Origin of the sequence: Brucella sp. NBRC 12953 (assembly GCF_040369775.1) — a bacterium.
Taxonomy (GTDB): Bacteria; Pseudomonadota; Alphaproteobacteria; order Rhizobiales; family Rhizobiaceae; genus Brucella; species Brucella pseudogrignonensis.
The window spans coordinates 288358-346028 of sequence record NZ_BAABSV010000006.1; the positions used below are offsets into that span (position 1 = coordinate 288358).

The following is a 57671-nucleotide window of genomic DNA, read 5'->3' on the forward strand; positions in this document are numbered from 1 at the left end:
AACAGCATCCCGCAGGCCCTGATAAACCGGATGCCAGCGGGTGGCTCCGTTACTGGTTCCGGTCTCGCTATGGTCTGTTGGTTGAGTGTCAAGAAAGTTCATTTGCATCCGGATAGAAACTGCGCGGATTGATCAACGACCGCGACCACATTACTTTTGAGTTCACTCACTTACATATCGAACCCGGCTTATCGAGTGTCAACAAACGCCGCGATTTGATCTAAAAAATAGAGTTTAAAAGTTGCATATCCACTTCTGAAGCCAGTTCCATTCACCTTCCGGGTGAATAAGGTTCAAAAATTCCTTGAAACGCCTTGGTTCTTGGCGGCAGATATCCACCACGTTTCGACGTTTTCAAGCCTAAACTCACCAGGCCTTCACAGAGCTTTACTGCAGCAGTCACACCGTCGATCACTGGCAAACCATGTTCTTCCGACAAAGATGCAGCAAGATCAGCCATTCCCGCACAGCCAAGAACAATTGCCTCTGCATGATCGTCACGGATTGCACGCGCAATCTCTTCAGAAATTCGCTTTCGCGCGTCTGAGCCCGGCACTTCAAGCTCCAACACCGCGACATCACTTGCGCGAACACGCGCGCAACGCGTCGCCAAGCCGTAACGCACGAGATTATGCTCAATTGCCGGAACAGAGCGGGAGAGGGTCGTTACCACACTGAATTTCCCCGAGATTAGGCTCGCCATATGAAAGGCAGCCTCTCCAATACCGATGACAGGCATTGTTCCCGCGCAACGCGCCGCATCAAGACCGGTATCATCGAAACAGGCTATGATGCAGGCGTCCGCATTAGCATGTTTCTGCATTTCACCAATCATTCCTGGAATTGCAAAAACCTCATCGAAATAACCTTCAATGCTAGGCGGACCGTCCTTGGGATTAACGGCAATAATATTTGTATTGGCTAGCGCAATGCTTCGTGCGGCTTCACCAATTTTCTTCGTCATAGAAGAAGTCGTATTCGGGTTGACGACAAGTATGTCCATTTCCTCAAACCATCGTTTTTTATCGTTGTTGATGGCTTGAAGCGCGCTGCGTTTTGAATGGCCTTGTCGCGCTTCAAGTTATTATTTTAAAAAGGAAACCCAGCTATCAGGTTTCGCAATTACCCCAAGCATTGAACCGGCTTGAAGCTGAATTCTAGCAGCTGTGCCTTGCCCCCATGACACAGCTGCTGATCTGGTCAACGACTAAATTTCGCCGCCCAGATAGAGTTTTTTGACGCGATCGTCCGAAATGAGCTCTTCTGCATTTCCAGAGAGTACAATCTTGCCAGTCGTGAGAGCATAGGCTCGTTGAGAGATACGAAGTGCCATACGAGAATTTTGTTCGACAAGCAGAACGCTCACCTTTTCGTCGCGATTAATTGCAACGATGGAGCGGGCAATGTCCTGCACAAGCTTGGGTGCGACGCCCAGCGACGGCTCATCAAGAAGTAACAGTTTCGGCTTAGCCATCAGCGCACGCCCAATGACAAGCATCTGCTGCTCACCACCACTCATGGTACCCGCTGCTTGAGAGTAACGCTCTTTCAGACGAGGAAAGCGCCCCATAACCATTTCGAGCGTATTGGCAATCTCAGCTTTGCTTGAGCGGGTAAAAGCACCCATCAGAAGATTATCGCGCACGCTCATATACGGAAATACGCGTCGTCCTTCTGGCACCATGGCAATGCCCATTTCGACAATGGCGTCCGAGCGTGTGCCGTCAAGTCGACGGCCTTCGAAATGGATTTCGCCCTTACGAAGCTTGTTCAACCCGGTAATCGCCCTCAAAATCGAGGATTTTCCCGCCCCGTTTGCACCAATCAACGCAACTGTCTCTCCCTCGTTGACTGTTAGCGACACGCCTTTAAGGGCATAAACATGATCATAATAGAGTTCGGCATCAGTGACTTTCAGAAGCTCTGTCATGATCAGTATCCAATCGTTTCATCTTCTGCGCCGAGATAGGCTTCGATGACTTTCTCGTTTTCCTGAATTTCCTTAGGCGTGCCTTCTGCGATCTTCTGACCGAAGTTAATCACGACAATTCGATCAGAAATATTCATGACGGCCGGCATGTCGTGTTCAACGAGAAGAACAGTGACGCCACGATCCCGAACGGCTCGGACCATTTCCACCGCCTTGACTGTTTCGTCATGGTTCATGCCCGCAAAAGGCTCATCAAGCAGAAGAATTTTGGGTTCAGTTGCAAGCCCGATGGCGATGCCGAGCGCTCGCAAGTGACCATGTGGAAGGTTTTGCGCGACTTCATTGCGTTGATGCCCAAGCCCCAGAAAGTCGAGGATTTCATCAGCCGAACGGCCAAACTCTTCCTGATCCTGACGCGCCAGGCCAGTCCCGATATAGCAACCCAGAAAGCTGGCCTTCGCGCGCAGATGATGCGCGACAATAACGTTCTCACGCACCGTCATGCCCTTGAAGATCGTAGTTTCCTGAAACGTCCGCACCACACCTTTTCGGGCGACTATATGCGGAGCGAGGCCAGATATACGTTGACCGCCAAACAGAACTTCACCGGTCGTGGGCGTAATGAAGGATGCAATCAACTTGAAAAGTGTCGATTTGCCCGCACCATTCGGCCCGATTACCGAGAGAATTTCCTTTTCCTTGACTGAAAATGAAACATCATTGACCGCGACCAGCCCGCCGAAACGTTTGGTCAGGCTTTTGACTTCGAGAAGCGCACTCATGATTTCGTTCCTTTCTTGCCGGACAGTCGAAGGCTGAGCAGTCCGTTAGGCAGGAACAGCATCAGAATAATCAACAAGCTCGAGAAGATGAGGAGCTGGAATTTGCCGGTTTGGAACAGGAAGTCCCAACCGAAATAGAGAACGAAAGTGCCAATGATTGGTCCGAAAACATAACCAAGGCCACCAAGGAAGCAGTTGAGCATGAAGTTTACAGAGTCGGTAACCGTGAAGCTCGAAGGGTAAATCGACTGCGAGATTGCAACGAACATCGCACCGCCGATCCCACCAAGGAAGGATGAAATGGCATAAGCCAATACTCTGAGATAGGTGATGTTGACGCCGATAGAGGAGGCGAGTTCTTCATTCTGTTGCAATGATTGGCAAAGGCCACCAATCCGCGAATGGATCAGCCGATAGAGGCCAGCAAAACACAGAACCATCAACACAACCGAGACAAAGTAGAAAGCCGCGCGCGGATTTTGCAGGGTTGCGAAGTCAGGCAGAATGGTGAACCCAAAGATCGATATACCGCCTGGCATCGGAATACTGACCATACCCTTTGCGCCGTTGGTAATGGGTAGAGCCATTGCCAGCAGTCGTGCAACTTCGGTCAACACCAGCGTAACCATCGCAAAATAGACGCCGCGAAGCCGCAGGATAGGAATGCCGATAAGAATACTTGCGAACGCGCAGAACAGACCAGCCAAGGGTAGTGTCAACCAGAATGAAACACCATATTTAACCATCAAAATGGCCGACACATAGCCACCCATCAATGCATACGCGCCTTGACCGATGTTGATCCGGCCAATGTAGAATGTGAGCCAGACACCACCGCTGACGATAGATAGCAGGGCAACAGAGGTGAGAGTATAATAAAGGTCATTGCGGCCTGTGACTTCGATCAGGAGTGGAATACCGATCAGCACCAGTGCGAGGAAGGCAATGACGCCAAGGATCTTTGTTGTCTTTGTCATGTTCGCCCCCATCAGCCCCAAGGTTTGCCCATAAGCCCATTCGGGCGAAGGCTGAGGAAGACCATCAACCCGGCAAAGATGACGAGATAGGTGATATCGCCATATGGACGCAGGATTGTAAGACCGACGGATTCAAGCATACCAAGGATAAAACCACCGGCAATTGCTCCGCTGACCACGCCTGCACCACCAATCATCACCATCATGAACGCTTTGATGGAAATTGCTCCACCAATGCCAGAGTTGACACCGGTAATGGCAACCAACAAGCCACCGACCAAGCCTGCCAGCATTGCCCCCAATGCGAAGCCGATCATGGAATAACGGTCGACATTCACGCCCATCAATTGCGCCGCAACGCGATCCTGAGCGAGCGCGCGCATGGCGCGACCGGGTTTCGTGAATTGCATGAAAAGAACAAAGGAAGCGATGAAGATCACGGCAAGTGCACCGATCAACATGCGGTCATAAGGCATGATCAGCCAGTCGGATACGTAAACACCGTTTACGATCTTCGGCACGCCACGCTGTTTTTCACCAAACAGAAGCAGAATGATTGCATCGAGAAAGAATGCCACCGCCGCCGCAAGCAGCATCGTACTTTCATCGCGCAGACTTCGCTTGATAACAGGCCTGAACAAAAGCTTTTCGATTAGCGCCCCAACGATCATCAGTGTCACCGCAGAAGCTAGCAAAGCCACAACAAACGGCAATCCTAGCTGGCCATAAACCGTGTAAGTGACAAAACCGCCGAGCACATACATTTGGCCGTGCGCGAAGTTAAGGACGTTCATCAGTGCAAAGATCAGCGTTAAACCCAGCGCGATCAGTGCATATTGCGCACCGAGATACAGCCCATTGGCTATAATTTGTTCCATGAAGGCAGACTCCCCCTGTGGAGACAGGGCGATGCCAAAGTCTCCTCGACAGTTCTTTAAGGTTGGGAGGCCTGACGCGCGTTCAAATCCGCCACGTCAGGCTATTCAGTCATTGCGATCGATTAGTCGACCTGAGCCACAAACAGCGTTTCGAACTTGCCGTCCTTATACTCCGTGACCACCATAGGAATACCAATCTGGCGCTTCTGTCCAAATGAAGTCATTCCGACATAGGTCAGCTTTGCATCGTCACCCTTCACAAAAGGATTTGGTGCTGAGAACGTATCCATGGTCTTCTTGAATTCTTCGACATTATCGATTGCTGCTGGATTAACCTTCATCGTTTCGACGATGTAATCGAGCGCATAAACCTTGGTATTGGACTCATCGTTATACTCGCCATAGGCCTTTGTATAACGATCAACGAATTCTTTCATCGTGTCAGAAGCAATCTCAGGCGTGGATGCACCGCCGACGGAAATAAAGCCGTTTGCCAGCTCGCCTGCACCTTCTTCAAGAACCTTGGCGTCCTGTGCGGTTTCGGTGGAAATGAAACCTTCATAACCCAGTTCGCGTGCAGCACGGATCAAAAGCGGAGCGTTACCCGGTGCGACACCAGAAAGAACGAGCAGATCGGGCTTCTGCATGACAATCGGCGTCAGGACCGGCGTGAAATCGCGAGTATCGTTCTGATAAGCATCGCTTGTTGAAATCACTTCAAGGCCAAGTGCCTTTGCAGCTTCAATACCGCTATCGCGCTGGCTCAGTGGATCGGACTCATTGGCCGCCACGAACGCAACCCGCTTCACGCCTTTGTTTTCTTTGAGATATTTATAAATTGCCGGCCCGGACTGATAATTGGCAATCATGCCAAGAACGGCATTGGATGCCGGTGGTGTGTAAAGTTCTTTCGGGAAGGAATAAGGAAAGTAGATGATCCCTTTGGATTCAGCCACAGGACGAACAGCCGCCGCACCATCATCCACATTCGGGCCGACCACATAGTGGACGCCTTCCTGGGCCATCTTTTCCATGCCCGCAATTGCGCGCTTGGGGTCTTTCTGATCGTCAAATGTTACGATCTTGATCTTGTAGGTGTCGTCGCCGATCTTCACGCCACCCAGTTCGTTGAGCCAGTCGGCACGTACCTGCATTGAGCGGACGTTGGAAGTGCCCCAAGATGCAGCAGGGCCACTGGTTACACCGACAAAACCTATTTTGAGTTCTTTGTCTGCTGCTTGGGAGGCATTGGCGGACATGAGCGCAAAAATTGAAACAGCGCCCAGCGCCGCAGTTTTGATAACTGCGCGTCTGTTAAACATCTTTATTCCCCTTGTTTAAAGCACTCCTCTCTCGTTTGATGGAGAAGAGCATGAGGAATTGAACGCCACATCTGAAAAATTGTCAACAATATTAATTCTCATCATAAACAATACAGGGGCAGGGTGGCTACAATGGATATTAGTAATAGATCAAATAGTTTGTTTTTAAAGACTTACGCTGACTTCTGCGTGCAGAACAGTAAAACCTAACAGGCGTGTGATGCTATAAAAATGCCGACGCACTTGATATCTAAAAGGCATCGATGAGTCGTCGACTTAACCAAAGTTCAATCAGTTTTGCTCACTGAACGTCGTAATAGCTATTGAATGAAAACCGAATAGCGGTCACGTTTGCCACCCGTATTCAGTCAAAAGAGATGCCATGTCCGTCCAGCGCGCAAGTTTCTACATTCTTCTAGCTCTGGTCACTATAGCCTTCGCATGGCTGCTCATTCCATATTATTCAGCTGTTCTTTGGGGGGTAATCCTCGCACTTATCTTTTTTCCGGTGCAGCAACGCCTTGTTCGACTGTTGCGTGGTCGCAGGAACATCGCAGCTTTTCTGTCGGTACTTATGTGCATTTGCCTTGTCATCATCCCGACATTGCTGATTTTTGGATCGCTCGTTCAGGAGGGAAACTCCGTCTATCAGCGGCTGAGTACGCGTGAATTTGACCTAAACAGCTATATTACACGCATATTGGCGGCGCTTCCCGATACACTGGAAGAATGGATGGTTCGCTTTGAGCTTGGCACTTTCGCAGAATGGCGCACGCGTATTACCGGCGGTATTCTTCAAGGCAGTCAGATTTTTGCGAGCCGCCTTGTAAGTTTCGGTCAAAACACGCTGCAGTTTTTCATCAGCTTTGGCATTATGATCTACCTGCTGTTCTTCTTGTTCCGCGATGGAGCGGAATTGGGTGAGAAGATCCGTCAGGCAATCCCTCTCAGCGAAGATTACAAGAACCAGTTTGTAGAGAAGTTTGCCGCCGTCATTCGTGCCACCGTCAAAGGTAACATTATTATCGCACTCGTTCAGGGAACGATTGGCGGTGTCACGTTTTGGCTTCTTGGTATCGAGGCCGCATTGCTGTGGGGTGTGATGATGACGATCTTCTCGCTGCTCCCAGTTGTCGGGGCTTCCCTTGTGTGGGGACCTGCAGCCATATGGTTTGCCGTCAACGGTATGTGGGTCCAGACAATCATCTTGATACTGGTTGGTGTTTTGATAATTGGCCTGATCGATAATCTCTTGCGTCCGCCATTGGTTGGCAAAGGCACGCGTATGCCCGATTTTGTCGTGCTTATCTCGACGATCGGCGGCATTTCCCTGGTAGGGATCAATGGATTTGTCGTCGGACCGATGATTGCAGCAATGTTCATTGCTGCCTGGTCGCTTCTGGCTCAAGAGCAGAACACAGAAATCCCTCCTCAAACAGGCTCTGATTAAAAACTCACACAGTGCTGGGCTTAAAAGCAAGAACGCCCGCTGCACTGGGAGGAGGAGTGTGCAGCGGGCTGATCTGAAAAGCGCGACTGGGAGGAGGAGTGCCGCGCTTCGGGTTCAGTTTCTGGGAGGAGGAGTGAAACTGAACAAGCCCAAAATAGGTGCGGGGCTTGCCACTTACAAGAGGCGATGCTGCAATGCTGTTATGCATTTACGAATAGCTAAAAAAAGAAACCGCCCCGCAGCGATATACGCGCTGGGGCGGCTCTATCCTCCTCCAAGTGGAGCCGACAATAACGGCACATAATCAAAAAGCAACCCCTTAATATCTAATCTCAATTTTCAGAAATTACTGAAATTATTGCATGTAAAACCAGCATTACTAAAAAGCCATCAAGCTGTAACAGCAGCCTCTTCATCAATCATCATGTAATAAGAAATTTTTTAATAACCCTGTAAAAAATTACACACCCAAGACTCACGTCTTAACTTTAATTGGTCGTGAAGGTGTTAAATTCTTTAATCGATTAAAGCGCTGCAATGCTTCACATTTCACAACCGTACGCATAGCCATGGCCGCCAACATATAATTAAAGTTGACTCATTAAATCAGGATTAATATAGCCTCCCAATTAATATGAGTCTTTTTATCATCTTAATGGCATGACGGTGAAAGCCAATACGGGGGTTGCAATGAAAATGAAGTCGAAGCGCGGCGGTTATCTGTTGGAAACAACGATTTTAAGCGGGGCAATTGGTTTGAGTTTGTTGGCAGCGATGCCTGCTTTTGGACAAAATCTGGGACAAAACGCGACAGTTCAGAATCAGAAGGCGACGGACGAGGCCCAGCCAGCTCAAAAGAAGGAGCAAGCTCTTCAGCTAGACACCATCACTATTTCGCCGACAATCCAGAACCAGGCTGCGATTGATGCAATGGCTTCGACCAGTGTCATTACACAACAGCAGCTCGATCGTATTCAGGCAACAACACCGGCCGACCTTTTCCGTTCGACACCGGGCGTACACGCATCTCTGAATGGCGATGATCCTGCAACATCCATTAATATTCGCGGCCTTCAGGAATATGGCCGGGTTGCGGTAACGATAGACGGTGCTCGTCAGGACTATTGGCGCGTTGGGCATGGCTCGGGTTCATTCTATATCGACCCTGAAATGCTAAAGCAGGTAACGGTCATTCGAGGACCGGTATCCAATGCCTATGGTTCTGGTGGCATTGGCGGTCTCGTTGCTTTCGAAACCAAGGATGCAGGCGATTTCCTGCGCGATGATGAAACATGGGCGCTGAGCGAAAAACTACGCTATGAAAGCAACGGCAATGGCTGGATGACCAGCACCGTCGGCGCCTATCGCTTCAACCCGAGTTTCGATGTCATCGGTAATATCAACTATCGCGACAGTGACGCCTATAAGAATGGTGACGGCGATGTCGTGCGCTGGACTGGCGAGCGCGTTGTCAGCGGTCTTGGCAAGATCACGATCCGTCCTGCAGATGGGCATGAAATAAAGCTCGGTTTCCAGCGTCAAAAATATAATGACATCATGACCGGCAGCAGTGGTTCCACTTCGAGCACGCTATCGCGTTATAATGCCGAAACCATCGTCAGCACTTACACGGGTAATTACACTTATAAGCCGGACAACAACCCATTATGGGATCTGTCGGTCAACGCCTATTACAGTGATACGGATAACGATCAATATCAGGTCTGGCCGAAAGCCAATATCGGCAAGACGCGTTATTATGATGTCTCGACGGCAGGCTTCCGCGCTTACAACAGCTCACGTTTTGAAACCGGCGCTATGAGCCATACGCTCACCTATGGCGTGGATTACTATAAGATGCGTGGTGAATCCGACACCGACAACTTCGGCAATGGTGAACAGCAGGCCTATGGCGGCGTTATTCAGTGGCAGGGCGATTATCAAAAGTGGCTCGAACTGATTGGCGCTCTGCGTTATGACGGATACCGCCTCGATGGCACGACCAAGGCGACGAATGTTCTGCCCTCGGAAGATGTCAACGTCGACGGCAATCGCGTTTCACCACGCTTCAGCGTCGGTGTAACACCATGGGACGGCGTTCAGTTTTACGGTCTCTATTCCCAAGGTTATCGCGTTCCTCATATGCAGGATATGTTCAGGCAGAACGGCGCACATGGCTCGGGATATGAACCAAATCTGCTTCTCAAGCCCGAAGTCGCAACCTCTTATGAATTTGGGGTGAACTTGCGCCAAGACGGTATTCTGGATGCAGGCGATCAGGTTCGTGCCAAGCTCAATCTGTTCCATACAGACGTCAAGAACTACATCAACACTGTGAAAACCGGGAACGTAACAACATCTGAAAACGTCGGCGCTGCACGCTTGCAGGGTATTGAGCTGGAAGGCACTTATGACAATTGGTGGGGCTATGTGAACCTGGCTGCTTCTTACACGGATGCCGAAATGAAAGACGGCGTTTACAAAGGAGAAAGCCTGAGCAACACGCCGCTCAACAATTTCAGTGCAACGCTTGGCCTCAAGGCATTTGAAGAGAAGCTCGTTTATGGTGTCGAATATCAGAGCGTCGGCAAGGTCAATCGCGCACTGACAACAGGTGGCGTCAAGGTTTACCCGCGTGTCGATCTCGTTAATGCCTTTGCCAACTGGCAAGTCACCGACAATGTGAAGCTCGACTTCGGCGTCGATAACCTCTTCAACAAAGCCTATACCGACGCCCAGACTGGTTGGGCCACGAGTACGGATATTGAGCAGGCCAAGGGTCGAACCTTCAAGATCGCTATCACAGGTCGCATTGGCGGCTGATCATGGGGCAGGCGAGGCTAAAAATTGCTTCGTCTGCAAATCACTCACCTGAACGATAAAAGTTTTCTTGAATACTCAAGTTTATGATAGTGAGATTCCTGAAAACATAGATTGAGAAAAGCCGTGTCCAAGATGTCATCAGAACTGACCTCCAAGCTGACAAGCCATTCCCATATTCGCCTTCTGAAAGGCGAAGCCTATCTGCCGAACATCATTGATCGGCTCAACTCTTATCAGGCGCAATATAACAGTCACGAAAGCCGCCACGAGTTCACTTATGAATTCGGTCGGATCGAGATTGATGCCGCTGATAGCGGCTATCGCGTTTCCTTGCTTGCAGACGAAGACATCGGTCTGCATCGCCTTAAAGATCTCGCAGCCGTTGCCATAAAACTCTACACCAAGGAAGAAGCGCCGGAGATCGTTTGGCAAGGCGACCGTGCTGGTGAACAGGTTTTGCCGCAGTTCCGGTTGATGCGGGTAATTTCTACAAGTCTGTTGACGCCGCATATGCTGCGCGTGCGGCTAGCTGGTGAGGACTTGAAACGCTTTTCCCTCTTTGGGGCGATGCATATTCGTCTGCTGCTTCCCACAGAAGAAGTGCCACAGCCGATCTGGCCCATCATGGGGCCAAATGGCTTGCCATTCTGGCCTGATGAACAACGCAGACCCGCTTCGCGCGCTTATACAATCCGGGCTCTTGATATTGACGCAGGGTGGCTTGAAATCGACTTCTATCTCCATGAAATAGAAGGCCTGGCCTGCAAATGGGCGAAATGTGCGAAGATTGGCGATACGGTTGGTCTGATGGGGCCAGTCGGACGTCCATTGCGCCGTGCAAGCCGCTATCTCATGGGTGCAGACGCAACTGGCTTGCCTGCTATTGGTCGTATGCTTGAAGAGTTTTCCTCAGACGTAACAGGTCGCGTCATCATTGCCGTCGATAGCGAAAAAGACGTTCAGCCTCTGCAGCATCCAAAGGGCATTTCCGTCGATTGGGTTATCGATGCGGATCAAAAGCGTGCGGGCGAAACGCTGACGCAAATTTTGTGCGAAGCTGAGTGGCCCGAAGGACCAGACAGTTTCGGCTGGTTTGCGGGTGAGGCTGATCAGGCTAAGATTGTTCGCCAGCATTGGCGTCAGACGTTGGGTAAAAGCCGCGAGGAAACGCTCGTCGCTGGTTACTGGCACAAGGATGCGGTTGGTTTTATGGCTGGGTAGGCCGAAAAGGCCATTTCCCAAAGAATGCTGACCCAAGAAGTCATAATAGCCTTCCACTCACGATAGGAATGCGCTAGGCACCCTACTAATTGTGAATGGAAGGAGCCATGCCATGGCGGATTTGTTGAAGCGCTTCGGCACATATTACCGCCCGCATCGCGGGTTGTTCGTGCTGGACTTTTCGAGCGCCGTGGCAGCCGGTCTTTTGGAACTGGCCTTTCCGATTGCCGTGACTCTGTTCATCGATAGGCTTCTGCCTACTGGCCAGCTCGGCATTATTGCTCTGGCTGCCGTTGGGTTGCTTGCGATTTATGTCTTCAATGCCATTCTGCAAGTCATTGTGACCTATTGGGGTCACATGCTCGGCATCAAAATCGAAACCGAGATGCGTCGCAAGGCATTCGACCACCTGCAGAAACTCTCATTCGGATTCTTCGACAATCAAAAAACCGGACATTTGGTTGCCAGACTGACCAAGGATCTCGAAGAAATCGGGGAGGTCGCCCATCACGGACCGGAAGATCTCTTTATCGCTATAATGACGCTCATCGGCGCCTTCTGCCTGATGATGTGGGTCCACGTCCCACTTGCACTTATAACAGCTGTGATCGTTCCGCTTTGCGCTTATGTGACGCTCCGTTATGGCGGGCGGATGACCGCAACATGGCACGCGCTCTATCGTCGTGTTGGTGACTTCAATGCCCGTATTGAAGAAAATGTCGGTGGCATTCGTGTGGTTCAAGCCTTCACGAACGAAGACCATGAACGCAAGCTGTTTGCTGAAAGCAATGAAAACTATCAGAAGACCAAGCTTGCTGCCTATAAGATCATGGCTGCATCGATGTCACTGTCTTATCTATCGATGCGCTTCGTGCAGGTTGTGGTCATGCTCGCCGGTGCATGGTTTGTTGTGCAAGGCGATCTAACGGCTGGCGGTTTTGTTGGTTTCCTTCTGCTGGTCAACGTTTTCTTCCGCCCAATCGACAAGATCAATTCGGTCATTGAAACCTATCCGAAAGGCATTGCGGGCTTTCAGCGATACATCCAGTTTCTCGATACCCGCCCGGATATTGCTGATCGTCCGACAGCAAAATCGGTTGCGCGCCTCAAAGGCGATATCGAATATCGCGATGTGAAGTTTGGCTATAATTCCGAACGCCCGATTTTTGATGGTCTGAACATGAGCATCAATGCTGGTGAAACCATTGCTTTTGTTGGCTCCTCTGGGGCAGGCAAGACGACGATATGTTCACTGCTGCCGCGATTTTATGAAGTGACCGGCGGGGCCATTCTCGTCGATGGCATTGACATTCGCGACATGACGCTGAAGTCGCTGCGCTCCAATATAGGCATTGTGAGCCAGGATGTGTTCCTGTTTGCTGGTACAATCCGCGAGAATATCGCCTATGGTCGCCTTGATGCGACGGATGAAGAAGTTGCCGATGCCGCTCGTCGCGCACGTCTCGACGCTGTAATTGCAGCTATGCCTGATGGCTACGATACGGTCATTGGCGAGCGCGGCGTCAAGCTCTCTGGCGGACAGAAACAGCGTTTGGCAATTGCGCGTATTTTCCTGCGCAATCCACCAATCCTGATCCTAGACGAAGCAACTTCAGCGCTGGATACGGAAACCGAACGTGCAATCCAGCAATCACTTTCAGAGCTTTCAGTAGGCCGTACAACGCTTGTGATCGCACACCGCCTGGCGACTATCGTCAATGCTGATCGTATCATGGTTGTCGAAGGCGGTCAGATCGTAGAGCAGGGCAGTCATTCGGAACTGTTGTCGGTTAAGAATGGTCGTTACAAGCGTCTTCATGCGGTGCAGGCGGGTTCTACAAGCGATGGCATTCTTTCCGCGGCTGGATAAACCTGGGCCTTGATCCGTTACAGTCCTCAGGGGCTTGCTCTCGACGTGAATAGACCTATTGTTTCCTGACCAACCAGTCTGGAAACAAGTCATGCCCGATATCAAGATCAAACGTATTTATGACGAACCGCAGCCGAATGATGGTTTTCGGGTTTTGGTCGATCGTGTTTGGCCACGCGGGATGACAAAAGAAGAAGCTGCAATTGATCTTTGGGCCAAAGACTTGGCCCCATCAACAGGGCTTCGAAAGTGGTTCGACCATGATATTGCCAAGTGGCCTGAGTTTCAGGAAAAATATCGCGACGAGCTGAAAGCCAATCAAGCAGCAATTCAAGAGGCCCTCACGAAAGCCTCTGGTGCACGCCTCACTTTGCTTTTTGGTGCGAAAGACGTCGAGCACAATCAGGCGGTCATATTACGTGATTTCCTAATGGAGCAATCCTGAATTATTTTCTTAGAAAAGAAGCCTATCTATTTATAACAGCTTAAATAAATAGCGCCCACGATGAATAAATCGTGGGCGCCTAAATATATAAAACTCAACCTTTTTGGGGCTTATCCGACCTTTACCACTTGGTATGGACTTTGAGCAAAGCCTTACGGCCTTCGCCATAGCCACAAACATAAACGCCCTGGCAGCCAGCTACATAGTCTTTGTCGAAGAGATTTGTAACGTTGAGATCAATGCCCCAATTGTCCTTTTCATAGCCGAGCTTCAGGTCAGCCAAAGTCACGGCAGGAACCTTAAGCGTGTTCTGGGCATCGGCATAAGAAGAACCGACATAGCGAATACCGCCTCCAAGCTTGACGCCTTCAAGTACGCCTTCCGGAACTTTATATTCCACGAATACGGATGCCTGCTGTTCTGGCAGAAGATATGGGCGCTTGCCGATGAGCGATGTATCGTCGTCGTCTTTGACTGTCAGATCATAGGCCGTCAACGCACCTGTCAGCTTCCATGATTCATTGATATTTGCCTGTACCTCGAACTCAAAGCCGCGGGAGTTTACGCGTCCCAGCTGGCTCTTGTTACCGAATGGCCCGGTCACAACATTTTCTTTGGTGAGATCAAAGAATGAGGCCGTGATGAGACCGTCGAAAAGTTCGGGGCGATATTTTACGCCGACTTCGTATTGAATACCGGTTTCAGGTTTGGCTGGCGTGATGACGATGTTCGGAGCATCCCCAATTCGATATAGCTCGTCCAGCACCGGGTTGAAGAATGATGAGACGCTCACATAGGGCGTGAGACCATTTTCAAACTCGTAGCCGATACCTGCGCGACCTGAGAAGCGATCATTATGGTCCTTGTAGTGCGGCAAGCCCTTCGCATTTGTCGTCACATAATCATAACGACCATTCAGCGTAACGATCCAGCCGTCACCAAATTCCATACGGTCCTGTGCATAGATACCAAACTGGTTCCGGCTCAGATCCTGATCGATATATGGATCGCGCATCGCAGGCTGCGTAGCGCCATATACCGGATCAAATGGGTTGATCAGCGTACCATCGCCCGACTGCTGCATCTGGTCGATACCAAAATAACGATACTCAGCACCAAACAAAAGATTGTGAGTCAAAGCGCCAGTTGTAACTGTGCCTTCGAGCTGGTTGTCTGCCTGAAACGTATTGATTGTCGTGTCGTGCTTGAAATTGATGCGTGACACATATGGATTTCCAGGCGCAGGTTGCGCAAGGAAACCATCATATCCGAATGCGTAAAGGCTATGTTCCTTTACATGCGCATAGCCGTAACGAACGTTCTGGCGAACAGTCCAATCATTGTCGAACTGGTGTTCGAACTCATAACCGATTTGCACCTGCTCGCGGTTATAATCATCCAGACCCGGCTCAGTCAGATTGGTCTTGCGCGAAATCTTACCGAATTCAGTTGGAACAACGGTGCCATAATAGGGCAGGAAGCCACCGCCGTCATGTGTCAGATCAAGATGGCTATAGCTGGCCAAAATAGTAAGGCTGGTCGATTCATCCTGCTTGTATTGAATACTCGGCGAAATGACGCCCCGGAATTCCTTGGAGTAATCCGTGTAGTTGTCGCCGCCCTGAATCTTGCCGTTAATACGGTAATTAACGGTATCTGTTGCCTTATCGCCGATATCGAAGCCAAGGTAGCCATTTCCGTAGCTGTTAATGCCAGCCTCAACATAACGAGTGCGCTCGCCATCAGGACGTTTGCTGATATAGTTGACGATACCGCCGGGGTTGGAGCCGCCATAAAGCGCCGAAGAAGCACCCCGTAGAACTTCAATACGCTCAAGTCCGAAGTCATCGATCAGGAAGCCACCGAAGCCATAGCTGAAGTTCTGCAAACCATCGAGATAAGTGCCGTACTGGGTTGCTTCAAAACCGCGAATGTAAATCCAGTTTGTATCATTATCGACGCCAAACGGCTGCCCCATGACGCCAGCGGTATAACGCAGAGCTTCATCGATTTTCTGCGCGCCTGTCGCATTCATTTGATCACGACCAACAACTGCAACAGATTGCGGAATCTTTTCAATCGCAACACTATCTTTGGAGCCTGTCGTTGTGGCTTGGGGAACAAAGCCCTGAACAGGTGCAGTTCCATCGGAAGGCTTACCGTCACCAGTCTGTACGACCACCGTATCGAGACGGATTGAAGTGTTGGCGTCCTGTGCCGCAGCAGGCATCAGCGAAAGTGGTAACACGGCTAGCGCCGTTCCGCTGGCAAGCAGCACCTTAAGCGTCAGCTTCATCGATCTCGTCATGTATTCAGCCCCTCAAATAATCTGGAGAGTGCTTGCTTCAAACGAATGGCTTTTTCTGATCGCAAGAAGCTGCTGGCACTATAATTGCGTCGATTGTTCGACGCAGCAAATTAATATGAGTATTTACATCAGGATATGACGTGAAGATTGATCGTTATTACGCCAAATTGAATGATATTTCGCTAATATACTGGGGCCTATATCAGGCCTGCAAACGCAGCCAGGCTGCCGGCGTAGTCCCTGTCAACTTCTTGAATACGCGCGTAAAATGCGCCTGATCCGAAAACCCGGTAATCGTGGCTATATGCGGCAAAGATGCACGAGGCTGCAAAAGAAACCCCTGCGCACGCTCAATACGTCGCTTCATTTGCCATGCATGAGGGGAAATTCCGGTCGAAGCTTTGAATGCACTGCAGAAATAAGATTCTGAAAGCTCAGCCAGCGATGCGAGCTCCTGAAGTCGGATAATCCGGTGATAATTATCTTCGATGAAATCTGTAACGCGGCGCAACTGCCATGGTGACAGTTTGCTACTTCGCGAGGGAACATCCCGGCGCACATCGAACAATTCGCTGACAAGCGCATTGATAAGACCTTCACCATAAAGATCGTGAAGCGGTGCGGGTGAAAGGCATTCATCCGCCAACAAGGATCCTATCTGCTCAATCTTTGAGTTTGAGAAGAGCAGACGAGGGCGCTCCAAATTACTTTTACTCAGCGCACCTCCAAGTCGTTGTTGAAGGACAGTCGTATCGAGATGCAGGTCGAGATGTCGTAGTTTTCCGGGTCGCGTGACACGGCTCCAGATCGTCATTCCTGCCGGGATATAGCAAAGTCGCGGCTGTTCGGTGTTTTGCACGATGGTGCGATCATTTTGCTCAGGCCGGATCGCAAGTTCCCCACGACTTTCAAGCACCAGAAAAAGCCGTGGCGCCTGTGAGACATACTCGCCTCGCGCTCCAGGACCACATTCGACCGTCCACACATCCGCAATCGCGCCATTCCAGACACGATAATGAAGATCGTCCAGCAAGCGGACGTCCTCAATGCGGCTTGTCATATGCGGATGGAAGCCCAATAGCATTTTCCTGATTAAGCAATTTTAATATGTATATCTTCGTCAGGTTTTGCTATCAACCGGCGAAATGCTGCTTAAATGCAGAGCTGCTATCCGAAAACGGGATAAATTGATGACTTCCGCATTGTTTGAACTTGAGAATGTCAGCTTCGCAGTACCAGGGCGCACTTTGCTGGAGCCCCTCACAATGTCGATCCAAGCGGCAAGCCTAACAGCGCTCATTGGTCATAACGGATCGGGCAAGTCCACCTTGCTGAAAATTCTGGCGCGACAGCATCCGGCATCAGGCGGAACTGTGCGCTTTGCAGGCAAGCCATTGAATGAGTGGGGCGACCGTGAGTTTGCTCGCAAGCTCGCCTATCTGCCTCAGCAAACAGCTGCGGCATCCGGTATGCTGGTAAAAGAGTTGGTAGCGCTTGGTCGATACCCATGGCATGGCGCTCTTGGTCGCTTTGGAGCTGTTGACCGCCAGAAGGTTGAAGAAGCCATCGAGCTCACAGGAATCGCACCTTTTGCCGACCGTATGGTCGATACGCTTTCAGGGGGCGAACGGCAGCGCGTATGGCTTGCCATGCTGGTTGCACAAGATGCCGAATGCCTGTTGCTCGACGAGCCGACATCAGCTTTGGATATCGCGCATCAGATTGAAGTGCTTTCACTTGTGCAGAAATTATCGCACGAGAAAAAACTAAGTGTGTTTGTTGTCCTTCACGACGTCAACATGGCTTCCCGTTTCTGTGACGCAGTGTTTGCGCTGCATAGCGGTCGTCTTATCGCGCAGTCGACGCCAACCGGTATTATGGTGCCAGAACAGCTCGAAGAGATTTACGGCATTCCGATGGATGTCATGCGCCATGCATCGACAGGACATTTGATTGCCGCACCGCGATAATCAGCTAAACACTCAAGCTTCGGACTTGTAGTCTGAGCGGTTTATCCCGTGCCGTTGCATCTTGTCATAGAATGTTTTGCGCGGAATACCGAGAGATTCCAGTGTCTGCTGAACATCGCCATTATGCGCTGCGAGGGTCTCACGGATCAGCGAAGCTTCGTAACGCTCAAGCCGCTTTGGCAGCGTAGCTTGATCGTCTGGAACAGGAACTGTCTTCGCAGGTGTCGTGACACCAAGAGAAAATCGCTCGGCAAAATGCACGAGTTCTCGAACATTGCCGGGCCAATTATGTTCCATCAAATGGCGATGTGTAGCGGCATCGAGAACTGGAATGTCCCGATTAAAACGTCGAGCTGCGCGCGCCAAAAAATGTGAGAAGAGCAGGGGAATATCTTCACGCCGTTCCCTTAGAGGTGGGATCGTCAGCGTAACCACGTTCAGCCGGTAATAAAGGTCTTCGCGAAAATCACCCCGTTCCTGAGGATCGCCGAGATCGATTTTTGCAGCCGCCACAACACGAAGATCGACTGGACGGATTTCATTCGTGCCAAGCGGCGTGATCTCACGCATTTCCAAAACACGCAGAAGTTTCACCTGAGTTGCCGCAGGCATACTTTCGATTTCATCAAGAAAGAGAGTACCGCCGCTCGCGTGCTCGATGCGTCCGACGCGCTTTTTCTGCGCTCCAGTGAAAGCTCCTGCCTCATGACCGAACAACTCGCTTTCAATGACGGTTTCGGGCAAAGCACCACAATTAAGCGCAACGAAATTACCTTTTTTTCGGCGGCCCCAATCATGCAGCAACTGAGCGACGACTTCTTTGCCGCTGCCGGTTTCTCCTGCAATGAGCACATCGACATCCGTATCAGCGATATCTCGGATCGTGCGACGCAGATTTTCAATTGCCGGTGTCTGACCGATCAGAGGCATGTCGTTCTGTGCTTCATCCGCCAAATGGCGCAGGCTGCGATTTTCCAGAACAAGCTTTCGGCGCTCGCCCGCACGCAATACACTATGAACCAGTCTGTCGGTTGCAAAAGGCTTGGCGATAAAGTCGTAAGCACCATCCTGAATGGCCCGGACGGCCATTGGAATGTCGCCATGACCAGTAATCAGGATAACCGGCAAATCGGCGTCGATTTCACGGATTCGGGCGAAAAGCTCCAATCCGTCGATCTGCGGCATACGCACATCTGTAACGATCACGCCTTCAAATGAGGAGTTGATTGCATTCAGCGCCTCGCTGGCGCTGCCAAAATCCAGCACTTCATAACCCGCCAGCTCCAGTGTTTGTCTGGTTGCACGGCGTAGCGCTTTGTCGTCATCGACAAGTATGACCGGAATATTCATCATGCTTTCTTGAATTCCACACGGAATAGAGTGCCATTCGCACTGCTTTTTACTGAAATCTTGCCGCCATAGTCGGTTAGAATTTCCTTGGCGATCACCAGTCCAAGCCCAAGGCCTCTTTCCTTGGATGTGTTGAATGGCGTGAATAGATTATCGAGAATATGCTGCGGAATGCCCGAGCCATTATCCGAAACCGTCAGTACAACACTCTTCGAAAGAGCTTTTGTGCGGACTTCTATGTGACCGTCATTTCCTTTGCTTTCAACTGCTTCCAACGCATTCTGAAACAGATTTATGAGAACTTGCTCAAGTCTGATTGAATGACCGAAAACACAAAGATCTGGCGCGGGGAGCTCGATATCCAGCTGATCCATGCTGCCTGCAAAGCGACTGCGCAAAAGAACAAGTGCGCCTGAAATCACCTGAGCTAGCGGCACTGGTTCTGAAGCACGATGTCCTTTACGTGCAAAGGCACGAAGATCACCGGTGATCGTCCCAATACGTTCGGTAAGAGCGGCGATTTCCGCAAGGTTTTCCGCCGCATCATCCAGTCGCTTGCGATCAAGAAACGTACGTGCATTATCGGCATAAGCGCGGATTGTCGCGACGGGCTGGTTGATCTCATGTGCAACGCCAGCCGCAACTTGTCCCATGATCGCCAAGCGGTTTGCATGTACCAGATCCTGCTGTACGCCTTGCAACATGCCTTCGGTTTTATGGTGTTCGTTTATCTCGGACTCCAGTCGGTCGCGCGCTGAAATGAGATCAAGCGTTCGCTCCGCTACACGTTGCTCGAGTTCAATTTGTCGACGTTGCGCATCGGCAATACGTGCAACAACACGCTGACGGCGGCGCAGCAGAATACCGGCCACGGTAGCAATACTTGCCAAGATAATGAAAACGATAAGGCGTGCCTCACGTATAGCAGCTTCCACAGGCTGCCTGATCGGCGCGAGACTATACATGAGCCAAGGTGTGCTTGGAACATGCGAGCGGATTGCCAGAAAATCTGTGCTCCGTGCCGACCCCGGAAGAATAGCATCAACCAGCACCATATCGTCTCCCGCCACAGGCTTTAGCGAAAGCGGCAGAGGCTTAAGAGGCGCATCACCAAACTGTAGACTGTTGCGAATGGTTTCAACTGTTTGAGGCTGAAGTTCACCAATGGTCATAAACCGCCATGAGGGTATGGTGGTAATCAGCACTATATTTCGATTATCTGTAACGAAAGTCGGACGGCCAGTTTCATTCCAATCGCTTTCCAGCTGATCGAACGACAGTTTCACCACGACAACACCAAGTGGTCCATTTGGCCCATCCACACGACGCGAAATATAAAGGCCAGGTCGCAGGCTGACATTACCAAGCGCAAAATATTCGGCGTTTGTGTTTTTCAAAGCGTCGTTGAAATAAGGTCTGAACTTATAATCGTTGCCGACAAAACTGTCCGGCTCGCGCCAGTTACTGGCGGAGATTGCATAGCCATGAAGTCCAACAAGATAAATCACCGCCGCTTGTGTGCCTTCAGCGAGCGCTTCCAGCTTACGGTTGAGCTGATCGATAGCCACCGCACTTGGCATTGCAAGCGCGTCGGCTAGCTCCTTGTCTTTGGAAAGGACCAGAGGTAGTGCGCGTTGCTTCTCAAGAACGGTTCGAAGGAGGGCCGTATTCAGATTTGCATCGATCCGGGTCTGCTCACCCAGTGAAAGCAAAGCACGATCACGCGCAGCATCGCCGACAACCCAGAAAGCCAGTGCAAAAATAGCAGCACAAATCGCACCAAATATCCACCATGTCCGGCGATTATTGGTGGGCAGCGAAATTGCTTCAATTGTAGAAACCGATGCTTCATTCATGAAATCGATTGTGCATTAATCCGCACCGCATGAAAAGTAATATGTGCGATAATTCGCACAAACAGCAGAAAAAGACTCCCAACTAATTAATATTATATATTTATTTCAATAGCTTAATTCTAATAACAAAAACTGGCACGCAGCTTGCAATCATGATGTCAACAGCAGCGGGAGCTGTTGAACGACAGACTAATGGCTCGGGAGGCTGGATGAGATCCGGGCTGAGCCGAACGGAGGACATCATGATCGCTGTACCGTCAGGCGCTGTGGCCGAGCCACGCCGCCCAATCCCTTTTTACAAGCACCTCTATGTGCAGGTTCTGGTAGCCATTGCTGCCGGTATTCTTCTTGGTCATTTTTATCCGGAGCTTGGCACGCAGCTAAAGCCACTGGGTGACGCTTTCATCAAGCTGGTGAAAATGATCATTGCCCCGGTAATCTTCCTGACCGTCGCGACCGGCATTGCCGGCATGACTGACATGAAGAAGGTGGGGCGCGTGGCCGGTAAGGCCATGATTTACTTCCTGACTTTTTCGACGCTTGCGTTGATCATTGGCCTTATCGTTGCCAATGTTGTGCAGCCGGGCGCAGGAATGCACATCGATCCTTCGTCGCTCGATCCGAAGGCAGTTGCAAACTACGCCGAAAAAGCTCACGAACAGACGATTACCGGCTTTCTGAGCAACATCATCCCAACCACCATCGTTGGCGCCTTCGCGTCTGGCGATATCCTTCAGGTTCTTTTCTTCTCGGTCCTGTTTGGTATTTCGCTCGCCATGGTTGGCGATAAAGGCAAGCCAGTCACCGACTTCCTACAGATGCTCACAGCACCTGTCTTCAAGCTGGTTTCGATCCTGATGAAGGCGGCTCCGATTGGTGCGTTCGGCGCCATGGCTTTCACCATCGGCAAATATGGTATCGGCTCGATTGCCAATCTGGCCTTGCTGATCGCGACGTTCTACATCACAGCTCTACTATTCGTTCTGATCGTGCTTGGCGCGGTTGCACGCTATAACGGCTTCTCAATCCTGGCTCTCATTCGCTACATTAAAGAAGAGCTCCTGCTGGTGCTTGGCACTTCATCGTCGGAAGCTGCTTTGCCAAGCCTCATGGACAAGATGGAAAAAGCGGGCTGTAAGCGCTCGGTCGTGGGCCTTGTCATTCCAACTGGCTATTCGTTCAACCTTGATGGCACGAATATCTACATGACGCTTGCTGCACTGTTCATCGCACAGGCAACGGATATTCCGCTTTCGCTCACTGATCAGATCCTGTTGCTTCTCGTGGCAATGCTTAGCTCGAAGGGTGCTGCTGGTATCACCGGTGCAGGCTTCATCACGCTTGCTGCAACGCTTTCGGTTGTTCCGGCAGTACCGGTTGCTGGTATGGCGCTGATCCTCGGCATTGATCGCTTCATGTCGGAATGCCGTGCACTGACCAATCTCGTCGGCAATGCCGTTGCAACCATCGTTGTGGCGCGTTGGGAAAACGAACTCGACACCGACATGCTGGCAGCAGCAATGAAGGGCGATGTGATCGACGTTCAGGGCACACCGGTTCTCGAACCGGCGGAATAATTGGGCTGATCTTCTTTCTCAGGCAACCGGAACGGCCCGCTTTTGGCGGGCCGTTTTGTTTATTTGTTATCTTCGGCAGCCTTGCCCTGAGTAATCAGGCGCGCACTGTGCTGCCCGGATATAAATGTCCAGAGCCAACTCCAGGCAACGGCTGCGCGACTACGCGTGCCGATCAGGAAGAAGATATGGGCGATGCCCCATACCCACCAGGCAATTGCACCTTTAAGCTTGATCCGCCCCATATCAACCACGGCAGCACCTCGACCAATAGTCGCGAGATTGCCCTGATGGCGGTAACGAAACGGCGCTGGAGCAGCACTACTTGAAACGCGACTGCGAATAACCTTTGCAATATAAGCGCCTTGCTGTTTTGCGGCAGGCGCAATACCCGGCACAGGCTTTCCGTCAGGTCCTTCAACCCAGGCTGTATCGCCAATCGCAAAGATATTCTCGTGTCCCGGCACCGTAAGATCGGAAAGCACGCGAACGCGGCCTGCACGATCGCTTTCCGCTCCGAGCCATGAAGCTGCAGGCGATGCGGCGACACCAGCAGCCCAGATAGCGGTTTTGCAGGGAATAAACTCTTCGCCAACGGTCACGCCATCTTCCGTGATCTCCTTGACAGGTACGCCGAGACGCACTTCTACGCCGATCTTCTGAAGAGCATTTTGTGCGTAAGTCGATAAGTCTTCTGGAAATGCAGCCAGAATGCGTGGCCCTGCCTCTACAAGCAGCACACGCGCCTCACGCGTATCGATATTGCGGAACTCAGGCCACATTGTCTGCTTGGCCAGCTCTGCGATAATGCCTGCCAGCTCCACCCCAGTTGGTCCCCCACCAACTACCGAGAAAGTAAGCAGTGCCTGCCGTCTCTCTGGATCTGTTTCGCGCTCTGCGCGTTCAAAAGCCAGAAGCAAGCGGCGGCGAATGGTCGTAGCGTCCTCCAACGCCTTAAGACCGGGTGCCAGCTTTTCCCATTGATCATTGCCGAAATAGGCGTGCCGTGCGCCAGTGGCCAAGACGAGCGTGTCATAATTAATCTTTGTGCCGTCTTCCAGCCGCACCTGTTTTGCGGATGCGTCGACGCCCACGACAGTGCCGAGCAATGTCGTCACTTCCTTACGATCACGGAAAAGATGGCGAATTGGCCAGGCTATTTCCGATGTAGCGAGGATCGTTGTTGCAACTTGATAAAGCAGCGGCTGAAAAAGATGATGATTGCGTTGATCGACAAGGGTTATGCGAACATTGGCACCTTTGAGATCATGAATTAATTGCAGGCCTCCGAAGCCTGCACCAACCACGAGGATATGGGGGGTATCCGGTCCGTTCATTGAAGTTATACCACCTGAGGTTGGCGTGAACCCGAGTCACGCTTTTCGTACGATAGTTGCACTTCGCAAACTAACGTTATCAGGCAGATGGTAAAGAGCCTAACGGCAAAGTGACATTAATTCTTGACGAAATAATTCAAGATTATTGCCGGAGAACGTGCTTTCGAGTTTTGCATGAGCCGATGTCCAAATAGGAACAGCTGATGCAAGAACCGTTTGTCCTTCAGATGTAAGCAAAAGAAGGCGTTGGCGGCGATCGTCGGGATTTACGACAATCTCCACCCAGCCATTGCGCTGCAAAGGCTTCAATGCTGCGGTGAGGGTGGTTTGATCCATGGCCAACAGTTCCGCCACCGGCTTCATAGGCGGCGGGCTGGGGCGATTTAATGCCATTAGAAGCGAAAACTGACCATTATTGAGACCAGAAGGGCGAAGTTCCTCGTCAAAATAACGGGCAAGCGCACGGGCTGCACGCTGAACATGCAAACAAAGACAGGTATCACGCACAAGAAGCGTGGTTTCAAACGGAACGGCGCGACTATCTGGCATTACTTAGTAATGTTGATATCAATCTATTTCGTCAAGACAGTTAGTAAGCCACGTCATCAACGCGCATCCCGAAAAGTGTGAAACAGTTTTCTGACAGAGATGCGCGTTAAACAGATGCCTAGAGCTCCGATCTGATCCAATCGGATCAATGTTCCAACATTCGAAGCTTTCAGGCGCAATCTGAATTACCGCTTAGAAATCATCACCATGATGCATGTGACGAAGGTAAGCGAAAGCAGTTCCGGCCAGAACCGGCAGAATGACAAGCGCCATCCAAAATATAATGTTGCTCATTTTTCCCTCCCTTTTACCAACAGTTTACCATACCAGGCGGATAAAAGAAAAACGCGTAATGCGACGGCTTGTTCCGCGCATGTAAAAGACAGTTCTTTTCGTCTTGGAGACGCTCTTTAAACCGGAGCAACTTTGCGCGTTAAATTGTTAGAATAAAATTCCATCACAGCCGAGTTACAAGCATTCAAACACTATTGCCAGGACGCAGGAGTTTGAGTAGAAGTAGCGTCACATCAAGAGTTGGGGCGACGCCCAACGCCAACCTGCCTTTCCGGGCAAGGTGGTACTTCCTAAAATGGAAGGATGTGGCCAACCGGCAAATATACGGATCAAGCCACACGCGTCCGCTCTCACATAACGAAGGACTGACGCGACATGCCTATTAAAATTCCTGACGATCTGCCCGCAACCAGTGTTCTCGAAGCCGAGGGCGTTATGGTCATGCGTGAGGCAGATGCTATCCGTCAGGATATCAGGCCGCTGAAAATCGGCCTTCTCAATCTCATGCCAAACAAGGTCACGACAGAGACGCAGATTGCGCGTCTTCTGGGTTCAACTCCATTGCAGCTGGAATTGACGCTTGTTCGCATCACCAATCACGTAGCGCGCCATACGCCTGCAGATCACATGCTTTCTTTCTATCGACCTTGGGAAGAGGTGCGGGACGAACGTTTCGACGGCTTTGTGATTACCGGTGCGCCAGTCGAGCGTATGCCGTTTGAAGAAGTCACATATTGGGACGAAATGCAGCGTGTCTTCGACTGGACACAGACCCATGTTCATCGGTCGCTCAATATCTGCTGGGCGGCACAGGCGGCTGTGCATCATTTCCATGGCATGAGCAAATATGACCTGCCCGGTAAAGCGTCAGGTGTTTACAGCCAACAAAACCTTGCTCCAGCATCGCCTTACCTGCGCGGATTTTCAGACGACTTTGCAATTCCTGTTTCTCGTTGGACGGAAGTGCGCAAAGACGACATCCCGGTAGATAGCAATCTGAAGGTTCTCGTCGATAGCCCTGAAAGCGGTCTTTGCTTGCTGGAAGACCCGAAGCACCGCGCACTTCATATGTTCAATCACGTCGAATACGATACGACGTCGCTTGCTGATGAATATTTCCGGGATATCCAGCTGCAACCAGATACACCCGTGCCAGCCAACTATTTCCCAAGCGACGATGCAAGCCGCAAACCACAGAACTGCTGGCGAGGCCATGCACATCTACTTTTCGGGAACTGGATCAATGAGATGTATCAATCGACGCCATATGATCTGGCAAAGATCGGCAAGCCTGATTGAGCTTACTGAGCATCTATAAATCAATATAAAACAGAATATTAAAGCGCTAATCTAACTTATCAGATTAGCGCTCTCTCAATTTCGACCCCAGAAATCAGCTCGCGAAACGTCCGATCCACTGGTGCCACTGGTCTTCACTTCCGTGGAAGACATTCAGATCGATCTTGCCGTTCACGCCCTGCGACAATCCTGAGCCGGAATACTGCCAGAAGACCCAGCGACGACCCGGATAGACTTTGGATGGATGTTGCGCAACAGCACGCAGCCAGAACGGATAATCGGTAAACGCACCCTTCAAATTATCATCGTAAAAATCTGGTGCGGTGTAGATAACCGGACGCTTGCCATAATGGCGCTCAAGCGCATCCATGAAAACCTGCATCTTTTCACGCACCTGAGCAGGCGATGGACGACGCTTGCACGACGAGTCGCCGTTCCATTCAACGTCGATAACCGGCGGCAGCGCATCTGGATCAACCGGCACGTTGCGAATGAACCAATCAGCCTGCTGACTGGCTACGCGGCACCAATAGAAGAAGTGATACGCACCACGCTTCAAGCCTGCAGCCTTGGCATCACGCCAGTTCTTGCGGAACATTGGATCGAGATGATCGCCGCCATCGGTCGCTTTGATATAGGCAAAATTCGCACCGTTCTGTCGCAACGTTGCCCAGTCAATGTCTCCCTGCCAACGCGAAACATCTACACCATGCACTGCATGCCTGCGTGGCGAAACACTACCGAAGTTGATCGGCTTCGCATCGCGGAAGCGCTGGCTATAGACCTTATTGCGCGTTTGCCGATCAAGGCGAACAGGTGGGTAAGCCGCGACTTCCGGCTTCGGAACCGAGATTGGAGCCACCACACGCTGCTCTGGACGCTGCGTCAATGGTGCAGGCGGCTCGTTTTTAAATGGGCCCGCATCAGGAACCGGACCAGCCCAGGCAAGAACTTCTTCCTGTGGTGCGGATGGCATTGATTGCGGGGCTCTCGCCATTTCTGTCAAAGGTGCAGAAGGCCTGACAACCGAGCTGGTCAGCTCTGCAGATGGCTGCGGCATGATACTGTCGATGCCGGAACTAGACGTGCAACCCGCCAAAGCGGTGCAGGCAAGGGCAATTGCTGACACAACCGAAAAACGCATGATACCCGTACACAAAACTCAGGCGCTCTACAGCCAAACCAAAACTGGTTGCAGAAATGCCATCAACCAACACCCGCAACGCTCCTCCCGAGCTATTTGCTAACCAAAGATTACCGCCAAAAGCTGAATCCAAAGTTTACGAAATACTTAAACGGGCCGAGGTGAAAATGATTTCTGTGTTTTTGCGCTGATATTTTTTGCGAACTGTGTCAGGCACGCTTCGCTGGAAGATCGAAGTCCTGTGGAAAGAACTGTTCCGCATAAGGCTTAGGCTTAACGCTCTCAATCTGAAGCATCAGCTCGGCGATCTTTTCGGGGCTTGAAATACCGCATTCATAGATTTGGATAATTTCGCGCGACATCTCATCCTTTTGCGGAGAGGTGATCGGGCAGCGTCCGAGAACTTCACACGTCTTTAGATAGGCCGCCTGCAACTGTTCGAGCTCAGCGGGCTTGAAACGCTTAAAATAATAATCTCTCGAAAACGGCATATTGTTTCATTCGCAGTCTGGTCGTGATTGACCGGATTTCATAACCTGTGACGATACTTTTCAAGGCATGTCTTTAGTAAAACTGAACACTTTACTATCATACTTAGGGATAGTTTACATTCAGTAACTGGTTTCAACTGCGCATAAGTTCTACTCGCGCTGCGATTGCAGCAATTTTTTCTGGATCATGTTCACCAGATTCATATGTCCTGATGATCGCACGGGCGAGTTCGTTTTTCGCCTCATGGGTTGTCGGGCAGCGGTCTAACATGGCACAGCTGCGGTTATAGGCGGCTTGCAGAACTTGCAAGTCCTCAGGCGTGAACGTTCCGCGATATTGGCTGCCTCGAAATGGCATTTTTGCTCTCCCCAACTTTTTGATTGAAGCTCGAATTTAAGAGGAAAGCAACTGCATTTTGATGGCGAGGTGATATACCAGCTTTGGAAGGCTGGCGGCCAGCTTCAAACCTTCACAAGACAAGGCGTGGTCGCTATAAACTTAAGTAAAAGCTCAATTAAAAGGATAAGATAGTGAAAATCGGCGTCGTTACAGTCTCAGACCGTGCAAGCCGCGGCGAATACGAAGATTTGAGCGGTCCTGCTATCGAAAACTGGCTAAAAAGCGCGATTGTAACGCCTTACGAAATTGTTAGACGCGTCATTCCAGATGGAATGGAATCCGTGCGTGATACGCTTATCGATCTCGTCGATAATGTTGGGTGCGATTTGATCCTGACAACAGGCGGAACTGGCCCAAGCCCGCGCGATGAAACACCGGAGGCGATGAAGGCTGTTCTGCATAAGGAACTGCCGGGTTTTGGTGAACAAATGCGTCGTGCAAGTCTTGAGCAGACGCCGACAGCCGTTCTTTCGCGCCAGACGGCGGGAAGCCGTGGCAAAAGCTTCATTCTCAATCTGCCGGGGAAGCCAGTCTCGATCGCTATGACACTGCAGGCCGTATTCCCTGCCATTCCTTATTGTCTCGATCTTATTGGTGCAGGGCGTATCGAAACCGATCCAGCTGTCGTCAAAGCACATCGTCCTGGTTGAAGCTCGCGGATTATCGCGAGCAATTAATCCGCTGTCGCGACGCAATTGCGCAACCCAGCTTTGCGCTTTTGCATAAATTGCACACTTGCATTTCCCTGATTTGAAGCCGACTATTGGTGAAAAAGAAGGGGAATTAAGTGAAGCCATTTGATGAGATGCTCAACCATGGCGGGAGTGTTCGCCAACCTTATGAATTTCTCAAGCAGTGGCTAGACCAGCAGGATCAGCACAAACTTCTGCAAAAAACACATGATGCGGAAAGCGTTTTTCGAAAAACCGGCATCACATTTGCGGTCTATGGTGATCAGGACGCTGCGGAACGGCTTATTCCGTTCGATATTATTCCGCGTATCATTTCCGGTCAGGAATGGCGAAGGCTATCGCAAGGCATCGAACAGCGCGTGATGGCGCTCAACGCTTTTCTTGATGATATTTATCATCGTCAGGAAATAGTCCGGGCAGGACGCATTCCAAAGGAACTCATCACCAATAATGAGGCATTCCTGCCCGAAATGATTGGATTTCGTCCGCCAGGCAATGTCTACACGCATATTATCGGCGTTGATATCGTGCGGACTGCTGAAAACCAGTTTTACGTGCTGGAAGACAATGCGCGCACGCCTTCCGGCGTTTCCTACATGCTGGAAAACCGCGAAACCATGATGCAGCTTTTTCCGGAGCTGTTTCAGAATGTGAAAGTTCGCCCGGTCGAGAACTATCCGCAATTGCTGCGTCAGTCATTGGCAAGCGTTGCACCACCCGGAACGCAAGGGGTGCCGACTGTCGCAGTTCTCACGCCGGGCATCTACAATTCCGCCTATTTCGAACATGCGTTTCTGGCTGACCAGATGGGCGTCGAACTGGTCGAGGGTAGTGACCTGCGCGTTGTGGATGGCCGTGTCGCCATGCGCACGACAAAGGGCTATCGCACCATCGACGTACTTTATAGACGCGTTGATGACGATTTTCTTGATCCGTTGACATTCCGTCCAGACTCAACGCTCGGCGTCGCGGGCATCATGGATGTCTATCGTGCTGGCAATATAACGATTGCCAATGCGCCGGGCACAGGAATTGCCGATGACAAGGCCATCTATTCCTACATGCCGGAAATCGTCGAGTTCTACACCGGCCGCAAGGCGATCCTTGAAAATGTGCCGACATGGCGCTGTTCGGAACCCGATAGTCTTGCCTATGTGCTCGATAATCTGGCCGATCTGGTGGTCAAGGAAGTGCATGGCTCCGGCGGCTACGGAATGCTGGTTGGGCCTGCTGCAACCAAAGCCGAGCGCGATGCGTTTGCTCAAAAACTGAAAGCACGTCCACGCAACTATATCGCACAGCCAACATTGGCACTCTCGACAACGCCAATCTTTACCGAAAGCGGTCTTGCGCCACGTCACGTCGATTTGCGCCCTTTCGTTCTGGTGTCAGATCGTATCCGGATCACGCCGGGCGGGCTGACACGGGTGGCGCTCAAGGAAGGTTCGCTTGTTGTGAATTCCAGCCAGGGTGGCGGCACCAAGGATACTTGGGTACTCGACGATTAAAACACATAACACGCAGCAACTGACACGAAGATCAGAGCGTGAAAAGGGGAATGATTTTATGCTTCTTGGCCGTACGGCAAATGGGCTTTACTGGATGTTTCGCTATATCGAGCGCGCCGAAAACATGGCACGTCTGGTGGATGCGGGGCTACGCATGGCGCTGACCAAAACATCGGATGCACCGGAAGAGTGGTCTTCTGTAGTTGTGTCAGCTGGTGCAAGCCAGACATTTTCAGCCAAATATCACGCTTATAATGCAGCAAACGTCGCAGACTTTCTGCTGCGGGACATGGATAACCCTTCCAGCGTCATGTCCTGTATGGAAACCGCACGTTCAAATGGTCGCATGGTACGAACAGCGCTCACCCGCGAAGCGTGGGAAAGTGTCAACGAAGCCTGGATGACGCTGAAGAAATCTCTCTGCAAACCGTTGAAAGAGGCCGATCTTCCACCGCTCCTTGATCAGATAAAGCGGGAAACGGCACTCATACGCGGCGCATTCCATGGGACAATGTTGCGCAACGAAATCTTCGATTTCGCGGGGCTTGGCACATTTATTGAACGCGCAGACAACACGGCGCGCATTCTCGATGTCAAATATTACGTACTGTTGCCCGCCGTCTCCTATGTCGGGACCACGCTCGACAACTATCAATGGGAGTCCATTCTACGCTCCGTTTCAGCGCATCGGTCTTATCGCTGGGTTTATGATGGTGATTATCGCCCATCGCATGTTGCTGATTATCTGATCCTGAATGGCCGTATGCCGCGCTCACTTCATCATTGCTACCAGTGCATAACCGGTCATCTCGGCTTTCTTGGCAAAGACTACGGCGAGAGTGCTGCCTGCCATGCGACTGCGGATAAAATCTACGGCAGCCTGCTAAATCAGGACATTAGTGCGATATTTGATGTCGGTCTGCACGAGTTTCTGACCGAATTCATTACGCGCAATAATCGGCTCGGCAATGAGATCGCCGAAACCTATAATTTTTATTGAGGTGTTCGCTTGCTGCTCAATATCCGGCACGTCTCGCATTATCGCTATGAAAATCCGGTTCCCTATGCGGTGCAGCGCCTGCGTTTGCGCCCACCGACGCTGCCGGGGCAACTGGTCAAACATTGGGAGCTGAAAATAGAAGGCGGCGAGCCTGAAGTCTCTTATATTGACGGCTTCGGTAATAAAACCGACCTCGTGCAGCACGCACGAAACATCAACGAGATCATTATTACAGCCAGCGGCAGCGTCGAGGTTGAGGATCGCGTCGGCGTGCTTGGCCCGGTCTATGGTTATGCTCCGCTCTGGCTTTTTGAGCGAGAAACACCGCTGACCGAACCCGGAGAGCGCATTCGAGCTCTCGCTGGCGATCTCAGCAAAGAGCAGGAGCGTCTTGCATTGCTGCACGAACTGATGAATGCAGTTCATACAGCGGTCGCCTATATGCCCGGCACCACCAGTGTTGCCACAAATGCAGAAAGTGCGCTTGAGGCAGGCAAGGGCGTTTGCCAGGATCACAGCCACATCTTTCTGTCTGCAGCTCGCTTGCTGGGAGTCCCCGCACGCTACATTTCCGGTTATCTGCTGATGGAAGGCATGGAAGAACAGACTGCAAGCCATGCATGGGCAGAAGCACATATCGATGGACTGGGCTGGGTCGGCTTTGATGCTGCAAACAATGTCTGCCCTAATGATCGCTATGTGCGGATTGCAACCGGCCTTGATTACCGTGATGCTGCACCAATTTCAGGAGTAAGGCTTGGAGGAGCGGTTGAAAGTCTTGCGGTACACATCAATGTAGGGCAGTGATTATTTCAATTTACGATTTGCCTGCCGGAAACTGTTGATGACCTATTGCGTTGGAATGAAGATTGATCGCGGCCTTGTGTTTATGTCCGATACCCGGACAAATGCGGGCCTCGACAATATCTCGAAATTCTCGAAAATGCGGAGCTGGACCAAGCCGGGCGAGCGCGTGATCGTGCTCCTGTCGGCAGGCAATCTTGCCACGACGCAAGCCGTTGCGAGCCTGCTTGAAGAGCGCATGAAGGCACCGGAAGAGCGCCATCCTTCGATATTCGAAGCGCCATCCATGTTTCAGGTTGCGCGGCTTATTGGTGATACGGTCAAAGAAGTCATCTCAAATTCGGCCACTGGTGGTCAGAATGCGGATGCATTCGGTGCATCCTTCATTCTGGGTGGGCAGATCAAGGGCGGTCAGCCGCGCCTTTTTTATATCTATCCCGAAGGCAACTTCATCGAGAGTTCAGATGACACGCCGTTTTTCCAGATTGGCGAAAACAAATACGGCAAGCCCATTCTGGTACGGGCCTATCAGCCTGAAATGAGTTTTGAAGACGCGGTGAAACTGCTGTTGGTTTCGTTCGATTCAACGCTGAAGGCTAATCTCTCGGTTGGTCTGCCACTCGATATGCAGATCTATGAAAGCGACGATCTAAAGCGCGGTGAGCATCGCCGCTTTGAAGCGACCGATCCTTACTATCAGACTGTGTCTGAGAGCTGGTCCGAGGCGCTGAAATCGGCACTCGAACAATTACCTTCTTTCAGCTTCGAGAAATAAAGAGCAAGCCGGGCGTTTTATCACCCGGCTTTTTTTGTTTTAGTCCTTCGTCACTGTTGCAACATAGTTGGCATCCGCCACCATGTTGAAATTGTGAACGTTGGAAGCCGTTACAGCCGTTTCGATCTGCTGATAGATGACAGTGATCGGGCTATCTTCCTGAAATTTCTTTTGAAGATCGTGATACATGGCTTCGCGCTTGGCTGTATCGCGCTCCTCTGCTGCGGCCATTGTTTCCGCTGTCAGCTCGGGAATATCCCAAGAGGCCTGCCAGGCCGTGGTCCGCAAGTTCACCTCATCACCATTATTCGGGTTGTTGGTAAAGGTGACTGCATTTGTATGCGGGTCCCAATAGTCTGGTCCCCAGATGCCAAGCGCCATCTGATGCTTGCGCGCACGGACCTTGGTTGTCGTGAGCTTACCATCGCCCTGCAAAATTTCGACATTCACCCCGGCCTTCGCCATGGTTTGCTGGATGCTTTCTGCGATGCCGACATAAGGCTGAGAGTTGCGAACATCAAGCGTGATACTGATGCCATCCTTTAGTCCAGATTTTTCAAGCAGTTCTTTCGCTTTCGCAACATCATACTTGAACGGCTTGTCGTCAGTAGCACCAAACATGCCGAGCGGCAGGAATGACTGATGCGTACGGCCGATACCTTTGATCAGCGTGGCTTCAATCGTATCGTAATCAATCAGATACTTCAGTGCCTGACGCACTTCCGGCTTGGCCAGTTCTGGCACATTCTGGTTTGCGCTCAGAAAGTAGATACGGCCTTTCGGAGCGTTGATGACGCTGAACTTACTGTCCTTGCCAAGCTCCTCGATGTCGCCCGGTTCAAGATTGCGTGCAATATCAATATCACCTGCCTGAAGCAGCAAGCGTTGCGACATGCCTTCCTTCACATGACGATAGATGACGCGCTTCATCTCAGGCTTCGCGTCTGTATAATTGTCGTTGCGCTCAAGCAGCAGCACCTCATTGGCGCGCCATTGCTTGACGGAAAACGGGCCGGAACCGGCATAACCGTTCTTCAGCCATCCATAACCAAAATCCGTTTCATATGGATTGGTATCGGTCTTTTCGATTTTCTGTTCGTGTTCCTTCACCAGTTTGCTGTCAACGATAGACGCAACACTGGAGGTCAGGCAGTTGAGAACGAAGCTTGGTGCAAAGGCTTTGCCAGTGGTGAAAACAAAAGTCTTATCGTCAACGGCGACCACATTCTGATCGACATTTTCCCGCGTGATACCGAACTGGCTCAATATGAATGCCGGGCTCATGTCGAGCTTGATCGCGCGTTGAATAGAGTAAGCGGCGTCCTGTGCGGTAATCGGATTGCCTGATGCAAATTTCAAACCGTCTCGGATTTTGAACGTGATCGACTTACCGTCGTCTGAAAATGTCCAGCTCTCAGCAATCTGCGGAATGATCTTCGTCGGGTCTTTGGTGTCGGTCGTCACCAGGCGCTCATAAGTGCTGGTGAGCATTTCCGATGTTGTGATTTCAAAAATTTCTGCCGGATCGAGCGAAATGACATCATCGATGCTCATCGCGATCACAAGCGTGTCCGCTGGCGTGGCAGCTTCAACAGCCTTAGGCGAGGCCGAGAGGCAAAGCGCAAAGGCAAGTGCTGCCGGAATGCTCGCACGCATCATTCGTGTCGCGACGACATTCTTATTCAAGCTGAAAAAGGAGGTTTGAGTGTTGGCTTTCATGCGGTGTCCCTCTGGAGATCAAAGCCTATCAAGGCAAATGATCGTCAATGCTCATTGCGTATCCGTCGCGTCTCCCCAGACAGCGACTCTCAAGCACGCGCGAGCATTAGATTCCGTTTTTTGAGGGGGCACAATGGCGGGAATAATTTAGCCGCAAAATAAAAACGGCTGGAAAATCCAGCCGTTTATCTGATGCTTTGGAAGAAATTATCCGAAGACTTTAAAGCGGTCGGCATCGTCCATAAATGCCTTTTCGCCGAACGGCTGTTCGTTCGAACCGAAAGGCATCTGCGCACGCAGTTTCCACGAGGCTGGAATGTTCCAGGTCTTGGCAACTTCTGCATCGATCAGCGGATTGTAGTGCTGAAGGCTTGCACCGATACCTGCATTGGCAAGAGCGGACCAAACCGACAGCTGAGCCATGCCGCCAGCCTGTTCAGACCAGACTGGGAAATTGTCTGCATAAAGCGCGAAATTTTCCTGAAGACCCTTAACGACGTTCTGGTCTTCAAAGAACAGAACTGTACCCGCGCCAGCTGCGAAGCTGTCGAGCTTGGCTTCAGTCTGAGCAAATGCGTCCGCAGGAACGATCTTGTGAAGCACTTCCTTGGCGATGTTCCAAACCTTGTCGCTTTCGGCGCCAAACAGCACAACTGCGCGCGAGCTCTGGGAGTTGAATGACGATGGCGAATGCTTGATGGCTTCGCGGATCAGTTCGGCGACGGAGTCCTGGGAGAGGGGAAGCGTCTTGCCAAGAGCATACTGTGTGCGGCGCTTCTTAAGGGATTCGATATAGCTGTTGCTCATCATCAATGTCCTGTTGTTCTGCGATTCTTTGCTGCGAACAAATCGCAGCGAGTGGGAAAACTTGTTGCAAATATTGTGATTTTCACACGAGGCGCCAGCCCGTGTTTCTGAAACACACTGTCAACAAATAGGGATGGACAGTCGTATAATTGTCATCCTTTGGTGAACCAAAGTTGCTACGTTTTGGCTGTCTTTAGGATTTTTTCTTTCCCGCCGGTTTAAAATCTGATCAAATTAGTAGGAAACAAGGGAATGCCCAAAATAACGGGTCGATGGATGCGATATCCGTAAACCAGCGATGGGCAATGAGGTCACGATAATTTGAAGTCAGTTATTATTATTGGTGGTGGTGCGAGCGGTGTTTTGATGGCCGCGCAGTTGCTTGGACAATCGTCAGATACAAGCGTCCGCATATTCGAGCGATCAGGTGATATCGGGACAGGGATCGCCTATTCAACACAAAACCCCAACCATCTTTTAAATGTTCGCGCCAGTAATATGAGCGCTTTTCCGGATAAGCCGGATCACTTTTTAAACTGGCTCACAAGCAACACCGAAACGCTCAGTGTAAGCGAATGGCAGCCGCAATCTTTTGCACCGCGCGCATTTTACCGGCTTTATCTCCAAAACTTGCTGCAGCCATATCTGACGAGTGAACAGCAGCGTCTTTTCATCGAGAGTTCCGAAGTTTCAGATGTCGCGATTGAAAGCGGCCGTCCGCAGGTCACGAGCTCATCAGGTGAGCGTTTTCCTGCCGATGCCGTTATCATCGCGACAGGAAACGAAGCCGCAATTGCAACATCCGGAAATCATGTAACCGAATATTGGTCCAGCAATGGATATTTCGACATTCCGTCGAATGATTCAGTCGCTATTCTTGGCACTGGCCTATCCATGGTCGATAGCGTGATTTCGTTGCTCGATAGTGGACATAAGGGTGAGATCCACGCAATTTCACGACGCGGACTGCTACCGGCACGCCACGCACCGGCAGATGCTATGTCGATAGACGCAGAACAACTTCCCGTCGCTGATGGTTTGCCCGCTCTGCTGCGTGATGTTCGGCATATGATTGATCAGCGGGAAAACGAAGGCAAAAGCTGGCGCGACGTTATTGACGGATTGCGACCGCATACGAAAAATATCTGGTCTAGATTGCCGATCAGGCAACGCCAGAGTTTTTTGCGTCACTTGCGACCGTGGTGGGACGTGCATCGCCATCGAATGGCGCCCGTCATAGCAGATCGCATTGAAGCTGCACGACAGTCAGGGCAACTAACAATCATTGCCGCACACCTCGTTTCCGTCAAAAACCAGGCAGAGCACATTTCCATTCTTTACCGACAACGTCGCGGGCTAGCGATAGAAAAGCTTGATGCAGCGACGATCATCGATTGCCGTGGCGGTAGTTCCCGCTTTTCAACCACGCGCAACTCTGCGCTGATCAGCCTGATGGAAAACGGCTTGGCAAAGCCGGACGCGCTGGATCTTGGTCTTGACGTCACTGCGGATCTGCAAGTTCTCAATGCGCGGGGAGAACCTTCAGGGCCGATCTTTGCCATCGGACCAGTGACCAAAGGCATCTATTGGGAAGTGACGGCTGTGCCTGATATCCGTGTGCAAGCTGATCGTCTGACGAAAGTCCTTCTTGAAGGTTAGGAATCACTCATAAATATCGATAATCCCTGCAACCGGCACTTGTCATTCAGATGCAAAATTTACGCGGCAATATGTCCAGGAAAAAGCTGATATGTGGAAAACCCATACCAAAGACGCGCATTTCCTGGCCATTTGCAGACTAAAATGATTCAAATCATTGCGATAAGCCATTGAAAGCTATTGCCATAATAACCGCTAGCCGGTCATAATAATGACATCGGAATATATGATTCCACTCGACAACTTACCGGAGCGTTTCTGTTGCTGTTTTCTTGAGCGGTGCCTGCTTCGGATCAACCAAGATTTCGGTTTAGGAGGCCTTTAGCGCATGACGATGGACGGCAGAATGCTTTTTTTGCTAGTCCTTCTTCCCTTTCTTGGCAGCGCTATAACAGGTCTATTCAGAGGCGTTGATCGTACAGGATCAGCCTGGTTCACCGCAGCGATCGCAATGGTCGCATTCGTTATAACGGCAAGCCTTTATCCTATCGTTTCAGATGGTGGTGTCATTCGTGGCACAATCGAGTGGCTGCCTGCTTACGGCCTCAACATCACGTTGCGAATGGATGGCTTTGCATGGCTGTTTGCCATGTTGATTACCGGCATCGGCTTGCTGGTCGTCATTTACGCACGCTATTACATGTCGCCGGAAGACCCGGTCCCGCGCTTCTTTTCTTTCCTGCTGTCCTTTATGGGCGCGATGCTCGGCGTAGTGCTTTCGGGCAATATCATTCTGCTCGCAGTCTTCTGGGAACTTACCAGTATTTTCTCATTCCTACTCATCGGCTACTGGTATCAGAATGCCAGCGCCCGCGATGGCGCACGTATGGCACTCACCGTTACAGGTATTGGTGGATTCTGTCTGCTCGCAGGCGTGCTGCTATTGGGTCACATCGTTGGAAGCTACGATCTCGACAAGGTTCTTGAAGCCGGAAATGTCGTTCGCACGCACCCGCTTTATGTTGTAGCGCTTGTTCTCATTCTTCTGGCCGCATTCACGAAAAGCGCGCAGTTCCCGTTCCATTTCTGGCTGCCAAATGCGATGGCCGCCCCAACGCCAGTTTCGGCCTATCTGCATTCCGCGACAATGGTGAAAGCAGGTGTATTTCTGCTTGCGCGCTTGTGGCCGGTTTTTGCTGGCACTGAAGAATGGTTTTGGATACTCGGCCTCGCTGGCTTGACCACGTTGTTGATCGCGAGCTTCTTCGCTGTATTTCAGCAAGACCTCAAAGGCTTGCTTGCCTATTCGACCATCAGCAATCTTGGTCTCATTACAGCGCTTTTGAGCCTTGGTAGTCCGCTCGCTGCTGTGGCTGCGATCTTCCACATGGTCAACCATGCGATCTTTAAAGCATCGCTCTTCATGGCGGCTGGCATTATCGATCATGAAACCGGCACGCGCGATATGCGGAAGCTTAGCGGCTTGGCCCGAGCGATGCCCTACACGGCAACGCTGGCAATGGTTGCCAGTGCATCGATGGCCGGTGTTCCGCTGCTTAATGGCTTTATTTCCAAGGAAATGTTTTTTGCCGAAGCCGTTGAAACGCACATGGCTTCGTGGCTCGACACGATCACGCCTTATGTTGCAACGCTGGCAGGCATTTTCACGGTCGCCTATTCGATCCGTTTCATCTATTCGACCTTCTTTGGACCGCCGCCACACGACTTGCCAAAAGAGCCGCATGAGCCGCCGCATTGGATGCGCCGTCCAATCGAGCTGCTGGTTCTGCTTTGTCTGCTTATCGGCATCATTCCAGCCCTGTCTATCGGTCCGTTCCTGCATTCAGCTGTTCTCTCAGTGCTTGGCGATGCTACACCGCAATATAGTCTCTCGGTCTGGCATGGCTTCAACCTACCACTGATGATGAGCTTTGTTGCGATGATCGGCGGTATCATCCTGTTCTGGGCGCTGAAAAACTATCTTGCGACGAGTGAAGATGGTCCTCCATTGTTCCGTCACCTGCAGGGCCAGCGTATTTTCGAGCGCGTGCTTGTCACGCTTTCATGGAACTGGGCTCGTAAGGCTGAAAGCTTCTTCAGTACACGACGTCTGCAACCGCAGCTGCGTATTGTTGTTGCTGTTGCACTGGTCGCAGCCGCATGGCCAATTCTCGAAGACGGTATCCATGCCGGAATGCTGGGTGCTCAGCCTGTCGATCCGATTTTCGCAGGTCTATGGATATTGGGTGGAGCCTGCGCGATTGGTGCAGCCTATCAGGCAAAATATCATCGCCTTGCAGCTCTTATACTCCTCGGCGGCGCTGGCCTGATCACCTGCATCACCTTCGTTTGGCTTTCTGCGCCTGATCTTGCAGTTACACAGCTGCTGGTGGAAATCGTCACAACGGTTCTGCTCCTGCTTGGCCTTCGCTGGCTGCCAAAACGTTGGGAAGATCCAGATCCGATCCCTGTCAAGTTTGGTCCACGTCTGCGCCGCTATCGTGACTTTGCGCTGGCGATTGGCAGCGGGGTCGGTGTTTTCATCATTTCCTATGCCATGATGACCCGTCCATCGCCTTTGAGCATCGGTGATTACTTCTTGCAGAACGCCTATTCAGGCGGCGGCGGTAAAAACGTGGTCAACGTTACTCTGGTTGATTTCCGCGCCTTCGATACCTTTGGCGAAATTGCCGTTCTTGGCATTGTGGGTCTCACAGTCTTCGCATTGCTGCGTCGTTTCCGTCCTGCACCAGACAGCACCGGTTCAACCGCGCAGCAGAAGATTCAGGACGCCTATGATGAGGCGATGGAAGACCGCGAGAAGGGCGAAACGCTCACCGATTATCTCGCAGTACCGTCCGTAATCATGCAGTGGCTTTTCCCGGTCATCATCGTGCTTGCAGTCCATCTGATCATGCGCGGTCATGATCTGCCGGGTGGCGGGTTTGCAGCGGGTATTACTTTGGCAATCGCGTTTATTCTGCAATATCTGGCAGCTGGTACGCGTTGGGTGGAAGATCACCTGCGCATCCTGCCGGTACGCTGGATCGGCGTGGGTTTGCTTGTTTCGGCCGCGACAGGGGCTGGCGCCTGGATATTCGGTTATCCGTTCCTGACATCGTATTTCCAGTATGCCGACATTCCAAATATCGGGAAAATGCCGATTGCGAGTGCGCTTCTGTTTGATATCGGCGTATTTGCTCTGGTCGTGGGTGCCACAGTTCTGATGTTGATCGCGCTGGCTCACCAGTCCATCCGTAAACACCGTGTCGAAAAACTAGCCGCTGCGAAGGAGGAGAACTGATGGAACTTGTTCTCGCTATAGCTATCGGCGTTCTTATGTCGTCCGGCGTTTGGCTAATTCTGCGCCCCCGTACGTTCCAGGTAGCCATAGGTCTGGCGCTCGTCTCCTATGCGGTCAATCTGTTCATCTTTTCGATGGGTCGCTTGCGGACCAATGCACCACCAGTGCTTGACTCCGGTATCAATGTTCAGGCGGCTCAATATACCGACCCAGTGCCACAAGCACTGGTGTTGACTGCTATCGTTATCGGCTTTGCAATGACCGCACTTTTCCTTGTCGTGTTGCTCGCATCGCGCGGAATGACACGTACCGACCATGTCGACGGCAAGGAGAATTGATGATGGATTGGAAATCGCACCTCATCGTCGCTCCCATTCTCCTGCCGCTGGTAACGGCTGCATTGCTGCTGATGTTCGACGAACGCAAGCGCAAGCTGAAGATGGCGATCAACTCGATCTCCATCATAGGCCTGATTGTCATCGCCTTCACATTGCTGGGTGTCGCGAGCGATAAAGCGCCGGCAGCCGATGTTTATCTGATCGGTAACTGGCCAGCTCCATTCGGCATCGTTCTGGTTCTGGACAGGCTTGCTGCGCTCATGCTGGTGCTGACAAGTGTGCTCGCAATGGCAGCGCTCAGCTTTGCGCTGGCGCATTGGCACAAGGCCAGTCCGAATTTCCATACGATCTTCCAGCTGTTGCTGATGGGGTTGAACGGCGCTTTCCTGACAGGCGATCTATTCAACCTGTTCGTCTTCTTTGAAGTCATGCTGGCAGCGTCCTACGGCCTGGCGTTGCATGGCTCTGGCCCGGCACGCGTTAAAGCTGGCATGCATTATATTGCAGTCAATCTGGTTGCATCGTCCCTGTTCCTGATCGGCGTCAGTCTGATTTATGGTGTCACCGGAACGTTGAATATGGCCGACCTTGCGCAGAAGATTGCACAGGTTACGCCAGAAGATCGTATGCTATTGGAAGCAGGTGCTGCCATCCTTGCCGTCGCCTTCCTGGTGAAGGCGGGTATGTGGCCACTCAATTTCTGGCTCGTACCCGCATATACGGCTGCCGCTGCTCCAATTGCCGCGATCTTTGCAATTATGAGTAAGGTCGGCATTTATGTACTGCTGCGTCTTTCGCCGCTTATGTTCGGCATAGGAGCAGGGGACTCTTACGGCTTCGGCAGTGACTGGCTTTATTACGGCGGCATGATCACACTGGCCTTTGGCCTTATCGGCGTTGTCGCTTCGCAGGCCATGGGCCGTCTCGCAAGCTACAGCATTCTGGTTTCTTCGGGCACGCTGTTGGCAGCTATTGGCAGTGGTAATACCGCTATGACCGGCGCTGCACTCTTCTATATGGTCAGCTCGACACTGACGATTGCCGCATTCTTCCTGCTGATCGAGCTGGTCGAGCGCGGACAGGATGCGGCTGCAAACGTTCTCGCTGTTACCATGGAAGCCTATGGTGACGATGAAGAAGAGGACGATGAAGAGGAAGTCGGCGTTGTCCTGCCTGCAACGCTTGCCATCCTCGGAACCTTTTTTGCTATCGTGGCAATTCTGCTGATCGGCCTGCCGCCGTTCTCGGGATTTATTGCCAAGTTCCTGATACTCGCAGCCGTTTTCAATGGCGATGGGACAGCACCAACACTGGCCATGCCTGTCAGCCCGGCAAGCTGGGCGCTGATCGCGCTTATTCTTCTATCTGGTCTGTCGGCTTTGATTGCGATGACCCGTACCGGCATACGCACCTTCTGGGCATCGCTTGAAGGTAATGTCCCGCGCGTTCTCGTCCGCGAAGTTGTGCCAATCGCCGGTCTTCTGGCCGTGTGTCTGGCGCTCACAATCGCAGCTGGCCCGGCCATGCAATATATGGATGCAACGGCTCGATCATTGCATAGTCCAAAAGATTATATCGATAGTGTCCTGAATGCGCCTCGTGTGGGCCGTGAAACAGTGGAGGTAAAATGAGAAAAATTCTACCTTTCCCGCTGCTCTTCGTTTCGCTGATCATCTTTTGGCTTCTGTTGAACGGGTTTACACGCGCGCAGCTGATCCTCGGCGTTTTCATTGCGCTGTTTGCCTGCCATGCAATGACAGCACTTCAGCCGCAGAAGAACCACTTGCGCTCTGTACCAACCATAATCTGGCTGTTTGGCGCCGTAAGCCTTGATATTCTCACATCAAACCTTGCTGTGGTGAAACTGATCTTGTCGCCCCGTAAGGAGCGTCATCCAGGCTTCGTTGTTATTCCGCTCGATCTGGAAAACAGAACCGCCCTTGCGGTGCTTGCATGCATCATTACGACGACGCCCGGCACTGCCTGGGTGGATTACAACGTAGCGCGCAAGGCTTTGACAATCCATGTTCTGGATCTGGAAGATGCAAAGGCTTGGCGGACAACGATCAAGCAACGTTATGAGCAGCCGCTTATTCGCATATTCGGAGCAAGAGACATCGTAAAAGAGGAGCAATCGGCATGAGCGCAGTTATTCTTTTCTGGTCGCTGCTCGCTGCACAAGTCATGCTGATTGCTGCAATGGGCTGTGCTGTTTATCGCCTGCTTATCGGTCCGCGCGCGCAGGACCGCGTGCTTGCTACCGATGCGCTTTATCTCAATGCTCTTCTTCTGCTGCTCACATTTGGTATGCGAACTGGCAGCGTTATCTATTTTGAAGCCGCACTGATTATTTCGCTACTCGGTTTTGTTGCAACGGTAGCGCTTGCCAAATTCCTGATGCGCGGGGAGGTGATCGAATGATCGGAGCTGCTGATCTGCCCGTCTGGGCTGCAATCATTATTTCGTTTTTTCTTGTCGCCGGTGCTTTCCTGACGCTCGTCGGATGTATTGGACTTGTTCGTTTTAAGAGTTTTTATGAACGCATTCATGCACCAACGATCGGTTCTTCGTTCGGCGCAGGTGGAATCTTGATCGCTTCCATCATGTTTTTCTCCATCTTGCAATCCAAGCCGATTCTGCATGAAGTGTTGATTACCGTCTTTGTGGTCATCACAACGCCGGTAACGCTCATGTTGCTGAGCCGTGCGGTGATTCATCGTGATCAAACGCAGGACAGCAAAGAGCTCCCTTCATCTTCCGACCAGAAGTGATGGTTGGAAGCGTTGGCTTGAAGCATTTGGAGGAGTGCTAAGGGCTGCGGCCAATTGTCCTTATGCGCCTTGCATCCAGACATGCGGATTGAAGGTTCAGGTCATTTGAATTATCTGAATTTCAGTAATTTCTGAAAGTTCAGAATTTACGGGAGAGAGAACTTGGAATTATCGCCAATTGTTCAGTCGTTTGTTCTCCACTTTGGAGAGATGGGTAGCCGCTGGGGCATCAACCGCACGGTTGGGCAGATCTATGCGTTGCTCTATCTATCGTCTGAACCCCTGTGTGCGGATGATATTGTTGATGCGCTTGGTGTTTCACGCTCCAACGTCTCGATGGGTATCCGCGAGTTGCAGGGCTGGAATCTTGTGCTGCTGAAGCACATACCCGGTGATCGCCGTGACTTCTTCACGACGCCGGGTGATGTGTGGGTGATTTTGCGAACGCTTGCCGAAGAGCGCAAGAAGCGCGAGATCGATCCGACCTTGTCCGTACTGCGCGAAGTTCTGATGGAACAGCCGCAGGACGCTGGCGACCGTTATGCGCAAGATCGCATGAAGGACATGTATGCGCTGATCGAGCGGCTTACCAACTGGTACGACGACGTCAAGAAACTCGATACCGACAGATTGACCAGCCTTCTGGCGCTCGGCGCCAAGGTTACCCGCTTTCTGGAAACGACCGATAGGATCGTGGCTCTGGGACGCGGAAGAACAGCGGCCAAGAAGGAGCCTAAACGCGAGTGAAACCCGTTGCCCCCCGAACGGAAGAAACGGCACAACAAGACGGCGAAACTCCTGGCGACAAACGTCGCCCGCCTCGTCGTCCAGTTCCGGCTCTGCTCAAAACGGGGGCTAGGTTTCAGGCAGTGGCAGCACTTTTATGGCTGCCACAAGCCGCACTTCTCGCCTATGGCGTAGGCTATCTGGCCGATACTGGTTTTGACGCCACCATCTATTATCTGGCTGCCGGATTGTTTCTTATAGGTTGCTTACGCAGCCTGCTCGATGCACGCGGCGCAACCAAGGCTTTCGACGCAGCTCGCAGTGAGCTTGCCAGCTTACGCGAAAAGGCAGTCATCGCCTTATCCAAACGCTCTCCACTTGATACATCGCGTCCATCTTCCGGCGAAGCCGCCAGCATATTGGCCGAGCAGGCCGAGATGGTCGTTCCTTATCTCTCTCGTTTTGTGCCTGTGCGTATTCGCGTGATGCTGGTTCCACTGGCGATACTAGCAGTTGTCCTGTGGTTTTCATGGATAGCTGCGCTCATTCTGCTCATTGCCGCACCTCTGATCCCGATTTTCATGGCGCTCATTGGCTGGCGCGCAAAGGCTGCCAGCGAAAAACAACTCGTCGCTTTAGGCGATATGAATGGCTTCCTGCTTGATCGTCTACGTGGCCTTGCAACAATCCGCAGCTTCCATGCTGTGGATATGACCGCAACACGTTTGCGCGACAATGCCGAGACTTTGCGTCGCAAAACGATGATCGTTCTGCGCATCGCATTCCTCTCATCCGCAGTCCTCGAACTGTTTGCTGCCTTGGGTGTCGCCATGGTTGCCGTATATATCGGTTTCCATCTGCTCGGCCCTCTGGATTTCGGTGCATGGGGGCACAAGCTCACACTTGCGGAAGGCTTGTTCATTCTTCTGCTTTCGCCAGCATTCTTCGAGCCTCTGCGTGATCTGTCGGCTGTCTGGCATGATCGCGCTTCGGGTGAAGCGGCAATTGATGCTCTAGAACAGCTTGCAAAGCATGAAATGCCAGTGGTGGGTGGTATCAAGCCTGTTGGCGAAGTTACAAACGAACCCTCGGTGATGGTGCGGAATGTCCGGTTTCGCTATGCTGCGGGCACCGCAGATATATTCAACAGTTTCAATCTTGATATCGAGCCAGGCGAGCATGTGGCTCTGCTTGCGCCAAGTGGGTATGGCAAATCGACCTTGCTGGCCCTGATCGCAGGTCTGGCCGCACCACAGGAAGGCGAAGTCCGGGTTGGGAATATCGCTTTGAGCGATGAAACTGCTGCTGCAATTCGCACCCGCATGAGCTGGGTGGGTCAAAAGCCGCATATTTTCGCGGGGAGCGCCCGGTATAACATCAGTTTAGGCCGCGATGCTGATGTGATGAAAACATCATCAATCATCAATCAGATGGCACTGAGCCATGTCGCAGGTGTCACCGGCTCCGGAGTTATCGGCGAAAACGGCGCAGGCCTTTCAGGCGGCGAAGCGCTGCGATTAGCGCTCGCACGGATCGCCGTCGATGATCATGCAGACATTATTCTTGCCGATGAGCCAACCGCGCATCTTGACCAAGAAACAGCAGGCCGCATCGCCGACAGTCTGGTTAGTCTCGCCAAAGGCAAGACGCTGATTATCTCCACGCATGACGAGAAACTCGCTAGCCGTATGGATCGGATCGTCCGGCTTGATGATCTGAGCGCAAATGCACAGCTCTGGCAGAAGAGGGCAGCAGAATGAACGGCCTTCAATCACTTCGTCCGATCCTTCAGCTCTTTTTCCGCACAAAGGGTAAAGCACTTTATGCAGGCATAGCGGCAGCCACCGCGACAGTTCTGGCAGGCATAGCGTTGCTCGGCCTATCAGGTTGGTTCATCACAGCCACTGCGATTGCTGGTCTTAGCGTTGCAACAGCGGTCGTGTTTGATGTTTTTGCACCTGCTGCGGGCATTCGGCTGCTTGCCATTCTTCGTACTGGCGCGCGCTATCTTGAACGCCTCGTCACGCATGATGCGACGCTTGCAATTCTTGCAGCGCTCCGCGAAAAACTGTTTCGCGCCTGGGCGCGGCCTGCCGCAGCCAGCAGCTTGCTCAAAAGGCCTGCTCGGCTTCTCTTCAGGCTGACAGCGGATATCGACGCACTCGACTCCCTCTACCTGCGCGTGCTTGTTCCGGCAGGTGCAGCACTCGCAACAGCCTTTGTTGCTGGTATTGCACTTGGCCTCATGCATCCGCTTTACGGATTGGTCATCGCGCTGACATTGCTTTGTGTCGGTCTTGGATTGCCACTTGTTGCGGCCAAACGCTCAGAGAAACCGATGCGCCAACGCGCCAAAGGAACTGAAGCCCTGCGTGCGCGAACTGTCGATCTGGTGGCAGGTCAAACCGAACTCGTCATGGCCGGGCGCATGGATCATCAGAACGCCACGATCATGCGTGCCGATAGCTACATTGCCTCAAGTGACCGGATACTTAATCGTATCGAAGTTTCGACCGGGGCAGGGCTAGGCATTCTTCATGCAGGGCTCCTTGCCGGTGGTTTAATTGGCACTGGCTTGCTGATGCAGGCGGGCCTAATCAATGCGCCTGTCGCAGCACTTGGACTGTTGATAATCCTCGGTGCGATGGAACCCTTTGCTGCGCTAAGACGCGGTGCAATGGAACTCGGCCGCACTATACTCGCAGCGCGTCATGTTGCTCCGGCACTCCATGCGACGGATGCAATTCAAATGCTCACTTTGCCTGGCGAACGCGTTGCGGTCCAGCTTGAGAATGTAACTGTCCGCCACGAGGGCTCCAGCACAAAAGCGCTCAATGCCATTAATTTGAATATCGCGACTGGCGAACACGTTGCGCTTATCGGAACCAGTGGGGCCGGTAAATCCACGCTGTTTAACATGCTTGCGGGCGAAATTCGGGCCGAAAGCGGTGAGATTTACGTCCTTCCTGCACGGCTTCTCACACAGCGCACCGAGCTTTTCAAAGACAGTCTTCGAAACAATCTCAAGCTCGCAAAACCTGATGCCACCGATGCTGATTTGAATGCCGCATTGGAAGCTGCAGGGCTTGGCGAGTTTATGAATACCCAAGCCGAAGGACTGGATACAGTTCTGGGTGAGGGGGGACTGGGGCTTTCTGGCGGTCAGGCCAGACGCCTTGCTTTGGCTCGCCTGTTTCTGACCGACGCTCCGCTGTGGCTTCTGGATGAACCCACGGAAGGGCTTGATCAGGCAACCGCTGAGGATGTGCTTCGCCGCCTCAGTGAACAGGCAAAGGGCCGTAGCCTGTTGATAGCAACGCATATTCAGCGCGAGGCACAGATTTGTGATCGAGCGATTGTTTTGGATCAAGGCGTGCTGGTTCAATCGGTGAACAAAGGAGAGCCGTCGTTTGGCACAACCCTCAATTCCTTGAGGTGAAATTTGAGTAGGGGGGCTGTTTGCTGATATCATATCAGTGACAGCTCGTAACATCAGGAGGGCCGGATTTGCCGGCTTAAAGAGATGGAATTCGATATTGTCTCCCTGTCGCGATTGCAGTTTGCAATCACGGCACTTTATCACTTCCTCTTCGTACCTCTGACATTGGGTCTGTCCGTGCTGCTTGCCATCATGGAAACCGTATATGTTATGACCGGAAGACTCATCTGGCGGCAGATGACGAAATTCTGGGGTACGCTGTTTGGTATCAACTTCGTTATGGGCGTCGCAACCGGCGTTGTGATGGAATTTCAGTTCGGCATGAACTGGAGCTATTACAGCCATTATGTCGGCGACATTTTCGGAGCGCCGCTGGCAATTGAAGGCATGATGGCCTTCTTCCTTGAAGCGACCTTCGTTGGCCTGTTCTTCTTCGGCTGGGATAAACTGTCCAAAGTGGGCCACCTTATGGCCACTTATGCAGTCGCCGCCGGTTCCAATTTTTCTGCGCTTTGGATTCTGATTGCGAATGGCTGGATGCAAAATCCGGTTGGTTCGGCTTTCAATCCAGAAACCATGCGCATGGAAATCACCGATTTCTTCGCAGTTCTGATGAACCCGGTTGCGCAGGCGAAATTCGTGCATACGGTTTCGGCTGGCTATGTAACCGCTTCGATTTTCGTGCTCGGTGTTTCGGCCTGGTATTTGCTGAAAGGCCGTTCCACCGAACTCGCCAAGCGGTCGATGACAGTTGCTGCATCCTTTGGTCTTGCAGCGTCGCTTTCTGTTGTCGTTCTGGGTGACGAAAGCGGTTATCTCGCCAACGAACATCAGAAGATGAAAATCGCGGCAATCGAAGCCATGTGGGAAACAGAGCCAGCTCCGGCTTCGTTCACAGCGTTTGGTTTCCCTGACCAGGAATCCCGCGAAACCCATTATGCCGTGCATATTCCTTGGGTTATGGGTCTGATTGGAACACGCTCGCTGACAACGCCGATTGAAGGTATTGAACAGCTTGTCGGGAACGCTGAGGGCCATATCCGCAAGGGTATTATTGCCTATGACGCGTTGCAGCAGATCCGCGCTGCGGGCGATACAAATGCTGTGTCACAAGAGGTGAAAGATACCTTTGCCGATAACAGTCAGTGGATGGGCTACGCGCTTCTTCTCAAGCGTTATGTCGATGATCCACGTCAGGCAACGGATGCGCAGATTACGCAGGCTGCGAACGATACTGTTCCCGGAGTTCTGCCGCTGTTCTGGGCCTTCCGCATCATGGTGGGTATCGGATTCTTCCTGATCCTGCTGACCGGCACATTCTTCGTGCTTTCAGCGCGCCGTGCGCTGGATCGTCATCGGTTCCTGCTGAAAGTCGCAGTCTTTGCCATTCCGCTTCCATGGATTGCAGCTGAAATGGGCTGGATTGTTGCCGAATTCGGGCGACAGCCATGGATTATTGAAGGCATTCTGCCAACCGCAGTCGCCGTCTCCAATCTTGGTGCTTCGACGGTTCTCTTCACCATTGTCGGCTTTGTCGCGATCTACACGGTCCTGTTCATCATCGAGATGGGCCTGATGCTGCGCGCGATCAAAGCCGGACCTGAACCCGACAGCAAACCGGAAGCAAAGCTCGCCCCTGCAAGCATTGCGCCAGCGGAGTAAAGATCATGATACTCAGCGATTTGTTGGACTATGAAACACTGCGCATCATCTGGTGGGTGCTGCTAGGGGTATTGTTGATCGGCTTTGCCGCAATGGATGGTTTCGACCTTGGTGTCGGTACACTTTTGCCATTCATCGGCAAAACCGACATCGAACGCCGTGTCATCATCAACACCATTGGCCCTGTCTGGGAAGGCAATCAGGTTTGGCTGATCCTTGGCGGCGGCGCAATTTTCGCCGCCTGGCCACCACTTTATGCGGTGTCCTTCTCTGGCTTCTATCTGGCGATGTTCGCCATATTGTTCGCACTCATTCTGCGTCCGGTCGGCTTCAAATTCCGCTCCAAGCGGGACAGCGTGGCTTGGCGGACAGGCTGGGACTGGGCATTGTTCATCGGCGGTTTCGTGCCATCGTTGATCTTCGGTGTTGCCGTCGGCAATGTGCTTCAAGGCGTGCCGTTCCGCTTTAATGACGATCTCCAGATCTTCTACGACGGAACGTTCTTCGGCTTGCTCAATCCGTTTGCACTTCTCTGCGGTGTAATTTCATTGACCATGCTTATTATGCACGGTTCCGCATGGCTTGTTCTGAAGACAACGGGCGTCGTGCAAGCGAGAGCCCGTGCCTATGGCAGCGTCGCCGCACTGCTCACCAGTGTTCTTTATGTCGTTGCCGGTGTCATCAGCTGGTATTGGGTTTCGGGCTATAAGATCACCAGTGCCGTCGTTACCGGTGGGCCATCCAACCCACTACGCAAGGCTGTCGAGCTTGATCATGGTGCATGGTTCGTCAACTATATGAACTATCCGGTATTGCTGATCGCGCCAGCTCTGGGCATCCTGGGGCCATTGCTTCTGTTTGTTCTGTTCCGCAGCAAACGTGAAGTGGCACCATTGCTTATCGGTAAGCTGTCGATCTTCGGCATCATCTCATCGGTTGGCGTTTCGATGTTCCCATTCATCCTGCCATCGTCAGCCGATCCACGGTCAAGCCTGACAGTTTGGGATGCATCGTCGAGCCATATGACCCTGTTCATCATGCTGGTGGTGACGCTTATCTTCCTGCCGCTCATCGTCGCTTATACGTCGTGGGTCTACAAAGTCCTGTGGGGCAAGGTCGAACAGCGCGACATCGAGGATGAAAGCAACCACGCTTATTAATGTATCTGCGAGCGCTTTTAGCCCGCATAACCCCAATCAAGAAAGGAGAGCAAGATGTGGTATTTTTCCTGGCTTCTGGGCCTGCCGCTTGCTGCAGCTTTCGCAGTTCTGAATGCCATGTGGTACGAGTTGATGGATGACAGGGCGCGAAAGCGCCTTGCCGGAGACCCGACCGCCGATCTGGCGCGCGAAGGCAACAAGCATCACTGAATTGAGAAAAGCGGTCCGGAAACGGGCCGCTTCTTTTTGGTATCACGATACCGATTGAGCGACACAGCACATGATGCATCTGTGGACAAAATGCCTCATCCGACGATCATTATTGCTTCTAGAGGTTTGGCAAGCGCTCGAATAGTACCAATCAGTACTGATGTTATCGTCAATTATGCGCAATAATATTGCGTTCTCGGCATCAAATATTGCCAGATAAAACACATATAAAAACAGTCGTATAAGCTTGTTTCGGGAAGGGGCATACACCTTCATTCGGCCCACTGAGAACGCTTTCGGAATTCAAGCCCTGACGCCTTTGAAGAATAATCTTGCTTTATTCTGAAACCCGTTCCACCCTGACCAAAGTGAAATCGGAGGAGGAAACCGGCTTCACGTCGCATGGGAGGAAATGAAGCTGATCTCATCTGGATTGGCTCTCGGCTGCAGTTAAAGCTCGCAGCCGGAACAAAACGCAATTTCTCCCGTTCGACATTTTGTGCAAGTTTACGAGGAACACCTGCATGAGCGATGATGTCGTACTTTCTCTGCATGTCCCAGAACCGGAGTGGCGTCCTGGCGATGCTCCAGATTTCTCCCACGTTAAAATTCCGCGGGCAGGGAGTGTCAGACGTCCGGAGATCGACGAAAAGCCGGAAGCCATGCGCGATCTGGCTTTCAGTATCATCCGTGTGCTGAACCGTGATGGCGAGGCGGTTGGCCCCTGGGCGGGTACGCTGACTGATGATGAGCTGAAAGACGGTCTCCGCCACATGATGATCCTGCGTGCTTACGATGCCCGCATGATGATGGCGCAACGACAGGGTAAAACCTCGTTCTATATGCAGCATCTGGGTGAAGAGGCGGTCAGTTGCGCGTTCCGCAAGGCGCTGCGTAAAGGCGACATGAATTTCCCGACTTATCGGCAGGCAGGGCTTCTCATCGCAGACGACTACCCGCTCGTCACCATGATGAACCAGATTTTCTCCAATGAGCAGGACCCGCTTAAAGGTCGCCAGTTGCCGGTGATGTATTCCTCGAAAGAGCATGGCTTCTTCACCATTTCCGGCAATCTTGCCACGCAATACACGCAGGCTGTGGGCTGGGCGATGGCTTCGGCCATCAGCCATGACACCAAAATTGCAGCTGCATGGATTGGCGACGGCTCGACCGCTGAAAGTGACTTCCACGCGGCACTTGTTTTTGCATCCACCTATAAAGCACCGGTGGTGATGAATATCGTCAACAACCAATGGGCAATCTCAACATTTCAGGGCATTGCACGCGGTGGTTCTGGCACTTTTGCGGCGCGTGGACATGGCTTTGGCATTCCGTCACTTCGCGTAGATGGCAACGACTATCTTGCGGTTCATGCGGTTGCGAAATGGGCAGTCGAACGCGCACGCCGTAATCTAGGCCCGACTATCATTGAATATGTCACCTATCGCGCTGGCGGGCATTCGACGTCTGACGATCCTTCCGCTTATCGTCCAAAGGCCGAAAGCGATGCGTGGCCTCTTGGTGATCCAGTCTTGCGGCTCAAAAACCACCTTATCCTGCGTGGCGTATGGTCTGACGAACGGCACAAACAAGCAGAAGCGGAAATTCTGGATCTGGTCGTCAGTGCACAGCGCGAAGCAGAAGCTATCGGCACGCTTCATGATGGTCGCAAGCCGTCGATGCGCGACATGTTTGAAGATGTGTATGCCGAAACACCGCCGCACCTTATTCGCCAACGTCAGGAGGCGGGGTTCTAATCATGACAAAACTAACGATGATTGAGGCGATTCAGAACGCCCACGACATTGCCATGGAGCGCGACCAGAAAGTCGTCGTGTTCGGCGAAGACGTTGGTTACTTCGGCGGCGTTTTCCGCTGCACAGCCGGTTTGCAGAAGAAATACGGCAAAGAACGGTGCTTCGATGCACCAATCAGCGAGCTCGGCATTGTCGGCACCGCGATTGGCATGGCGTCTTACGGCTTGCGTCCATGCATTGAAGTGCAGTTCGCTGACTATGTCTATCCGGCCTATGACCAGATTGTTTCGGAAGCCGCGCGCCTTCGCTATCGTTCTGCGGGCGAGTTTACCTGTCCTATTGTTATCCGTATGCCTTCAGGCGGTGGCATTTATGGTGGGCAGACGCACAGCCAAAGTCCGGAAGCGCTTTTCACCCATGTTTCCGGTCTGAAGACCGTGATGCCTTCAACGCCTGCCGATGCCAAAGGCCTGCTGCTGGCAGCAATTGAAGATCCCGATCCGGTCATCATGTTTGAGCCGAAGCGCCTTTATAACGGACCTTTTGACGGACATCACCACAAGCCCGTCACTTCTTGGAAAAAGCATGAGCTGGGCGAAGTGCCAGAAGGCTACTATACCGTGCCGCTTGGCAAGGCTGCAATCCGACGTGAAGGCAGCGATGTGACTGTTCTGGCCTATGGCACGATGGTTCATGTGGCATTAGCAGCGACTGAAGAAACCGGCGTCGATGCCGAAGTGATCGACCTGCGCACGCTGCTCCCGCTCGACACGGAAACAATTATGACTTCCGTCAGGAAGACCGGACGTTGCGTCATCGTTCATGAAGCAACACTGACCTGCGGTTACGGCGCCGAGCTTGCGGCACTCGTGCAGCGCGAATGTTTCTATCATCTCGAAGCACCGATCATCCGCGTGACGGGCTGGGATACGCCATACCCACACGCGCAGGAATGGGCTTATTTTCCGGGGCCAGATCGTGTCGGTCGTGCACTCGTTTCAATCATGGAGGCTTAAATGGCTCATTTTGCGATCAAGCTCCCTGATGTTGGCGAAGGCGTTGCAGAGGCTGAACTTGTCGAATGGCATGTTAAGGTTGGTGATATCGTCCGGGAGGACGATCTGCTCGCTGCCGTCATGACTGATAAGGCAACAGTTGAAATCCCTTCCTCGCGCAGCGGTAAAGTCATCGCGGTGAATGGCGAAATCGGCGAGAAAATTGCTGTTGGCTCCGAACTGGTTCGCCTTGAAATAGAAGGTGGAAGCAGCGAACAAAAATCGGAAGCACCAGAACCTGTAGCTGCCGCGCCTGCTGAATCCCTCACGCCGCCATCAGCCAGCGCGGAAGCGCCTGTGCTGTTACAGACGCCGGTTCCACCTAAACCTGTTGCGCAGAAAAAAGAAACCTCAAGCCGGGCTTTTGCCGGTGCTGGGCCAGTGCGCGCAGAAGGTGAAAAACCGCTGGCAACACCATCGGTCAGGTTGCGCGCACGCGACGCAGGCATTGATTTAAGACGTGTCAAAGGTAGCGGCCCTGCCGGGCGCATTACGCATGAAGATCTGGACGCCTTTTTTCAGACTGAGAGCGGAGCCGCGTCTCCAGTGTCGGGTTATGTTGTAGACACCTCGATCAACGAGATCAAGGTCATCGGCCTGCGGCGCAAGATTGCAGAGCGTATGGCCGAAGCAAAACGCCATATTCCGCACATTACTATCGTTGAAGAAGTGGATGTGACACAGCTTGAAGACCTCCGCACGGGGCTTAACAATGAGAAGAAGGAAGGGCGTCCGCGCCTGACCTTGCTGCCATTCGTTATCCGCACAATCGTCAAGGCAGTCAAAGAACAGCCTGGTCTAAACGCACATTTCGATGATGAAGCAGACATTATTCGCCAGTTTGGCGGTGTGCATGTGGGCATTGCCACCCAGACGCCAAACGGTCTTATCGTGCCGGTAGTTCGCCACGCAGAAAGCCTTTCTGTATTTACCGCAGCATCGGAACTTGTCCGAGTGACGGAAGCAGCGCGCAACGGCACAGCCAAGCGCGAAGAACTGACAGGCTCGACTATAACCATCACGTCATTGGGGCCACTAGGCGCCATCGCAACAACGCCGATTATCAACCGGCCCGAAGTGGCGATTGTCGGCATCAACAAAATGGCCGTGCGCCCGATGTGGGACGGCACACAATTTGTTCCGCGTAAAATGATGAACCTGTCGTGCAGTTTCGACCATCGCGTTATCGATGGATGGGATGCGGCAGTATTCGTGCAGAAGCTGAAGAGCCTGCTTGAAACGCCTGCGATGATTTTTGTAGAGGGCTGATCGGATGAGTGAGATTTCCTGCAAACTTCTGATCATTGGCGGCGGTCCCGGCGGTTATGTCTGCGGTATTCGCGCAGGCCAGCTTGGTATCGATACGGTTCTGGTCGAAAAGAAGCGGCTGGGCGGTACCTGTCTGAATGTCGGCTGCATACCGTCCAAAGCTGTTATCCATGCCGCTGACGAGTTTCATCGCCTCACGACATTCGCGTCTAAAGGCGCGCTTGGCATCACAGCTGAAAGTCCTAAGATCGATTTTGCCAAAACGCTCGAATGGAAAGACGGCATCGTCAATCGCCTGAACAGCGGTGTCGCCGGACTTCTGAAACGCTCCCGCGTGCGAATGTTCCAGGGGCAGGCGCGTTTTATGGATGGTAAAACCGTTGTGGTGGATACCGATACCGGACGCCAGACTATCCATGCCGAGAACATCGTGATCGCAACAGGATCTGTGCCGGTTGAAATTCAGTCTCTGCCTTTTGGCGGCAATGTCATCTCCTCAACGGAAGCGCTTTCACTCGATAAGATCCCTGAAAAGCTTGCCATTGTTGGCGGTGGCTATATCGGGCTCGAAATCGGTACGGCTTTGGCAAAGCTTGGTGCAAAAGTCACCGTCGTTGAAGCCACTGATCGCATACTGCCGCAATATGATGCAGAGCTGACACGCCCGATCATGGCACGGCTGAAAGCACTCGGCGTTGAAGTGCTGACGAACACGTCTGCCAAAGGCTTATCCACCGATGGGAAAGCGCTGGATGTGTTGCTGGCTGATGGCGAGACGCATTCAATTCCTGCTGACAGGATTCTGGTCACGGTTGGCCGCAAGCCACAAACCGATGGCTGGGGTTTGAGCGAAATCCGGCTCGATATGGACGGCCGCTTTATCCGCATCGATGACAAATGCCGCACATCGATGCGCGGTGTTTATGCCATCGGCGATGTAACAGGTGAGCCCATGCTTGCGCATCGGGCTATGGTACAAGGCGAAATGGTTGCTGAAATCATCGCGGGTGGCAAACAGGCCTGGGATAAGCGCTGTATCCCGGCAGTCTGCTTTACTGATCCTGAGATCGTAACAGTCGGCCTGTCTCCTGATGAAGCGCGCAAGGCAGGTCATAATATCCAGACCGGCATTTTCCCGTTTCAGGCCAATGGACGTGCGATGACTATTGAGCGGGAGGATGGCTTTATTCGGGTTGTTGCCCGCGCTGATAACCACCTGATACTTGGCATTCAGGCCGTGGGTGTAGGGATTTCCGAGCTGTCATCCGCCTTTGCGCTTGCTGTTGAAACAGGCACACGCCTTGAGGATATAGCAGGAACGATCCACGCCCATCCGACCCTTGGTGAAGGCTTTGCCGAGGCCAGCATGAAAGCACTCGGCCATGCGCTTCATATTTAGAGCATGTCTCTAGCCCGAAACCGGCTTCCACTTTGGGTAGACAAGCTTTAGTCCTTTGATTTGCGCTCGTACCGCCATACAAAAATGGCGGCACCGGCAATCATGGCAGCAAGCGCAAACCATGTGATTGCATAAGAAAGATGGTTGTTGCGGAAGGTAACAACCGTCAGTCCGCCAATGGGCACATTGCCAGGATTGGATTTGGCATCTGCATCAACGAAATAGGGCGCGACTGTCCCCAAACCTTCTTTTTCAGCGAAAGCTTTGACATCACGCGAATTCCAGTCATTGCGGGCAGGGTCGTTGGGACGCAGGAAGAAGCCATCAGGCTCCGGCATACGCAGAAGACCAGTTACGGTCGTTTCACCTGCGATTTGCGTTTCTACGCGTGAAGATGGATCGCGCTTGGTATCCGGAATGAAGCCACGATTGATGAAGGTCAGCGTACCATCATCTGAACGCAACGGCGTCAGCACCCAAAAGCCTGAACCGCGTTCGGTCAGCGCACGAACCAGCACTTCCTTGTCATTGAGGTAAGAGCCGGTCAGCGTAACATGCCGGTATTCGTCATCGGCCTGATTGACATTGGCCCAGTCGTCTTTGCCCGGAGCAGCGACCGGCTCCGCATGAACGCGCGCATCAACGCGGGCAATCAGATCAAGCTTCCATTGCAGACGCTCCACCTGCCAGATGCCAAGGCTCAGAAACAATGCGAAAAACAGCGCCCCCAGAACAGCCATGAAGCCAAGGAAGAAGCGCGATTTCTTCTTTTGCGGTGTCGAACTGGCTTGCATGGGCGTTGTCATGATTATTCCTGGGAGATGGGGGAGAATTGCTGTTTGAAATACTCCAGATGCGCGCTGTAATAAAGGGCGGGCGGGGCAAAACTACGTGATTGATCAATAAGAAACAGCGCCGACATCCCTCTGACCGGATGCGGCGCTTGAATACTCTTAGATTTACAGCGGTTACAGTTAAGAAAGGATCGTTGGAACCGCTGTAACTGTTTGTTTTTACGCATTATCCGACGCAAAACCGCTTCGCACTTTTGCTGGAAATGCTATAATTATGCGCTTTTATGAACTCTGCGTCTGCGATGTGAGTAACCGCCCTTAGAAAGACGTAGAACGTTGCAAACCTGTGTTTTATCGTCAGAAGGTTGCTGCATCTGAGTTTGAGCATTCTGCAGCATCTGTGTCGTTACAGGGGTCGGTTTTGCACTTGGTCCAATTGTGATGCTTCTCATCGATCATTCTCCCTGTTTTTGGGCGCGGTTGCAGCCTCAACGGCTACTCCGTCCAGTAGTCAAGAATGTGCGAATGAACTAAGTATTAACCTTATTGGGGTGGTTGACAAGCACCAAATACAACCCTGCGTAAGCCATTGCACCCACATAGTAAAAAGCCG

At 52.0% G+C, this 57671-nt stretch carries 50 protein-coding genes and 1 riboswitch (1 of these 51 running past the window's edge); of the genes, 30 read left to right on the forward strand and 20 right to left on the reverse strand.

Annotated features, from left to right (window positions below; genetic code table 11):
- The 7 genes from ABWV94_RS16320 to ABWV94_RS16350 form a co-directional block, all read right to left on the reverse strand.
- A protein-coding gene (locus ABWV94_RS16320) for a GntR family transcriptional regulator (protein WP_064321751.1) crosses the window boundary here: on the reverse strand, positions 1-102 show its 5' end (the start). It extends 618 nt beyond the left edge of the window; 102 of the gene's 720 nt are visible here — the first part of the coding sequence; its start codon is at positions 100-102; its stop codon lies off the left edge, out of view.
- A 169-nt stretch (positions 103-271) separates the two neighbouring features.
- The gene (locus ABWV94_RS16325; protein ID WP_007879291.1) at positions 272-1003 is read right to left on the reverse strand and encodes an aspartate/glutamate racemase family protein; all 732 of its coding nucleotides are present in this window, start codon (positions 1001-1003) and stop codon (positions 272-274) included.
- 204 nt (positions 1004-1207) lie between these two features.
- On the reverse strand, positions 1208-1930 hold the full coding sequence (locus ABWV94_RS16330; RefSeq protein ID WP_353414412.1) for an ABC transporter ATP-binding protein: 723 nt from the start codon (positions 1928-1930) through the stop codon (positions 1208-1210).
- A gap of 2 nt (positions 1931-1932) precedes the next feature.
- A complete protein-coding gene (locus tag ABWV94_RS16335; RefSeq protein ID WP_007879288.1) occupies positions 1933-2712 on the reverse strand; it encodes an ABC transporter ATP-binding protein in 780 nt (259 codons plus the stop codon).
- Positions 2709-3689 (reverse strand): branched-chain amino acid ABC transporter permease, encoded by a 981-nt coding sequence (locus ABWV94_RS16340; RefSeq protein WP_353414414.1) that lies wholly within the window; start codon positions 3687-3689, stop codon positions 2709-2711. Before ABWV94_RS16340 ends, ABWV94_RS16335 begins: the two co-directional genes overlap by 4 nt.
- Before the next feature lie 11 nt (positions 3690-3700).
- Positions 3701-4567 (reverse strand): branched-chain amino acid ABC transporter permease, encoded by an 867-nt coding sequence (locus tag ABWV94_RS16345; protein WP_079213806.1) that lies wholly within the window; start codon positions 4565-4567, stop codon positions 3701-3703.
- Between the two features lie 122 nt (positions 4568-4689).
- Positions 4690-5889 (reverse strand): ABC transporter substrate-binding protein, encoded by a 1200-nt coding sequence (locus ABWV94_RS16350; protein WP_079213807.1) that lies wholly within the window; start codon positions 5887-5889, stop codon positions 4690-4692.
- A 382-nt stretch (positions 5890-6271) separates the two neighbouring features.
- Between ABWV94_RS16350 and ABWV94_RS16355 the strand changes: the two genes are divergently transcribed.
- The 5 genes from ABWV94_RS16355 to ABWV94_RS16375 all read left to right on the forward strand — a co-directional run bounded on the left by ABWV94_RS16355 (position 6272) and on the right by ABWV94_RS16375 (position 13698).
- Positions 6272-7339 carry an AI-2E family transporter gene (locus tag ABWV94_RS16355; protein ID WP_007879280.1) on the forward strand — a complete coding sequence of 356 codons (1068 nt, stop codon included), beginning with the start codon at positions 6272-6274 and terminating at the stop codon, positions 7337-7339.
- Between the two features lie 690 nt (positions 7340-8029).
- Positions 8030-10162, forward strand: coding sequence for a TonB-dependent hemoglobin/transferrin/lactoferrin family receptor (locus tag ABWV94_RS16360; RefSeq protein ID WP_353414417.1), 2133 nt, complete (start codon positions 8030-8032; stop codon positions 10160-10162).
- A 132-nt stretch (positions 10163-10294) separates the two neighbouring features.
- Positions 10295-11383, forward strand: coding sequence for a siderophore-interacting protein (locus ABWV94_RS16365; protein WP_353414521.1), 1089 nt, complete (start codon positions 10295-10297; stop codon positions 11381-11383).
- A gap of 112 nt (positions 11384-11495) precedes the next feature.
- Positions 11496-13253: an ABC transporter ATP-binding protein gene (locus ABWV94_RS16370; RefSeq protein WP_007879265.1), complete on the forward strand. Its 1758-nt coding sequence runs from the start codon at positions 11496-11498 to the stop codon at positions 13251-13253.
- A 91-nt stretch (positions 13254-13344) separates the two neighbouring features.
- Complete coding sequence (locus ABWV94_RS16375) at positions 13345-13698, forward strand: DUF488 domain-containing protein (RefSeq protein WP_353414419.1); 354 nt, start codon at positions 13345-13347, stop codon at positions 13696-13698.
- Between the two features lie 121 nt (positions 13699-13819).
- Here ABWV94_RS16375 and ABWV94_RS16380 read toward each other — a convergent pair whose 3' ends face one another.
- The gene (locus ABWV94_RS16380) at positions 13820-16006 is read right to left on the reverse strand and encodes a TonB-dependent siderophore receptor (RefSeq protein WP_353414421.1); all 2187 of its coding nucleotides are present in this window, start codon (positions 16004-16006) and stop codon (positions 13820-13822) included.
- Between the two features lie 202 nt (positions 16007-16208).
- On the reverse strand, positions 16209-17039 hold the full coding sequence (locus ABWV94_RS16385; RefSeq protein ID WP_237853864.1) for a helix-turn-helix transcriptional regulator: 831 nt from the start codon (positions 17037-17039) through the stop codon (positions 16209-16211).
- 157 nt (positions 17040-17196) lie between these two features.
- On the opposite strand from ABWV94_RS16385, the gene ABWV94_RS16390 reads away from it, so the two are divergent.
- Positions 17197-17976 (forward strand): ATP-binding cassette domain-containing protein, encoded by a 780-nt coding sequence (locus ABWV94_RS16390; RefSeq protein WP_353414424.1) that lies wholly within the window; start codon positions 17197-17199, stop codon positions 17974-17976.
- 12 nt (positions 17977-17988) lie between these two features.
- On the opposite strand, the gene ABWV94_RS16395 is transcribed toward ABWV94_RS16390, so the two are convergent.
- Entirely contained in the window at positions 17989-19329 is a 1341-nt protein-coding gene (locus ABWV94_RS16395; RefSeq protein WP_353414426.1) for a sigma-54-dependent transcriptional regulator, read from the reverse strand.
- Positions 19326-21182, reverse strand: a complete 1857-nt coding sequence (locus tag ABWV94_RS16400; protein ID WP_353414428.1) for a sensor histidine kinase — start codon at positions 21180-21182, stop codon at positions 19326-19328. Before ABWV94_RS16400 ends, ABWV94_RS16395 begins: the two co-directional genes overlap by 4 nt.
- Before the next feature lie 242 nt (positions 21183-21424).
- Between ABWV94_RS16400 and ABWV94_RS16405 the strand changes: the two genes are divergently transcribed.
- Positions 21425-22759, forward strand: a complete 1335-nt coding sequence (locus ABWV94_RS16405; RefSeq protein WP_079213813.1) for a dicarboxylate/amino acid:cation symporter — start codon at positions 21425-21427, stop codon at positions 22757-22759.
- A gap of 59 nt (positions 22760-22818) precedes the next feature.
- On the opposite strand, the gene ABWV94_RS16410 is transcribed toward ABWV94_RS16405, so the two are convergent.
- Positions 22819-24093, reverse strand: coding sequence for an NAD(P)/FAD-dependent oxidoreductase (locus ABWV94_RS16410; protein WP_353414431.1), 1275 nt, complete (start codon positions 24091-24093; stop codon positions 22819-22821).
- A gap of 99 nt (positions 24094-24192) precedes the next feature.
- On the reverse strand, positions 24193-24642 hold the full coding sequence (locus ABWV94_RS16415; RefSeq protein WP_007879241.1) for a MarR family winged helix-turn-helix transcriptional regulator: 450 nt from the start codon (positions 24640-24642) through the stop codon (positions 24193-24195).
- Between the two features lie 519 nt (positions 24643-25161).
- Positions 25162-25270, forward strand: a riboswitch (SAM-I-IV-variant riboswitch).
- Between the two features lie 41 nt (positions 25271-25311).
- Here ABWV94_RS16415 and ABWV94_RS16420 point away from each other — a divergent pair.
- Positions 25312-26235, forward strand: a complete 924-nt coding sequence (locus tag ABWV94_RS16420) for a homoserine O-succinyltransferase (protein ID WP_007879233.1) — start codon at positions 25312-25314, stop codon at positions 26233-26235.
- A 94-nt stretch (positions 26236-26329) separates the two neighbouring features.
- Here the strand turns inward: ABWV94_RS16420 and ABWV94_RS16425 are convergent, their stop codons facing one another.
- The 3 genes from ABWV94_RS16425 to ABWV94_RS16435 form a co-directional block, all read right to left on the reverse strand.
- On the reverse strand, positions 26330-27379 hold the full coding sequence (locus ABWV94_RS16425) for a GH25 family lysozyme (protein WP_007879232.1): 1050 nt from the start codon (positions 27377-27379) through the stop codon (positions 26330-26332).
- Positions 27380-27588: 209 nt separating this feature from the next.
- Entirely contained in the window at positions 27589-27870 is a 282-nt protein-coding gene (locus ABWV94_RS16430; protein ID WP_007879219.1) for a hypothetical protein, read from the reverse strand.
- A gap of 133 nt (positions 27871-28003) precedes the next feature.
- Positions 28004-28228: a hypothetical protein gene (locus ABWV94_RS16435; RefSeq protein WP_007879218.1), complete on the reverse strand. Its 225-nt coding sequence runs from the start codon at positions 28226-28228 to the stop codon at positions 28004-28006.
- A 173-nt stretch (positions 28229-28401) separates the two neighbouring features.
- Here ABWV94_RS16435 and mog point away from each other — a divergent pair, with 173 nt between their 5' ends.
- The 5 genes from mog (at position 28402) to ABWV94_RS16460 (ending at position 33049) form a co-directional block, all read left to right on the forward strand.
- Positions 28402-28920, forward strand: a complete 519-nt coding sequence (gene mog / locus ABWV94_RS16440; protein ID WP_064321736.1) for a molybdopterin adenylyltransferase — start codon at positions 28402-28404, stop codon at positions 28918-28920.
- A gap of 137 nt (positions 28921-29057) precedes the next feature.
- Positions 29058-30470: a circularly permuted type 2 ATP-grasp protein gene (locus ABWV94_RS16445; protein ID WP_079213816.1), complete on the forward strand. Its 1413-nt coding sequence runs from the start codon at positions 29058-29060 to the stop codon at positions 30468-30470.
- Between the two features lie 58 nt (positions 30471-30528).
- Positions 30529-31470 (forward strand): alpha-E domain-containing protein, encoded by a 942-nt coding sequence (locus ABWV94_RS16450; RefSeq protein WP_353414434.1) that lies wholly within the window; start codon positions 30529-30531, stop codon positions 31468-31470.
- A 9-nt stretch (positions 31471-31479) separates the two neighbouring features.
- Complete coding sequence (locus ABWV94_RS16455) at positions 31480-32277, forward strand: transglutaminase family protein (protein WP_064321733.1); 798 nt, start codon at positions 31480-31482, stop codon at positions 32275-32277.
- Positions 32278-32314: 37 nt separating this feature from the next.
- Positions 32315-33049 (forward strand): proteasome-type protease, encoded by a 735-nt coding sequence (locus ABWV94_RS16460; protein ID WP_353414436.1) that lies wholly within the window; start codon positions 32315-32317, stop codon positions 33047-33049.
- Between the two features lie 39 nt (positions 33050-33088).
- On the opposite strand, the gene ABWV94_RS16465 is transcribed toward ABWV94_RS16460, so the two are convergent.
- The gene (locus ABWV94_RS16465) at positions 33089-34768 is read right to left on the reverse strand and encodes an ABC transporter substrate-binding protein (RefSeq protein ID WP_353414438.1); all 1680 of its coding nucleotides are present in this window, start codon (positions 34766-34768) and stop codon (positions 33089-33091) included.
- A 207-nt stretch (positions 34769-34975) separates the two neighbouring features.
- The gene (locus ABWV94_RS16470; protein WP_007879201.1) at positions 34976-35575 is read right to left on the reverse strand and encodes a nitroreductase family protein; all 600 of its coding nucleotides are present in this window, start codon (positions 35573-35575) and stop codon (positions 34976-34978) included.
- 321 nt (positions 35576-35896) lie between these two features.
- On the opposite strand from ABWV94_RS16470, the gene ABWV94_RS16475 reads away from it, so the two are divergent.
- The 17 genes from ABWV94_RS16475 to lpdA all read left to right on the forward strand — a co-directional run bounded on the left by ABWV94_RS16475 (position 35897) and on the right by lpdA (position 56264).
- Positions 35897-37234 (forward strand): FAD/NAD(P)-binding protein, encoded by a 1338-nt coding sequence (locus ABWV94_RS16475; protein ID WP_353414440.1) that lies wholly within the window; start codon positions 35897-35899, stop codon positions 37232-37234.
- A gap of 328 nt (positions 37235-37562) precedes the next feature.
- Complete coding sequence (locus tag ABWV94_RS16480) at positions 37563-40478, forward strand: monovalent cation/H+ antiporter subunit A (protein ID WP_007879197.1); 2916 nt, start codon at positions 37563-37565, stop codon at positions 40476-40478.
- Entirely contained in the window at positions 40478-40816 is a 339-nt protein-coding gene (locus ABWV94_RS16485) for a Na+/H+ antiporter subunit C (protein WP_007879195.1), read from the forward strand. Before ABWV94_RS16480 ends, ABWV94_RS16485 begins: the two co-directional genes overlap by 1 nt.
- Positions 40817-40818: 2 nt before the next feature.
- Positions 40819-42447 carry a monovalent cation/H+ antiporter subunit D gene (locus ABWV94_RS16490; protein WP_353414523.1) on the forward strand — a complete coding sequence of 543 codons (1629 nt, stop codon included), beginning with the start codon at positions 40819-40821 and terminating at the stop codon, positions 42445-42447.
- On the forward strand, positions 42444-42959 hold the full coding sequence (locus tag ABWV94_RS16495) for a Na+/H+ antiporter subunit E (RefSeq protein ID WP_353414442.1): 516 nt from the start codon (positions 42444-42446) through the stop codon (positions 42957-42959). The genes ABWV94_RS16490 and ABWV94_RS16495 overlap by 4 nt, the downstream gene beginning before the upstream one ends.
- Positions 42956-43237: a K+/H+ antiporter subunit F gene (locus tag ABWV94_RS16500; protein WP_007879189.1), complete on the forward strand. Its 282-nt coding sequence runs from the start codon at positions 42956-42958 to the stop codon at positions 43235-43237. Before ABWV94_RS16495 ends, ABWV94_RS16500 begins: the two co-directional genes overlap by 4 nt.
- Complete coding sequence (mnhG, locus tag ABWV94_RS16505; RefSeq protein ID WP_007879184.1) at positions 43234-43587, forward strand: monovalent cation/H(+) antiporter subunit G; 354 nt, start codon at positions 43234-43236, stop codon at positions 43585-43587. Before ABWV94_RS16500 ends, mnhG begins: the two co-directional genes overlap by 4 nt.
- A gap of 162 nt (positions 43588-43749) precedes the next feature.
- Positions 43750-44334 carry a GbsR/MarR family transcriptional regulator gene (locus ABWV94_RS16510; protein WP_181152532.1) on the forward strand — a complete coding sequence of 195 codons (585 nt, stop codon included), beginning with the start codon at positions 43750-43752 and terminating at the stop codon, positions 44332-44334.
- A complete protein-coding gene (cydD, locus tag ABWV94_RS16515; protein ID WP_353414445.1) occupies positions 44331-46073 on the forward strand; it encodes a thiol reductant ABC exporter subunit CydD in 1743 nt (580 codons plus the stop codon). The genes ABWV94_RS16510 and cydD overlap by 4 nt, the downstream gene beginning before the upstream one ends.
- Positions 46070-47752, forward strand: coding sequence for a thiol reductant ABC exporter subunit CydC (gene cydC, locus ABWV94_RS16520; protein ID WP_353414447.1), 1683 nt, complete (start codon positions 46070-46072; stop codon positions 47750-47752). Before cydD ends, cydC begins: the two co-directional genes overlap by 4 nt.
- A gap of 84 nt (positions 47753-47836) precedes the next feature.
- Entirely contained in the window at positions 47837-49414 is a 1578-nt protein-coding gene (locus ABWV94_RS16525) for a cytochrome ubiquinol oxidase subunit I (protein ID WP_007879171.1), read from the forward strand.
- A gap of 5 nt (positions 49415-49419) precedes the next feature.
- Positions 49420-50574, forward strand: a complete 1155-nt coding sequence (gene cydB / locus ABWV94_RS16530; protein WP_353414449.1) for a cytochrome d ubiquinol oxidase subunit II — start codon at positions 49420-49422, stop codon at positions 50572-50574.
- Positions 50575-50628: 54 nt separating this feature from the next.
- Positions 50629-50784 (forward strand): cytochrome bd-I oxidase subunit CydX, encoded by a 156-nt coding sequence (gene cydX / locus ABWV94_RS16535; RefSeq protein WP_007879168.1) that lies wholly within the window; start codon positions 50629-50631, stop codon positions 50782-50784.
- Between the two features lie 524 nt (positions 50785-51308).
- Positions 51309-52541, forward strand: coding sequence for a 3-methyl-2-oxobutanoate dehydrogenase (2-methylpropanoyl-transferring) subunit alpha (locus ABWV94_RS16540; protein ID WP_353414451.1), 1233 nt, complete (start codon positions 51309-51311; stop codon positions 52539-52541).
- 2 nt (positions 52542-52543) lie between these two features.
- Positions 52544-53557: an alpha-ketoacid dehydrogenase subunit beta gene (locus ABWV94_RS16545; protein WP_353414453.1), complete on the forward strand. Its 1014-nt coding sequence runs from the start codon at positions 52544-52546 to the stop codon at positions 53555-53557.
- Positions 53558-54865, forward strand: coding sequence for a dihydrolipoamide acetyltransferase family protein (locus ABWV94_RS16550; RefSeq protein WP_353414455.1), 1308 nt, complete (start codon positions 53558-53560; stop codon positions 54863-54865). It abuts the gene before it with no gap.
- Positions 54866-54869: 4 nt separating this feature from the next.
- A complete protein-coding gene (gene lpdA / locus ABWV94_RS16555; protein WP_353414457.1) occupies positions 54870-56264 on the forward strand; it encodes a dihydrolipoyl dehydrogenase in 1395 nt (464 codons plus the stop codon).
- A gap of 47 nt (positions 56265-56311) precedes the next feature.
- On the opposite strand, the gene ABWV94_RS16560 is transcribed toward lpdA, so the two are convergent.
- Both ABWV94_RS16560 and ABWV94_RS16565 read right to left on the reverse strand, forming a co-directional pair.
- Positions 56312-57070 carry an SURF1 family protein gene (locus ABWV94_RS16560; RefSeq protein ID WP_353414459.1) on the reverse strand — a complete coding sequence of 253 codons (759 nt, stop codon included), beginning with the start codon at positions 57068-57070 and terminating at the stop codon, positions 56312-56314.
- A gap of 260 nt (positions 57071-57330) precedes the next feature.
- Complete coding sequence (locus ABWV94_RS16565) at positions 57331-57510, reverse strand: hypothetical protein (protein ID WP_079213827.1); 180 nt, start codon at positions 57508-57510, stop codon at positions 57331-57333.
- Between the last annotated feature and the right edge of the window lie 161 nt (positions 57511-57671).

Excerpts from the sequence above, each read along its gene's own strand:
- ABWV94_RS16325 (WP_007879291.1), bottom strand. The coding sequence starts at position 1,003 with ATGGACATACTTGTCGTCAACCCGAATACGACTTCTTCTATGACGAAG.
- ABWV94_RS16330 (WP_353414412.1), bottom strand. The coding sequence starts at position 1,930 with ATGACAGAGCTTCTGAAAGTCACTGATGCCGAACTCTATTATGATCAT.
- ABWV94_RS16335 (WP_007879288.1), bottom strand. The coding sequence starts at position 2,712 with ATGAGTGCGCTTCTCGAAGTCAAAAGCCTGACCAAACGTTTCGGCGGG.
- ABWV94_RS16340 (WP_353414414.1), bottom strand. The coding sequence starts at position 3,689 with ATGACAAAGACAACAAAGATCCTTGGCGTCATTGCCTTCCTCGCACTG.
- ABWV94_RS16345 (WP_079213806.1), bottom strand. The coding sequence starts at position 4,567 with ATGGAACAAATTATAGCCAATGGGCTGTATCTCGGTGCGCAATATGCA.
- ABWV94_RS16350 (WP_079213807.1), bottom strand. The coding sequence starts at position 5,889 with ATGTTTAACAGACGCGCAGTTATCAAAACTGCGGCGCTGGGCGCTGTT.
- ABWV94_RS16355 (WP_007879280.1), top strand. The coding sequence starts at position 6,272 with ATGTCCGTCCAGCGCGCAAGTTTCTACATTCTTCTAGCTCTGGTCACT.
- ABWV94_RS16360 (WP_353414417.1), top strand. The coding sequence starts at position 8,030 with ATGAAAATGAAGTCGAAGCGCGGCGGTTATCTGTTGGAAACAACGATT.
- ABWV94_RS16365 (WP_353414521.1), top strand. The coding sequence starts at position 10,295 with ATGTCATCAGAACTGACCTCCAAGCTGACAAGCCATTCCCATATTCGC.
- ABWV94_RS16370 (WP_007879265.1), top strand. The coding sequence starts at position 11,496 with ATGGCGGATTTGTTGAAGCGCTTCGGCACATATTACCGCCCGCATCGC.
- ABWV94_RS16375 (WP_353414419.1), top strand. The coding sequence starts at position 13,345 with ATGCCCGATATCAAGATCAAACGTATTTATGACGAACCGCAGCCGAAT.
- ABWV94_RS16380 (WP_353414421.1), bottom strand. The coding sequence starts at position 16,006 with ATGACGAGATCGATGAAGCTGACGCTTAAGGTGCTGCTTGCCAGCGGA.
- ABWV94_RS16390 (WP_353414424.1), top strand. The coding sequence starts at position 17,197 with ATGACTTCCGCATTGTTTGAACTTGAGAATGTCAGCTTCGCAGTACCA.
- ABWV94_RS16395 (WP_353414426.1), bottom strand. The coding sequence starts at position 19,329 with ATGATGAATATTCCGGTCATACTTGTCGATGACGACAAAGCGCTACGC.
- ABWV94_RS16400 (WP_353414428.1), bottom strand. The coding sequence starts at position 21,182 with ATGAATGAAGCATCGGTTTCTACAATTGAAGCAATTTCGCTGCCCACC.
- ABWV94_RS16405 (WP_079213813.1), top strand. The coding sequence starts at position 21,425 with ATGATCGCTGTACCGTCAGGCGCTGTGGCCGAGCCACGCCGCCCAATC.
- ABWV94_RS16410 (WP_353414431.1), bottom strand. The coding sequence starts at position 24,093 with ATGAACGGACCGGATACCCCCCATATCCTCGTGGTTGGTGCAGGCTTC.
- ABWV94_RS16415 (WP_007879241.1), bottom strand. The coding sequence starts at position 24,642 with ATGCCAGATAGTCGCGCCGTTCCGTTTGAAACCACGCTTCTTGTGCGT.
- ABWV94_RS16420 (WP_007879233.1), top strand. The coding sequence starts at position 25,312 with ATGCCTATTAAAATTCCTGACGATCTGCCCGCAACCAGTGTTCTCGAA.
- ABWV94_RS16425 (WP_007879232.1), bottom strand. The coding sequence starts at position 27,379 with ATGCGTTTTTCGGTTGTGTCAGCAATTGCCCTTGCCTGCACCGCTTTG.
- ABWV94_RS16430 (WP_007879219.1), bottom strand. The coding sequence starts at position 27,870 with ATGCCGTTTTCGAGAGATTATTATTTTAAGCGTTTCAAGCCCGCTGAG.
- ABWV94_RS16435 (WP_007879218.1), bottom strand. The coding sequence starts at position 28,228 with ATGCCATTTCGAGGCAGCCAATATCGCGGAACGTTCACGCCTGAGGAC.
- ABWV94_RS16450 (WP_353414434.1), top strand. The coding sequence starts at position 30,529 with ATGCTTCTTGGCCGTACGGCAAATGGGCTTTACTGGATGTTTCGCTAT.
- ABWV94_RS16460 (WP_353414436.1), top strand. The coding sequence starts at position 32,315 with ATGACCTATTGCGTTGGAATGAAGATTGATCGCGGCCTTGTGTTTATG.
- ABWV94_RS16465 (WP_353414438.1), bottom strand. The coding sequence starts at position 34,768 with ATGAAAGCCAACACTCAAACCTCCTTTTTCAGCTTGAATAAGAATGTC.
- ABWV94_RS16470 (WP_007879201.1), bottom strand. The coding sequence starts at position 35,575 with ATGAGCAACAGCTATATCGAATCCCTTAAGAAGCGCCGCACACAGTAT.
- ABWV94_RS16480 (WP_007879197.1), top strand. The coding sequence starts at position 37,563 with ATGACGATGGACGGCAGAATGCTTTTTTTGCTAGTCCTTCTTCCCTTT.
- ABWV94_RS16485 (WP_007879195.1), top strand. The coding sequence starts at position 40,478 with ATGGAACTTGTTCTCGCTATAGCTATCGGCGTTCTTATGTCGTCCGGC.
- ABWV94_RS16490 (WP_353414523.1), top strand. The coding sequence starts at position 40,819 with ATGGATTGGAAATCGCACCTCATCGTCGCTCCCATTCTCCTGCCGCTG.
- ABWV94_RS16495 (WP_353414442.1), top strand. The coding sequence starts at position 42,444 with ATGAGAAAAATTCTACCTTTCCCGCTGCTCTTCGTTTCGCTGATCATC.
- ABWV94_RS16500 (WP_007879189.1), top strand. The coding sequence starts at position 42,956 with ATGAGCGCAGTTATTCTTTTCTGGTCGCTGCTCGCTGCACAAGTCATG.
- mnhG (WP_007879184.1), top strand. The coding sequence starts at position 43,234 with ATGATCGGAGCTGCTGATCTGCCCGTCTGGGCTGCAATCATTATTTCG.
- cydC (WP_353414447.1), top strand. The coding sequence starts at position 46,070 with ATGAACGGCCTTCAATCACTTCGTCCGATCCTTCAGCTCTTTTTCCGC.
- ABWV94_RS16525 (WP_007879171.1), top strand. The coding sequence starts at position 47,837 with ATGGAATTCGATATTGTCTCCCTGTCGCGATTGCAGTTTGCAATCACG.
- cydB (WP_353414449.1), top strand. The coding sequence starts at position 49,420 with ATGATACTCAGCGATTTGTTGGACTATGAAACACTGCGCATCATCTGG.
- cydX (WP_007879168.1), top strand. The coding sequence starts at position 50,629 with ATGTGGTATTTTTCCTGGCTTCTGGGCCTGCCGCTTGCTGCAGCTTTC.
- ABWV94_RS16540 (WP_353414451.1), top strand. The coding sequence starts at position 51,309 with ATGAGCGATGATGTCGTACTTTCTCTGCATGTCCCAGAACCGGAGTGG.
- ABWV94_RS16545 (WP_353414453.1), top strand. The coding sequence starts at position 52,544 with ATGACAAAACTAACGATGATTGAGGCGATTCAGAACGCCCACGACATT.
- ABWV94_RS16550 (WP_353414455.1), top strand. The coding sequence starts at position 53,558 with ATGGCTCATTTTGCGATCAAGCTCCCTGATGTTGGCGAAGGCGTTGCA.
- lpdA (WP_353414457.1), top strand. The coding sequence starts at position 54,870 with ATGAGTGAGATTTCCTGCAAACTTCTGATCATTGGCGGCGGTCCCGGC.
- ABWV94_RS16560 (WP_353414459.1), bottom strand. The coding sequence starts at position 57,070 with ATGACAACGCCCATGCAAGCCAGTTCGACACCGCAAAAGAAGAAATCG.
- ABWV94_RS16565 (WP_079213827.1), bottom strand. The coding sequence starts at position 57,510 with ATGAGAAGCATCACAATTGGACCAAGTGCAAAACCGACCCCTGTAACG.